This is a genomic window from Methanobrevibacter olleyae (assembly GCF_900114585.1).
In the GTDB taxonomy this organism is placed as follows: domain Archaea; phylum Methanobacteriota; class Methanobacteria; order Methanobacteriales; family Methanobacteriaceae; genus Methanobrevibacter; species Methanobrevibacter olleyae.
On sequence record NZ_FOTL01000015.1, the window covers coordinates 1 to 46009 of the forward strand.

Sequence of the window (46009 nt, forward strand, 5' to 3'; positions counted from 1 at the left end):
ACATATGAAAATGTGTTATTTTCATCTAAAAATAGTTTTTGATTATTATTTTTAATTTTTGGTCTTTTATTGAGCCTTTTCTCAATAATTTCATTGGGATTTATTTTTTCATTTTTAAAATCAAAAAGTTTAAGTTGTATGAAGTTTATATTAGTATTGAGGACAAATTTGTTTTGTTTAGTCATAAAATATTATTTGTCCTCACTTATTTAAATAATTTACTATTTTTAAATCCTTTATTTCAAAATTAAAGAAAAAAATAACCTATTTTTATTTAACGAAGAAAAAAAATAAAAAATAAAAAAAGCCTATAAAATTTTACAGTCACTATTTTTTGAGTTTTTATTGATTAAAACTAATTTGCTTTTTTCTAATTTTTTATAATAATTTCAAGATATAAGAAAATTAAATATAATAAGAAAAGAAAATATTTAAGTATATTATCAAATTGTTCTAGTATGTATAAAAAGTACTAATTTAAAAATTGATATTTATTCAATTTTTTATCTAAAAATAATTTATAAGTCATATAAATCAATATAAATCTTAATGAATTCTTATTTATAATTTTAAGAGATTTAAAATCTTTAATTTTAAATATAAAGAAAAATGTGATATTATTAATCTTTTTTGTTATATATACTTCACAACATATTTAATTAAGCTATTATAATAATTAAACAGTTATTGAAAAATTTCATAAACTAATCTTAATCGAATACTAAAGATTGAAAAATCATAAAAAGTAATTACTATTTATTATAGGAATGATACTATGCTTCAAATTGCAGTTACAGGTAAACCAAATGTAGGAAAATCCTCATTTTTTAATTCAGCTACTGCCTCTCAAGTCGAAATGGCTAACTATCCATTTACAACCATAGATGCAAATAAAGCTGTTGCTCATGTTATTAGTGAATGCCCATGTAAAGAATTAGATTTAATATGTAGTCCAAATAATTCTCAATGTATCGATGGAACAAGACTAATTCCAATAGAATTAATCGATGTAGCAGGACTTGTTCCAGGAGCTCACGAAGGTAAGGGTTTAGGAAACAAGTTTTTGGATGATTTGATGCAAGCTAAAGTATTTATTCATGTAATTGATGCTTCTGGTTCCACAGATGCAGAAGGAAACCCAGTTGATTTAGGTTCACATGACCCATTAGAAGATATTGAGTTTTTAGAACATGAAATCGTTATGTGGATGTATGGAATTGTAAGTAAAAATTGGGTAAGGCTTATTCGTAAAGTTGAAGCTGAGCATTTAGATTTTTCTAAGGTTATTTTTGAGCAATTATCTGGTACTGGTATTATTATAGAAGATGTTATTGAAGCTTTAAGAACTGTAAATTCTAATTATGGTAAATGGGAAGAAGAAGATTTAATTGAATTTGTACGTAATCTTTTAAATATTGCAAAACCTTCCATTGTTATTGCAAATAAAGCAGATTTACCTGGAGCAAAAGAAAACATTGAAAGAATGAAAGAGAAATATCCCAATCTAATTCCAACATCTGCTGAATCTGAACTTGCACTTGTAAATGCAAAAAAAGCAGGATTAATTTCCTATATTTCAGGAGATTCAAGCTTTGAGATTCTTGAAAAAGATAAATTAAACCCTAACCAAGTTAAAGCTTTAGAATATATTCAATCCAACATCCTTGATGTTTATGGAAGTACTGGTATTCAAAAAGCACTTAATCAAGCGGTATTCGAGCTTTTAGATATGATAGTTGTTTATCCAGTTGGTGATGAGAATAAATTTACTGACCAAAAGGGTAATGTTTTACCAGATGCTTTCTTGGTTCCTAAAGGATCTACTCCTCGTGAATTTGCATATATTATTCACACAGATATTGGTGATAAGTTTATGCATGCAGTAGATGCAAGAAAGAACATGAGAATTGCAAGTGATTATGAAATCCAAGATAGGGATATTATTAAAATTGTAACCCACTAGATTACTATTTAAATATATTTTTAGTATTTTTTAATCTAAAATTTATTTTATTTAGATATTTAGAATTATTAATCTTATTATTGATTTTTAAATATTTCTTATTATTTTAAATAATTAAAATTTAAATAATTAAAATTTTTATTATTTTAAATAATTGAATTAATTATTTTTATTATTAGGTGAAAAAATGATGCATCCACGTCCAAGTCCAATAGCTGCTTCTTTATACACTTTAAGAGACTTAAATGCAGATGTAATTATCATGCATGGTCCTCACGGTTGCTGTTTTAGAACAGGCAGGCTTTTAGAAAGTGATGGAGTTAGAGTTGTAACTACAGCTATGGCTGAAAATGATTTTATTTTAGGAGCGGCAGAAAAGCTTGAAGAAACCCTAAAAGAAGCTTATGATACTTTTAATCCTAAATTAATTGGTATTGTAGGTACTTGTGCAAGTATGATTATAGGTGAAGACTTGAAAGAACCTATTGAAAATTTAGCCCTTGATGCAGTTGTCTTGCCAGTTGAATCTCATGGTGGTTTTGGAGAAGGGGATAATACTGAAGGAGCTATTGCAGTATTAAATGCTGCTGTAGAATATGGTGTTATCTCTCAAGAAGAAGCAGACCGTCAAAATGAAATGTTGAGGCTTGCTACACAGGTTGAAAAAACTCGTGGAATGGCACAAGGTAAATATATTAAACCTAATTTTGGAGATAGTAAAGAAAAGGTTGCTAAAATCATAATAAATGCAATTAAAGAAGCTAAAAAAGTAGTATTTGTATTAAATGCAAAAAAAGAAACTTCATACCTATTTGCAGATATTTTAAATTGTGACTTTTCTAAGCTTTTCAATGATTCTAATTCTAGTTCCAATTCAAATATAAAATCAAATAAAGACATTGAAAATCTTCATTTTATAGCTAATTTAGATGAAAATATAGGTCTTCCAAGAATTAGGCAGCATGCAGCAAACATTAATAAAGAACTAAATGAGATGGGGATTGATATTGAATCCATTACTGGAGGATTAGATGAATATCCAATCACTCCAAGAAAAGCAGAAGCTTATTTAAAGGAAATTAATCCAGATTTAGTTATTGTTGCAGGTGTTCCACATGCATTATATGTAGAAGAGCTAGATTGTGAAACTATTGCTGTTACAGATGGCCCAAGACTTGTGGAGCCACTTAGGGAATTAGGCTACACTCATGTAATAGCTGAATTAGATGCCCATTCTAAAACATTAGGTGTAGATACGATAGTTGATTCTGACTTTGGTATGATGATACGTTCAGCTATTGAATGGGAGATTGGATGAGATTAAATCTTTTCATATAACTTATATTTTAATTAATTATTATTTTAATTTAAACCATATTTTATTTTTATCCAAAAATACTATTATCTATTAAGATATTTTATCATTTAAGTTTAATTATTAAGCCATAAGGTAGTTTTTATGATTACGATTATTGATTATAAAAGTGGAAATCTTAGAAGTATTTCTAATAGTTTTAAAAAAATAGGCTCTAAAGCTATTATAACTGGTAATCCAGAGGAGATAGCTAATGCTAAACACTTAGTTCTTCCAGGAGTAGGAGCTTTTGGAACAGCTATGGAAAATATTGAACCTTATAAAGGTCTGATTTATGAACATATCGATGATGGAAAACCATTTTTAGGTATTTGCTTAGGTCTTCAGGTTCTTTTATCATCAAGTGATGAAGCTCCTAGAGTTAAAGGCCTTGATATTTTTAAAGGACAGGTTGAAAAGATTCCTAAAGGTAGAAAAATACCTCATATGGGTTGGAATCAGTTAAAACAAGTTAAGAATTGTCCTATTTTGGATGGTTTAGATGGTGAATCATTCTACTTTGTACACTCTTATCATGCTATTTTAGATGATGATTGTAACTTATCTGGAACTTGTGATTATGGTATTGACTTAACAGCATCTATATCAAGAGACAATGTATTTGCAACTCAATTTCACCCTGAAAAAAGTGGAGTTCCAGGTTTAAAGATACTTAAAAACTTTGTTAATTTATAATTTTTAATTTTTTATATTCTTTTTTAATTTTATTATTTTCTTTTAGCGTATCTTATTTTAGTATTTTTTAATTTTATTATTTTCTTTTAGTTTATCTTATTTTAGTATTTTTTAATTTAATTTTTCAATAGAAATATTTATATACTAATACTTGCATATACAAGTGTATTATTGCATATGCAAGTGTGAGGTAAAATATGGAAAAGAACTCAAATATAGAAATGATTACAGGTGACCCTAAAAAGGCAATAAACAAATTATCACTACCTATTATAGCAAGTATGTTTTTAATATTTGCAAATAACATTATCGATAGTATATGGGTAGCAGGATTAGGTGCAGAACCACTAGCTGCACTTGGATATATTACACCATTATTTATGGTACTTATTGGAATTGGAAATGGAATTGGTGCTGGTGGTAACTCATTAATATCACGTTATATTGGTGCAGAAAATAGATCTTCCGCAAATAATGCAGCAATACATAACTTAATTTTAGGAATAATTATATCAATTTTTGTTTCAATAGCTATTTTAATCTTTTTAGAACCATTACTTAATATAATGGGAGCAAGCAGTGTTTTAAATTATGCTATGGATTATGGGCAAATCATATTTGCTTTTTCATTTGCAATGTTACTTCCGCCAATATTTGGAGGAGCATTTAGAGCAGAAGGGGATGTTAAAAGAGCAACAATACCTATTGCAATAACTGCAATAGTCAATATGTGTATAGATCCTATTTTTATTTATACACTTAATTTAGGAGTAGCAGGTGCTGCATGGGCAACTGTTATAGCTCATATGCTGTCAATTATTGCAATGCTTAATTGGATGTTAATTAAAAAAGACACTTATTTAAAGTATAATCGTGAAAGTTTTCACAATGATTTATCAATGTATAAAGATATTTTAGTTGTAGGTATTCCAGCAAGTTTAGAACAACTAATCTTATCTGCACTTACAATTGTAGTTAACTATATGCTTACACTTGTTTCAGGACCTGTTGCAGTAGCTGTTTATACTGCAGGTTGGAGAATTGTAAATCTTGGAATGCTTCCTGCTATAGGTGTTGGAACTGCTTCAATTTCAGTTGCAGGAGTTGCATTTGGTTCTCGTAAATATGAGAATTTAAGAGTTACAGCAAGATATGCAGTTAAAGTTGCATTAATCGCTTCAGTTATCGTATGTATACTATTAAACATATTTGCAAATCAAATTGCCTTTATATTCTCATATTCAGAAAGTAGTGCTCAACTAGAGCCACTTATTGCAAGCTTTTTACAATTGATGTGCTTATTTATTTTATACGTTCCATTTGGTGCAAGTGCAGGAAATGTATTCCAAAGTGTTGGAAAAGGAACAATTTCATTTATTCTAACTACATTTAGAGAATTTATTTTAGTTTTAATATTTGCCTATGTTTTAGGATTTGTATTTAATTGGGGTGAATTTGGAATTTATTGTGGAATGTTAGTTGGTGGAGGAATAGGATCACTTATAGCATATTTAGCTATTGAGTTCTATATAAGTAGATTAATAAGGAGTGGAGATAATGAACTTTAATGAGGATGAGATCTATCATTCTTTTTTGGATGATGATATACCTAGCTCTCCATTAATTTCTATACTTTATAGGGAGCATGCCAAATTTATTAATGAAATTGTAAAGGAAGATGATTTAAGTTTTGGCCTTCATCCTCTTTTAATTTCAATTTATAAGAATGATGTGTTAAATCAAGAACAATTAGCTCAAATTTCTCATTTAAATGAAAGCACTATAACTCGAAACTTAAAAAAACTTGAAGATAAGGGGCTTATTGAAAGAATCCCACATAAACGGAAAAAACTCATTAAAACAACTGAGAAAGGTAATTTAACTGCTCAAAAAGTTATGGACTATGATGAAATGTGGGATGAGCAAATCAAGTTGAGTTTAAGTGATGAGGAATATAATAATTTTTTAAATACTTTAAAGAAGATAACACATGATTTAATTTAAGTTTATTCATTGCTTTTTTATTATTTTAAAGCTGGTTTTTTATTTTTCTTTTTTTATTACTTTAAAGTTAATTTTTTATTTTTCTTTTTATTTTTTAATCATTAATTATCCTATATTTTTAGTAAATTATTTAAATAACTGTTTACATATTATTTTTGAGATAGATATTATGGCAAAATTTAAATTAATATTTATTTTAGTTATAACTCTTGTTTTTATATTTGGAATCCTTATGGTTTTAGATGTGCATACTTCATTTGATGATTCTACAAGTCTTATACCTAGTTCTAATTCAAGTGATGATATCAATCAATCTAATTATGAAAATGGTAGCTCTTCAGCTGATTCTAATAATAACAATAATACTAATGCTAATTCTACTTCTAATACTAATACAAATAAGAATAATCATGATGATAAGATAGATTATGATTCAAAATATTATGACAGTTCATATATTAAAGGCCTATATTTATGTAATGATTTAGAACAAGCATTTAAAGATGCAAAAGCACATCATAGGAATGTTATGATTGTTTTTGATCAAGGAACTTGTATTAATTGTGAATATCTAAAAGAAAAAGGCTTAAGAGATTCAAAGATTCAAAAAGAAATAAATGAAAATTTTATAATATTAATTGTAGATACTAGTTCTAATCCAGAGCTTGCAAGTAAACTAAATATTTATGGAACTCCAACAACAGTTATTTTAGACGAAAATAGAAATGAATTACATAGAACTGTTGGTTATGAATCTCCTAGTAAATATTTAAATGAACTTAAAGAAGCTAGTAGTAAATAATTTATTTTATCTTATCTTGAAGAAGCTAGCAGTAAATAATTTATTTTATCTTATCTTGAAGAAGCTAGCAGTAAATAATTTAGTTTATTTTATCTTAAAGAAGCTAAAATTAGTAATCTTCTAAAATTTAATCAATTAAGCTATGAATAATCTTATTTAATATGAGGTATTAAAATGGAAATAATTCCTATTTTTTCTTTTTTTACAGGTGTAATTTCAATATTATCTCCTTGTATTTTGCCTATTTTGCCAATCTTTATAGCTTTTAGTTTAAAATCTAAATCTAAGCCAGAGCTTGTATCATTTATCTTGGGCTTATTTAGTATATTTACATTGATAATATTCTTAACAGGATTCTTTACATATTTTGTTTATAAATATATTATTTATGTAAGGATTATTTCAGCTATTGTTTTATTTATAATTGGTATTTTGATGCTATTTGAATATTCATTTAGCTTTAAACCAATCAGTCCTAAGAATGATAACGGAATTATACCATCATTTATACTTGGATTTTTAACCTCTGTATCTTGGGCTCCATGTTATAGTGCTTATCTCGTCTCTCTTATAACTTTAGTTATATCAAAGAGTCCTTTATTTGCAGCAGCCAACATAATTTTATATTGCTTAGGCTTTGCATTAGCTTTAGCTATTTTAAGTTATGCAATATCTAAGATAAATCTTGAAAAATGGATAGATAAAACAAGTTATATTCCTAAAATATTTGCTATTTTGATTATGATTGGTGCTGTTTATTTATTTTATGGTTCTCTTCAAGTCTTTTTATAATTGTTTACTGTTTTTAACTCTTTTTTTTATTCTATAATTTTATCTGCTAAATTTTTATGGTATAATTGATTTACTTTTCACTTTCTAAAATCAAATATTATATACTGAATAAGATAAATATAACTATATAGCTATTATAAATTATTAAATTTTATTTATTTTTATCATTTTAAAAAATAAAATTTATAAGATTTTTAAGTGGAGATTTAAATGATTTATTCAAATGAAGTAGAAAATATGTGTCCTGTTTCTAGGGGGGCAAATCATGGGTCTGCACCAATACCTGAAGAAGGTAGATGGGTAAAATCTAAGGAAATAAGTGATATTTCTGGATTAACTCATGGTATAGGTTGGTGCGCACCTCAACAAGGCTGTTGTAAATTAACCTTAAATGTTAAAGAAGGTATAATAGAAGAGGCATTAGTTGAAACATTAGGATGTTCTGGAATGACTCATTCTGCAGCTATGGCTGGTGAAATTCTTGTTGGTAAAACTATTTTAGAAGCATTAAACACTGACCTTGTATGTGATGCAATTAACACAGCTATGAGAGAACTATTCTTACAAATTGTTTATGGTAGAACTCAATCTGCATTTTCAGAAGGGGGCCTACCGGTTGGTGCTGGACTTGAAGATTTGGGAAAAGGTCACAGATCACAAGTTGGAACTATTTATTCAACTAAATTAAAAGGACCAAGATATTTAGAACTTACAGAAGGTTATATCACTGAAATAGGATTAGATAAAGATGATGAAATTATTGGTTACAAATATATCAATATGGGAATTATGCTTGATTTAATCAAAGAGGGTGTAGATGCAACTGAAGCTATTGAAAGGGCAAGTGGCCAATACGGTAGATTTGAGGATGCTTTTAAAACCATAGATCCAAGGAAGGAATAGTGATATTATGAGTTTATTTGAAAGTTATGAAAGAAGAATAGATCAAATCAATCCAGTTTTAGAGAAATATGGTATAAAAGACCTTGAAGAAGCTAAAGCTATTTGTAATGAAAAAGGATTCAATCCTTATGATATTGTAAAAAGTGTTCAGCCAATTTCTTTTGAAAATGCTTCTTGGGCATATACTCTTGGTGCAGCTATTGCAATTAAAAAAGACTGTAGGAAAGCAAGTGATGCTGCAGGTGCAATTGGTGAAGCATTACAAGCATTTTGTATTCCTGGAAGTGTAGCAGATGATAGAAAAGTAGGTTTAGGGCATGGCAACCTTGCTTCTATGCTTTTAAGTGATGAAACTAAATGTTTTGCATTTTTGGCAGGCCATGAAAGTTTTGCTGCAGCAGAAGGTGCAATTGGTATTGCAAATTCTGCAAATAAAGTAAGGGCTGAACCATTAAGGGTTATTTTAAATGGTTTAGGTAAAGATGCAGCACTTATTATTTCAAGAATCAATGGTTTTACTTATGTTCAAACTGAATTTGACTACTTTACAGGTGAAGTTAAAGTACTTAGGGAAAAGGCATACTCTGATGGTGAAAGAGCAAAGGTGAGATGCTATGGTGCTGATGATGTAAGGGAAGGTGTAGCTATTATGCACTTAGAGGGTGTTGATGTATCAATCACTGGTAACTCAACTAACCCTACAAGATTCCAACATCCAGTAGCTGGAACTTATAAAAAGGAATGTATTGAACAAGGTAAAAAATACTTCTCAGTTGCTTCTGGTGGAGGAACTGGAAGAACTCTACATCCGGATAATATGGCAGCAGGTCCTGCTTCTTATGGTATGACTGATACTATGGGTAGAATGCATTCTGATGCTCAATTTGCTGGCTCTTCATCTGTACCAGCTCATGTAGAAATGATGGGATTAATTGGTATGGGTAATAATCCTATGGTAGGTGCAACAGTTGCTGTATCAGTTGCTGTAGAAGAATCTTTAAAATAGATTTAATTTATTAAATCTATTCTTTTTTTATTTTAATAGCTTTTATTTCTTTTATCTTTTCTTTTTTTAATTTTTTTAGTTTATTTTAAGAGCTTTCTTTTTTATTTTTTTTTAATTTTTTTAGTTCATTTTAATAGCTTTCTTCTTTTATTTTTCTCTAGAGCTGTTTAGATATATTTATATAGTTCCAAACAAAACATATATATGACTACTTATTTTGAAATTTATATATATGGAATAGTTAGATTAATAAGGTGTTAATATGGAAAAAGAAAACTTAATTTTAACTGAAGAATGGGATAAAGTTTTTCCTAAAAATGATGATGTAGAACAATGTAAAGTAACTTTTGTAAATAGATATGGAATCACTTTAGCTGCAGATTTATACAAACCAAAAGGTACAGAAGGTAAATTGCCTGCAATAGCTATTAGTGGTCCTTTTGGTGCAGTTAAAGAACAAGTTTCAGGTTTATATGCTCAAGAAATGGCTTCAAGAGGATTTTTAACAATTGCATTTGACCCTTCATTTACAGGGGAAAGTGGAGGACAACCTCATTTTATGGCATCACCTGATATTAATACAGAGGATTTCCAAGCTGCAGTGGACTTTTTAGCAACTAATGAAGATGTTGATGCAGATAGGATTGGTATTCTTGGTGTATGTGGTTGGGGAGGAATGGCTTTAAATGCTGCAAGTATTGATACAAGAATTAAAGCAACTGTAACCTCAACAATGTATAATATGACAAGACAAATTGCAAAAGGATACTTCGATGAAGCAGATAATGCAGATGCAAGACATGAAATGAAAGTTGCATTAAACAATCAAAGAACTGAAGACTATAAAAATGGAGAATATGCAAGAATGGGTGGAGTGGTAAAAGAACTTAGTGATGATTTACCTCAGTTTGCTGTGGATTATCATAATTTCTATATTGGAGAATTGGGTTATCATCCACGTTCTCCAGGTTCTACTGATGGCTGGAATGCAACTGGATGTATTTCATTTATTTCACAACCTATAATTGCTTATAGTGATGAAATAAGATCTGCAGTTTTAATGATTCATGGTGAAAATGCTCATTCAAGATACTTCTCAGAAGATGAATTTGCTAAATTAACTGGTGATAATAAGGAATTAATGATTATTCCAGATGCAGTTCACACAGATTTATATTATAAAATGGATGTAATTCCATTTGATAAAATCGAAGAGTTTTATAATAAATATTTATAAGTAAAGATTAATTCCTTTATTTATCTTTTTTAATTTATTTTTTTATTTTTTAATTTGTTTTTAAGATTTTAATTTTTATTATTTTCTAATTTTTTAGGCTGATTTTTCTTAAAGCTTTTTTATTTTTTCTAATTTTTTAAGCTTTTTTTTTAATTAATTTTTAACTGATTAATAAAAATTTATTAATTTGTTTTAATAAAATAAATTTATGGGAATATTTTCATTTTTTAAAAAAGACAAAGTTGAAGAAGATATAGCAGAATCTCATGAAGAGTCTCATATTGAGATTAATAGTGATAATTGTCAAGCTTGCCAGAGATGTGTTTCAGTTTGTCCTAATAATAGTTTTCTTATTGTTGATGGTAAATCATCTCTTAAAGAAGATTACATTTGTAGAGATTGTAAGGTCTGTATTGCAGCTTGTCCAAATGAATGTATAAATTTTGTTAATTTTAAAATATAATTCAAATTTATTAATTCTTTAAATTATTATTTTTTTAAAAAATTTAAAAATTAATTTTTCAAATTTAAATATTTATTTTCTAAAATGGTGTAATAATGGATATAGAAGGTTTTGTAAGAGGAAGACTCAGTAAGGGGTATGACGAAGAAGAACTTAAGCCAATCCTTGCAGCTAGGATAAAGGAATTTAAGGATATTTCAGATGAACATTCACTATTAATGGCAGAAAGTGTTATTGATGAGGTTAAAACAACACTTGAACTTAGTAATACTGAAGATAGATTTTTAAAAGAGATAATTACTGTACCAAAAGCTAATGTAGCTATGGGTAAAATGGGTGTAGGCTCTCGTGGTGCAGGTGACTTTTTTGTCCATCGTAAAATTGCAGAGATTGTAGCAAGTACTAATACACAATCTGTAGTTGACCCTAATGCTCAAGATGATGGTGGAGTAGTAAGAGTCTCAGCTCCTGGAGATGATGTTTATGTAACTACTGCAGTTGATGGCATTCACTCTCGCCTTAGTGAATATCCTTTTTTAGGGGGGTTCCATGTAACTCGTGCTACCTTAAGAGATGTTTGTGTAATGGGGGCAGATCCTGTAGCTATTTTAAGTGATTTGCACCTTGCAGATGATGGTGATATTGGCAAATTATTCGATTTTACAGCAGGTGTATGTGCAGTATCTGAACTTATTGATGTTCCTCTTGTAGCAGGTAGTACATTACGTGTAGGTGGGGATATGGTACTTGGTGATAGATTGGTAAGTGCTGTAGGAAGTGTAGGTGTTTCACAGTATCCTCCAACTGCAAGAAAAGGAGCAACTGAAGGAGATATTATTTTAATGACTGAAGGTGCTGGTGGTGGAACCATTACTACAACTGCACTTTATAATGGTTACTTCGATATTGTATGGGATACAATGAATATTAGTTTTGTAAAAGCTTCTAAAGCTTTATTTGATGCAGACCTTGTTAAAGATATTCATGCAATGACTGATGTAACTAATGGAGGGCTTCGTGGAGATGCTCATGAAATTTCTGAAACCACTGGTGTAGGATTAGAATTCTATCATGATAAAATTAAATCTACTGTTGCACCTAATGTATTAAATATGTTAGATGATTTGGATATTGATCCATTGGGAGTATCTACAGATTCATTAATGCTTGTTGTACCTCCAGAGATTTCAGAAGATGTTAAAAAAGTAATTTCAGATGTTGGAGTATATATTACAGAAATTGGTAAAGTGGATAATGAAGGAAGTCCAAGACTTATTAAAGAAGATGGTGAGGTAGAAACTTTGGTACCTCTCTTTAGAGAAGCTGCATATACTAAAATAAAGAAATTAGTTGGAGAAACAACACCTGAAGACTTTGAAACCATGAAAGACAAAGTTCAAAAAGCAGCTAATAGGTCCATTAAGAAAAAAGAGAAAGTAATTGATTATATTTTAACTAATAATAAGTAATCATAATTTAATTAATTTTTAATTATTTATTTAATTTTTTAGTAATAATTATAGTTTAATTAATTTTTAATTATTTATTCAATTCTTTATTAATTCAAAAGGTGAGGATATGACATTAGAAGGTGCAGAAAGAATAGATGAGTTTATGAATGAAGCGAAAGTGTTTTTCTTAGCAACTGTTGATGGAGACAAACCAAAAAACAGGCCTCTTGGCTTTCACTTACTTAAAGATGGCAAACTTTACTTTGCTGTAGGAAACTTTAAAGATGTTTATAAACAAATGGAAGCAAATCCTTATGTTGAAATTGTAGCTCTTGTAGAAACAGATTTCCTTAGATATTATGGAAAAGCAGTCTTTGAAGAAACATATGACTTTGCAGATGCTATAGTTGAAGGCAATGATTTCTTAAAAGGAATTTATAATGATGAAACTGGTTATAAATTAGCTATTTTTCACTTAGAAGAAGCTACTGCTGAAATACGTGATATAACTGGTAAAATCAATGAATCTTATAATTTTTAATTAAATTTTTTCTTATATTTTTTATTTTTTATTATTTAAAAATAAGATCATTAAATAGTTTTTATTTTTATCTATTTTTTAATTTTATTGTCTATTTTTTTTTATATTGTTATAATTTTTATTCTTTAAGTTAATTAACTTAAATTTATTTTTTTTAAACTTAAGATTCTTTCTCTTTTTAATAAGATTTATTTATATTAAAGTTTATAGTATTATTATATAATAATATAATGGCGTTATATTATTACTTTTATGATTTTTAAGTTTTTTTTATTAATGATTTATTGATTAGAATTTAATTCAAAAGGTGACACATATGGAAAAAGAAATTATTGCAGCAATGATGGCTTCTACATTAGATATGGATAATATGTCTAGTGACAGATTAGAAGCTTTAACAAAAGGACATGGTATGTTAAATCTTGCAGCTATTTGTTCTGCAAACTCAATTGCAAATGATGTCTTAAGAGGAAACAATATAATGCTAACTGATGAAAATGTTGGTAGACTTCCTATTGATGATATCTTAAGAAAAGCAATTGAAGCAGCAGAAGAATGTGGTGCAGATGCAGCAAATGCAGCATTATTAAGTGCTGCATTATGTTATTTTGCAGGAACTAATGCACAAGCAGGTGTTCCAGCAGGAAACAGGAAATTGGGAGCTATGGCAAGAATGATTGCAGGTGTAGATCGCTGTGGTGTACTTGCTATTCCTACTCCAAAAGCAAATAATAGAATCTCAGGATATGCTGCTGTAAGAGCAGTTTATGATGAAATATTTAATAATAATTTAACCCCTATTGAAGGAGCTATTCTTCCATTGGGCGTTGGAGGAGGTCCGTTATATGGACACAATGCATTAGGGGAGGATATAGGTTTTTCAGAACTTGCTCGTAAAGGAGCATATGCAGGTACAAAAGGAATGTTAACTGCATATTCAAATGTAGGTATGCCTCCAAGTCCAATAATTGCTGCTATTTTTGGTGTAGCAGCTATTTTAGAAATTGTTCACCCAGATTCTGAAGTTTCAGAGGAATATGGTGAATTCTTCGTAGCTAACAGCGCATATGTAGCAGGTTTAGGTGCTTGTGAAGCAGCAGGATTACCTGAAAAATTACATATTAGAGGAACTGGAGAAGAATATGACACAGCTACAGTTGTAGGTGACTTTGGAGTAATTATGAAAGATATTGGTGGTCCGAGTGTAGTTGGTATGATTGCATTTGAAGAAATGCTTTCTGCATTTGAAGAATCATTAGATATTGGTGCAGGTTTTTCTGGAGGTCCATTACAACCACCTTTAGGTCATATGACCGCAGATGCAATACTTGCACTTAAAGTTTTACTTGCAAACAATGGGGATGTTGATAAAGCCGCTGAAGCTATTAATGATGTAAAATCTAATTTCTATCTTGAACCAACAATAGCTAAAATAGCTACTAATACTATTGCTCGTAAATCTGAACAAGTTAGAAGAGGACCAGTTACAAAAGCTATGATATTAGCAACTGAAGGTGCATTAAGTGCTGAAACTCTTAGAATTGCTGAATTTGCATATGAAAAACTTAATGAAGGTATGGCTCTTAAGGAAATTACTAAAGCACTTGATGATGAAAAACTTAATAATGTTCAAGCTGCAGCTTCTGGATTGTTTAGTGGAATGATGGGAAAAGATATTCAAATTAATATTACTAATTATTCTGGAAGATCACGTAGGAAAGAAAATCTATTCTTAGATAATTATGCTGGTTTTGATACTCGTGCAGATGTAGAACTTACCATTGATGGTGAAAAAATAGTATTTGAAGAATTAGCTAATAAAATATTGCCTGATGCAATCTTAAATAAAAAATCTGAAATTTTAGAAGCTGTACCTCTTGCAGCAGTTCCTATCACTGAATTACAATTATGTGGGCATACTATTATTAATGTAATTGTTCCTGCAGCAGTTGCAGCTGCAGTAGGGTATGCTGATGGGGATTCTAAAGCTATTGCAAAAGAAGCAGTTCGTGGAGCTTATGTAAGTTCTTCTATTCCTGGAGGAATGGAAAGAGCTCAAGATGTTGCAAAACGTGCAGCTACTATAATGAAAGATTTATAGTGAAAAATTTAAAAAAACTTAAAAATAAATAAGTTTAAATTATTTAAATTATTTAAATTACTTAAATTATTAAATTAATTAAATAATTTCTCTTATTTTTTTATTTTTTCATCATTTTTAGGTGGAAATCATGTTAATAATGACTACAATTGATGATTTACCTCCTGAAGGTATTCCTTATATTACAGATAAAATAATTGATGTTGGAGCTAAAAATGTTCATATAATTAATGCCCTTACTAAAAAAGGACGAATGGAATATATTGTACTTGTTGATTTTGAGGAAAAATATTTTGATGATATTTCAAATCTTTTAGCTTTAGAATTTGGCACAATAGGTATGAAAATCTTTAAGCATGAACATAAAAAGTTTCCATATGAATTAATTGAGAAAAAGGTTTTAATCAATATTAATAATTCTTCTTTAGAATCCATTGTTAAAATTAAGTATTTATTTAGTGATGATGAGAAGTTAATTTCATTAAAAGCAGAATATGAAGATTTAAAACTTTTAGCAAAAAAATTAAATCAAAAAGGTTTTGATATTTCATTTTCTAAGTTAAAAACTATTATTGAGGCAAAAGCTTATATAACACCAATTGATTCTAAATCAATTCTAATTAGTTTGTAATTTTTTAATTATTATATTTTTAACTATTTTTATTTTCTATTTTCTATTTTTCCTATTTTAATTAATTTTCTAATCTTATTTTATTTTTATAATTTAAGTTAATTTTTTATTTTAATTATTATTTTTCAGTTTAATTAAATATTTCAATATTAAATCAATATTAAACTTATTTCAATGCTTTAAAAAGTTTTTTATATGATAAAATTAAATATAAATTTAAAAACATTGTTTATGTGGGCTTATGATTAATTTAATTAAAGATAATAAGGGATTTGTATCACTAATAGATGCATTACTTTCTATTTTTATCTTATTTATGGTTTTAATAGCTTTTAATATGATGAGTGATATTGAAATTCCTTCATTATCTAAGGAAAATGATGATTTTAAAACAGGTCAAGACATTATGGAAATAATATCATCTAAAGTTGATGGCAGAGATTATTCTATCTTAGAGAGAATAACTTATATTTTGTCTTCAAATAATAATTCAATAGCCTCAAAAAGAGAGGTCAAAGATTTATTAGATGATTTTTTCAGCCTTTATTTGGATGATAATGAAAATAATCATCGTTATGCTTTTGTAGAAACTAATCAATTAAATGGTGATGTTTTATCTTCAAATGGAGATTATAGTAGTGCAGATAGAGTAAATGTAGCTATTAGAAACTATGGGAATTATTCCTATAAATTATACTTATTTTGAAAATTAATTCTTTATTTAACTTAATTAAATTTTATTTAATCATCCTTTATTTCTTTATAGCTAAGATTTATATATTTGAATTAACAAATTATAATAAGTTGAAAGATTAAGGTAATCATTTTAAAGTATATTAAGGTATATTAAACTATTTAAACTATTTTAAACTATTTTAAACTATTTTAAACTATTTTTATTGTTTTTAGGCCCTGGTGGTGTAGTTTGGATAACACGTGGGACTGCGGATCCCATTCCCCGGGTTCAAATCCCGGCCAGGGCATTTTTTATAAATTTTAACTATTTTTATTATTCTATTTCTATAATTATTTTAGTTATTAGGGATTCAATAATATTTTTTTAGAGGAATAGCTATGCTTAATGCAAATACTTATGTTACAAAAGAAGAAGGTATTGGTGGAACAATAAGAAACAGATGGGAAGACTTTTATGTAGAAGAAATTCCGGAGGTGATTCCAGAGGGTGAAGGCCCAAATATTTATATATGGATTGAAAAATTAGGAAGAACCACCCTTGATGTTTTACTTGATATTGCAAGAGATTTGCACATAGATAGAAAAAGAATGGGTTTTGCAGGAATGAAGGATAAAAAAGCTATTACTCGTCAATGGATTTGTATAGCTAATATGGACTCTGATGAACAATTTAGCGAGGTTGAATCACTTGCTGGTACTATTCACAATACAGAATTTTTAAAAGTTCTAAGGGGAAGAAAAAAACTAAGGATGGGTCAACTTAAAGGTAATAAATTTAGAATACTAGTTAAAGAAATTGATGGAATGGACTCTGAAGATGAAAATATAAGAAGGGAAGCTATTGAAGATGCAGCTAAAAGAGCAGATGCTATTTTAAAAACTTTAGAAAAAACAGGTGTTCCTAATTACTTTGGCTGGCAAAGATTTGGTAAACCTCGTACAAACACTCATTTAGTTGGAGAAGCTCTTATTCAAAATGATTTAAAAGAGGCTGTAAGAAGATATATTGGAAATCCTCATGAAGGAGAAAGTGAAGATACAAGGCTTGCACGTCAAGCTTATGATGATGGAGACCTTGAAAAATCATTAGAATTAATGCATCCTGGAATGCGTTACGAAAAAATGATGCTAAATGCTTTAATAAAAGAAGAAAAAAGAGCTATTCGCAAAATAGCTGAAAAGGAAGGAATCGATATTGATGATCTAGATAAATCTAAGGTTGAATTATCAGATAAAGCTTATAAAAATGCTATTCATGCACTTCCAAAACCACTTCAAAGAATGTTTGTTCATGCTTATCAATCATATTTATTTAATGCTGCAGTAAGTGAGCGTGTAGCTATGGGTATGGATAAATATATTGAAGGAGATATTGTAATTGATAAAGAAGAACATATTGTAAGGGATAAAAGCCATGAAGAGTTTCAGGAAATGGTATCTTCCTTTGAAATAAATCAGACCTCTCCATTGTATGGTACAAAAGTTCCATTTGCAGGTGGTAAAGTAGGTAAAATGGAAGAGGAAATCTTAAATAGTTATAACTTAACTAAAGCTGATTTTGAAGTATCTAAAATGCCTCGTTTAGGAAGTCATGGTCTTAGAAGAGCTATGAGATTTCAGCTTTGGGATGCAAGTGCTAAAGCAAGTGAAGATGGTGTAATATGTGAGTTTTCCATTGATAAAGGTTCTTATGCAACTGCAGTATTAAGAGAAGTTATGAAGAAGGATGTTTACTAACTAGCTTTTAGGAGCTTCGGCTCGAAAAAGCTGGATTAAAACTTTTTCTAATGCTATGTGATGATTATTTTTTTCTTTTTTAATTTTTTTTTAAAAATTTTTATAATAGAATTTACAAACTAAATATATTTAATGATTTTTTTCATTGTTCTTTTAATTAATTTAAATTAAATTTACTTTATATGTGATTTTATGATTGAATGTAGAAATATTTCTAAAGGCAAAGCAGAAGGGGAATTAATTGTATCTAGTGAAGCTATTAGTTTTTTAGGTGGAGTAGACCCTGAAACTGGTCTAGTCATTGATTCTAATCATGAACTAAAAGGCCAATCTATTAAAGATAAAGTGCTTTTTATTCCAGGAGGAAAAGGTTCTACAGTAGGATCTTATGTAATATTCCAGATGATGAAGAACAATACTGCACCACGAGCTATTATTTGCTTAAAAGCAGAACCTATTATAGCAACAGGAGCTATAATGTCTAATATTCCAATGGTTGATTCTCCATCAACTGTTGATGAATTAGTAAATGGAAAAATGGTTGAAGTAGATAGTGATAATGGAAAGATAGTTATCTTATAAATTAGATTATGGGACTTGATTTTATGACTTCTTTATACATTAAAAATGTGAACATTATAAATCCTTTTGATGAAGAGCCTCTTGATGAGAGACATATTTTAATCAAAGATGGCAAAATAGAGTCTTTAGATAAAGAAGAATCTACATTATATGCCAATCATATTGTTATAGATGGTGAAGATAATTATCTTTTGCCGGGGTTTATAGACTCCCATGCTCATATTATGGCAAATGGATTTCATAAAGAAGATACTATGAAAAATCCACTTGCATTACACTTTTATAATGCTGTAAATAATATGAAAGCAACAATTGATGCAGGTGTTACTACAGTTAGAGATTGTGGATTGGCAGATATTGGAGTTAAAATAGCTCAAAAGGAGAAAATTTTCCCAGCTCCACGATTAAATATTTCAGTTAAACCATTAACTATCACTGGAGGACATTTTGATTTTTACTTAAATTCTGGTTTTGATATGGAGTTATCTTATCCAGGACTTCCTATTGGTACCTGTGATGGTGTAGAAGAGATTTTAAAAAAAACCCGTGAAGTTATAAGGGCCCGTGCTGATTTTATTAAAATTATGGCAAGTGGAGGTATTCTATCTCCCAATACATCTCCAGAATTTTCACAATTTAATACTAAAGAGTTAAAAACTATTGTTGATGAGGCAAAAAATTATAATTTAAAAGTTGTTGCTCACTGTCATAGTTTAGAGGCAATTGAAAAATCTGCTAAAGCAGGTATAAGATCTATTGAACATGGCACATTTATTGACAAGAAGACCTCACACCTACTTTCTAAAAAAAGGATATATCTTACTCCTACTTTAATTGTTCATCAAACTCTTATTAAAGAAGGATTTCCTGTCTGGGATAATTTTGCAGAGGACAAACTTAAAAAATTAAAGGAAGTTGTTAAAATCCAAAAAGAAAACATCGAAATTGCATATCAGGAAGGAGTTAAATTCTTAATGGGTTCTGACTGTGGGGTAATCAGTCATGGTAAAAACCTTGGTGAACTTAAACAATTGGTAGATGTTGGATTAAGCCCTCTTGAAGCTATTCAAGCAGGAACCATTGAGGGAGCTAGATTCTTTAATCAAGAAAATCAATTAGGTTCTATTGAACTAGGTAAAATAGCTGATATGGTTTTAGTTAAAGAAAATCCCATTGATAAGATTGAATCTTTAGCTGATAATGATAATATTTTAGCTGTGGTTCAAGATGGAAAATTACTTAAAAATAATCCTATTTTTTAATTTATTTTAATTTATTTTAATTTATTTTAATTCATTTTAATTTATTTTAATTTATTTTAATTCATTTTAATTCATTTTAATTCATTTTAATTTATTTTATTTAAATAATTGTTAGAATTAGTTTTTAGGTCTAGTTTATTTAGATAAGGTTTTAAAATTAGTTCATTGATTTTATAAAAATTTAAATTTTATTTAAAAAATAAATAGGTACTGAATTTTTATCCCTTTAAAATCCCATGTGTTTTGTCTAAAATACAACTAAAAAGAAGACCTAATGTGGTATTGCAGATTTCATAAGTTTTCCGTACCTACATCTTATACTATTCTTCATTATTTTTACTAAGTAATCTTTCTGAGTTCTTTTAGGCATACCAAAACTTTATATGGGATGTTAGGTATATCATTAATAAAAATATATGATAAGAAATTTATTAAAAACACTAAAGATATTAAAAATATTAAAATTTTTATAAATCTTTTTATTATATAAGAACAAATATAATACTAAATTTAAAAATTAAAAATTTTTATGGTGAAAATATGGCAGAAAAAGAATTAAATGTTGTAGGTATGCACTGTCCTTCATGTGTAATGGCTGTTGAACTTTCTATGAAAGATTTAGATGGTGTAGAAGAGGCTAAAGCTGAATTAGACACTAGCTCTGTAAAAGTGGACTATGATTCTGAAAAAGTCACTGATGCAGATTTAATTGCTGCTGTTAAAGAAGCAGGATTTGATGTGGAATAAGTAAAGTAGTTATTTTTTAGCTATTTTTTCTTATTTTTATTCATTTTTATGATTAATATTATTTCAAATTACTATTTTTTAATTTTTATTATTTCAAATTTTAAAAATTAATTAATATTTTCTAATATATAAATTAATTCGTATAATGAAGAAGTATTTTAAAAATATAAAATATTCAATTAATTAATTACTTAATTTAATGATTAAGGAGGGATTATATGGCAAAGGAAAAAGAATTAAGCATTCCTGTAGATGGCATGCATTGTTCTTCATGTTCACTTCTTGTTGAAAAATCTCTTGCTAAACTTGATGAAGTGGAATCTATCAACGTAGACTTAAACACTAATAAAGCTAATATGGTTCTCAATGATAATGTTTCTCCTGATATAATTGATGAAGCTGTGGAATCTGTAGGTTTTACAGTGCCAAAAGATGAAGTTGTTATTCAGATTGATGGTATGCACTGTGCTTCATGTGTTAATAATGTAGAAAAATTCTTACCTCGTGTTGAGGGGGTTGTAGAAGCAAATGCTAATTTATCTAATCAAAAGGTTACTATAAAATATTATAGGGATATCTTAAATCTTAAAGAGATTCAAAAAACCATTGAAATGTTAGGATTTGAATATATTGGCCTTGATGGAGAATTAGACATAATGGATGAAGAAGAAAGATATCAAAAAGATCTTCGCGGAAAATTATATAGAATTATTGTTGGTTTGGTATTTGCAGCAATATTAATGCTTATAATGCATTTTCACTATACAATTCCTCCATTAACTCTAGGTCAATTATCATTAATAATAGCTATTTTCCCATTCTATTATGTAAGTTATCCAATTTTAAAAGCAGGTTGGAATTCATTTAAACATAAGAACTTAGATATGGATGTAATGTATTCTATGGGTATTCTTGTAGCATTTGTCTCTAGTGTATTAGGTACATTTAACATTGTTTTAGATTCAAGTTTTATGTTTTATGAATCTGCAGTTATGTTGCCTTCATTTTTAACAATAGGCCGTTATCTTGAAGCAAGAGCTAAAAGAAAAACCTCTTCATCTATTAAAGAGCTTATTGGTCTTCAACCTAAAACAGCTACTCTTATAACAACAGATTCTGATGGAAATACTGTCGAAAAAGAAATTGATATAGAAGAGATTAATATTGGTGATATTTTACTTGTAAAACCTGGTGAAAAAATACCTGCAGACTCTATTGTAGTTGAAGGTGAAAGTTATGTTGATGAAGCTATGATTACTGGAGAACCAGTACCGAAACTTAAAAAAGCAGGAATTGATCTATTTTCAGGTACTATTAACCAAGATGGTGCTTTAAAGATTGAAGCACAAAAAATTGGTTCTGAAACAGTTTTATCACAAATTATTGAACTTGTAGAAAAAGCACAAGGTACTAAACCTCCTGTACAAAGATTAGCTAATAAGATTGTTAGTTGGTTTATACCTGTAATTCTTACGATAGCTATTATTGTGTTCTGCTTATGGTACTTTGTAGCAGGTGCTGGCTTATTATTTGCTCTCACTTGTCTTATTTCAGTTTTGGTAGTTGCATGTCCATGTTCACTTGGCCTAGCTACTCCAACTGCTGTAACTGTAGGTGTTGGAAGAGCAGCTGAATATGGTATTTTAATTAAAAATGGTGAAACTTTAGAAAGTTCTCAAGATGTTGATGTTGTAGTATTTGATAAAACAGGTACAATTACTGAAGGTAAACCGGAGGTAGAGGATATTGAAACCTTTGATATGGAAGAAAGTAAATTCCTTCAAATATTATCAACTGTAGAGAATAATTCAAATCACCCAATTGCTAAATCTATATTAAATAGATTTAAGTTAGATAATATTCAATTAAGAAGTGAAGGTAGGGAAGATTTATCTTTACTTGATCTTGATGACTTTGAAAATCTTACAGGTAAGGGTTTAAAAGCAAATGTAACTATTGATGGAGAAATAAAACCAGTTTTAGCAGGAAACCTTAAACTTATGGAGGCAGAAGGTGTCTTTGTAAGTGAAGAAGTTTTAAATAAGTTTGATACTTTTGTAAGCCAAGCTAAAACAACTATTGTAATGGCTGTTAATGGTGAAATTAAAGGAATCATTACTTTAATGGATAAAATTAAATCCAATTCAAAACACACTATTGATGCTTTAGATGAAATGGGCATTGAGACTTATATGCTTACAGGAGATAATGAAAAAACTGCAAGTACTGTAGCAAATTCTGTTGGTATTGATAATGTGATGGCAAATGTATTACCTAATGATAAACTTGATAAGGTTAGCCAACTTCAAAAAGAAGGTAAAAGAGTCTTATTCGTTGGAGATGGAATTAATGATGCTCCTGCACTTTCCCAAGCAGATGTTGGTGTAGCTATGGGTAATGGTACTGATATTGCTATGGAAAGTGGAGATATTGTAGTTATGGAAGGAGACCTTGAGAATGTGGTTGCCTCTATTCAATTCTCTCAAAAAGTCATGACAAGGATTAAAGAAAATCTTTTCTGGGCCTTTGCATATAATATGTTACTTGTTCCAGCAGCTGCAGGTTTACTTTTCTTATTGTTTGATATAGTTTTCCGTCCAGAATGGGCAGGACTAGCTATGGCATTAAGTTCAGTTACAGTTATTAGTTTGTCCTTACTCTTAAAACGTTACATACCACCGATTAAAAGGCAAAGCAATTAATAATTCTATTGTTTAATTGAAGTTTAATTTAATTAAAATTATAGAATTTCTTTTTATTTTTTATTTTTTATAATTTTTTTAAGCTTTGAAAATTTTTATTTTTTATAATTTTTTTTTTTTTAAGATTTGCAATTTTTTATTTTATTTTTTATAACTTTTCTAAAATTGCAATGTTTTTATCATGCTTTCTTTATTTTATTTTTTAATAGTATTTTTACTAATTCTAACTTTTGTTCAAAGGTTTCTACTCCTAGCTTAATTGCTAGTAAAACAGGAATTATTTCTAATCTTCCTATCCACATTAAAAATATTAATAATATTTTAGGAACTGTATCTAAACTTCCATTTATTATACCTGTACTTAATCCAACATTACCTATTGTAGATGTAACATCAAATAATGCATTAATTGGATTATTTGTATAATAAGTCATTATAATCCAAGATATTATTAAAAACATTAAATAAACTGAAATATATAATGTAGATTCTTTCATCTCTCTTTCATTAATTGATTTTCCAGCTATTTTAGTTTTTACAACCCTTCCTTCAGGGGATATTAAGTTTGTCACGGTAAGATGTATACTTTTTAAAAAGGTAATTATCCTAATAATTTTTACAGCACCTACTGTTGATCCTGAAGAACCTCCCATCACCATTAATACTATTATTAATATTAATGCTGTAGGTGCCCAAGAAGCTAATTCAGTTGGGCTTGCTATATTTGCTCCTGTTGTTGTTATTGCAGAAACTATATGGAATATTACATTCATTGGAGCAATATGGGTTAATAGTGCAATAAATATTCCACTAATTATAATGGCTATAATCATGAATTGGAATTGTATATCTTTTAATATAGCATTTCCCTTTGTTTTAATCATTTTGTAATGAACTGTAAAGCTTGTAGCACCTAATATCATTAAGAAGATTGTAATTAAATAAATTATATTATTGTTGTAATATCCGATATTTGCATTTTTTATTGACATTCCACCAGTAGATATTGTAGTGAATGTCAGATTTACAGAATCAAAAATTGGCAACCCTGCTAGAATATATAAAAGGATACCTATTGCAGTATAAATAATATATATTTCTATGGTTTTTTTAAGTGTATTTTTTATGTTGGGCTTTATTTTATCTTCCCTTGCCTCAGATCTATATAATTTATATGCGGAAGTTCCAGGCTTTATAACTATGCTTATAAAAATAATTACTACTCCTAATCCACCAATCCATTGTTCTAAACTTCTTAAAAATAGAATTGACATTGGCAAAGATTCCACATCATTAAAAATGGTTAATCCACTTCCTGTCCATGCAGAAACATTTTCAAAAAAAGCATCTAAAAATGATATATCCAAGATGAGTACCATTATAATCGCTGCTACAAATCCTGCCCATAGCCAAGCGATACTAGATATAATCATTCCGTGTTTAAATTTAAGCCTATCGTATTTTCTAAATTTAAAGACAAATAAAAAACCTAATCCAAATGAAACTATACATGGAATTAATCCAATAGGATAATTATATTCACTATAAATTAAATCTACAATTATAGGTATGGATAGTATGATTCCTATCCCTTCCATAATATATCCGAGATAATGTAGAATGATTTTTATATCCTGTTTTGATAAATAGTTTATCATCATATTATTGCCTTTTTTAGATAAATTAGATCATTTAGTTTTTTTAGTTAATTCAAGATGAAAATTACTTATTTTTTTAATTGATAATTAAGTAAATGTTAATTATTATTAATTAACTATATAAAAACTATTTTTTAATATTTTAAATAATATTTATACATTTATTTAATAATTATATAAATTTTTTTATTTTATTAACCTAAAATTATTGTTTTTCTTTATTTTTTATTATTTTTAAAAAACATTTTCAACACTTTTTAACTATCATGTACATTTATATACAACAAAGATTTAAATAGTACATTATACAATAAAAGTATAGTAATTAGATTAACTAACTTATTCATTTTTAATTTCAAATCTTTTATTTATTATCTAGTTTAATAAAATAGGATTATTATTTAAAAAACTCAAATCTTTTATTTATTATCTAGTTTAATAAAATAGGATTATTATTTAAAAAAATTATCTAGTTTAATAAAATAGGATTATTATTTAAAAAACTCAAATTTATCTAATTCAATTAACAAAAGGAGAAAAGATATGTTTTACCCTAAGATTGAAGATGTAAAAGAAATAGCTAAGGATAAATCTTATAAAAGGATTCCAATTAGCTTTGAAATATTTTCAGATAAAAGAACTTCAATTGAAGTTTTAAGAAGGCTTAAAATTCTAAGTAATCATTGTTATATGCTTGAAAGTGTTGAAGATTCTAAAAATTGGGGTAGATACAGCTTCTTAGGTTTTAATCCTATTCTTGAACTTACTTGCCAAGATGAAACTCTTATAATAAAGGGAAAGTCAAGTTTTAGTGATTGTGAAATTGAAGATGAGAATGAAAAATGTTTTTGTGTCAAAACTAATAATCCTGGAGAATATATTCGCCAAATTATCAATGAAAATAAATCTGTAAAATTAGATAATTTACCTCCATTTTCTGGAGGTCTTGTAGGATATTTTTCATATGATTATATTAAATATAGTGAAGCTTCTTTAGTTTTAGATGCAGAAAATCAAGATGCATTTAAAGATGTTGATTTAATGCTTTTTGATAAAGTGATTGCCTTTGATAATTTTAAACAAAAAATAGTTGTAATTGTTAATATGGAAATTAATGGTGAAAATGATAAAGACAATGTGAATAAAGAAAATTCTAAATCGATTGAAGAAAGCTATGAAGATGCCTGTAGATCAATTTCTGATATAATTGATGTTATTGAAGCAGATATTATAGATTTATTAAATGATGACTTTGCTAGCCATTTAACTAATAAAAAAACAATTGAAGCGATAGAAGAGATGAGTAAATTAAATTCACTTAAAGAATTAGATAGTTATAGAAAAGAAATTACTAAACATTTACCTATTAAGCTTAAATCCGGTTTTAGATATTTATTTTCTAAAGATGAATATTCTAAGATGGTTAAAAAGGCTAAAAATTATATTAGTGAAGGAGATATATTTCAAGTTGTTCTATCAAATAGAATTGAAGCAGATATTGAAGGAAGTCTATTGGATGTTTATAGGGTACTTAGAACTACAAATCCTTCTCCATATATGTTCTATTTCTCAAGTGATGATATAGAGATTGCAGGTGCAAGTCCTGAAACTCTTGTAAAACTTGTAGATAATAATGTTTATACATTTCCCCTTGCAGGAACTCGTCCAAGGGGAAAAACAGATGAAGAAGATAAAACTTTAGAAGAAGAGTTATTAGCTGATGATAAGGAAAGAGCAGAACATAATATGCTAGTTGATCTTGGAAGAAATGATATTGGTAAAATAAGTGAAATAGGTTCTGTAAAAGTTAATAGATATATGGATATTGTTAGATTTTCCCATGTAATGCATATAGGCTCAACTGTTGAAGCAAGTCTTAGGGAAAATTGTGACTATTTATCTACAATTGATTCAATTTTACCTGCTGGAACTTTATCTGGAGCTCCTAAGATAAGGGCATGTGAGATAATTAATGAACTTGAAGATAATAAAAGAGGAATTTATGGTGGAGCTATTGGTTATATAGATTTAACTGGTAATTTAGATACTTGCATAGCTATTAGAATAGCTTTTGCAAGGGATAATAAGGTATTTATTAGATCTGGTGCAGGTATTGTAGCAGATAGCATTCCAGAAAATGAATTTAAAGAGTGTATTAATAAGGCACAAGCAGTTATGGATGCTTTAAAAATAGCTGATGAGGGTATTGATGATTTTATTGGTAGTATGAGGGTATTTGATGATTTTATTAGTGGATAATTATGATAGTTTTGTTTATAATTTATACCAATACATTGGAGAGGCTTTAGCTAATATAAAAGGCTATGATTTAACTAGTAAAGAAGATTTAGCTAAAATTTATAATGAAATTAAAGTTATTCGTAATGATGAAATGAATATTGATGAAATAAGTGACTTAAATCCGGATTATATTATCTTATCTCCAGGTCCTGGAAAACCATCAAATGCAGGTATTTCTAAGGAGATTGTTAAAGAGTATATTGCTAAGGATATTCCTATTTTAGGAGTATGTCTTGGTCACCAAGCTATTTGTGAGGCACTTGGGTCTAATATCATACATGCTAAAGAGTTAATGCATGGTAAAACATCTATTATAAAACTTAGTGATGATTTTATTTTCAATGATTTAGATGATGAGATTCAAATAGCTCGTTATCATTCTTTAGCTGTTGAAAAGATGAGTTTATCTGATGATTTGGATATTTTAGCTAAAACAGATGATGGTGAAATAATGGCTGTAAAATATAAAAACTCTAATATTTATGGCTTTCAATTCCACCCAGAGTCTATATTAACTCCAGATGGATTAAAAATTATTGAAAACTTTTTAAACTTAAAATAGATTTCTAACTTTTTTAATTTTTATTTATACCATTTTATTATTTTATTATTTTTTTAATTTTTATTTATACCCTTTTATTATTTTATTATTTTTTTAATTTTTATTTATACCCTTTTATTATTTTATTATTTTTTTAATTTTTATTTATACTATTTTTTTATTTTATTATTTTTTTAAAATTTCTTATTTTGCATTGTTGTTGTTCAATCTTTATTTAAAAAATCATATTTTCAACATTTATTTACTTTAATGTATATATTTATACAACAAAGATTTAAATAGAACATTACATATATTAAAGTATACATTAATATTATAATAATTAATTTTTAAATCAAATTTCAAAATCTCATACTTATCAATTATTATTTAATGGGGAATTAAAAATGACTTTTATTGAAGATGCAATATTAAAATTATCAAATAAAGAAGATTTATCATTTGAATTGGCAAAAGGCGCTATGGATGAAATAATGAGGGGAGAAGCAACCAATGTTCAAATTAGTTCTTATCTTACTGCACTATCATTTAAAGGAGAAACAATAGATGAAATATCTGGTTCTGCAGTATCTATGAGAAATAATGCAACACGTCTTGAATGTGATATGCCGACTCTTGAAATTGTTGGAACTGGTGGAGACTCTTCAAATTCATTTAATATATCTACTACATCTGCTTTTGTAATATCTGCTGCAGGAGTGCCTGTTACAAAACATGGAAATCGTTCTGCATCAAGTAAATGTGGTGCTGCAGATGTACTTGAAGCTCTTGGTGTAAATATTAATTTAGATCCTAAAGAAAGTTTTAAAATACTTAATGAAATTGGAATGAGCTTTCTATTTGCACAAAAATATCATAGTGCTATGAAATATGTAGCTCCTGTACGTAGTGAGCTTGGAATAAAGACAATTTTTAATATTCTTGGCCCGCTTGCAAATCCTGCCTTTGCTAGCTATGAATTAATGGGCGTTTACTCTGAAGAACTTGTAGAACCTCTTGCAAATGTTTTAAATAATATTGGTGTAAATGCAATGGTTGTTTATGGTCAAGATGGGCTTGATGAAATATCTGCAAGTGCTCCAACAACAGTATGTGAAGTAAGAAATGGTGAACTTCTTAAATATACTATAAAACCTGAAGATTTTGGTTTTAAATCATGCTCTAAAGAAGATCTAGTTGGTGGAGATTCTGAATTTAATGCACAAATCACTCGCAATATTTTGTCTGGTGAAATGGGTCCTAAAAGAAATGTGGTTTTACTTAATTCAGGTGCAGCTTTATACCTTGCAGGTAAAGTAAATACTATTGAAGAAGGTGTAGAATTAGCAGAAGATATTATTGATCGTGGCCTTGCTAAAAAACAATTAAATGAGTTTATTAGGTTATCCAATGCTTAAAAACTTATTCTATTCAAATATCAGTTCTTAATTAATTAAAGATCTTTATTTTAACTAAAAATTATTTTTTATAATTTTTATTAATTATTTTTATAATTTTTATTAATTATTTTTATAATTTTTATTAATTATTTTTATAATTTTTATTAATTATTTTTTAAATTTTATTTTTAAATTTCATTGTTTATTGTGTTATTATGATTCTAGATAAAATCACTGAAAAAACCTATAAAAGAGTTGAAAAGTTAAAAAAACAATGTTCTTTAGAAGAAATTAAGCAAAAAGCTTTATCTATGGAAATAACTCTTGAAGGAGATAGTGCTTATCCCTTTGAAAATGCTCTTAAAAAAGAAGGAATGTCTTATATTTGTGAGATTAAAAAAGCGTCCCCTTCTAAAGGAGACATTGTTCTTGAAGATGGTTTTGATGCAGTGAGAATTGGAAAAGAATATGAAAAGGCTGGGGCATCAGCAATTTCAATACTTACAGAACCATATTTTTTTAAAGGAGACAATAAATACTTAAAATCTGTATCAGAGAATGTAAGTATTCCAATTCTTAGAAAGGATTTTGTTGTAGATGAATATACAATCTATGAAGCTAAAACAATAGGTGCAAGTGCTGTATTGTTGATTTGCTCTATTTTAGATAAAGAAACTCTAAAGAATTATATTGAATTAGCACATTCTCTTGGTTTATCTGCACTTGTTGAAGCACATGATGAAGAAGAACTTCTCACTGCTATTGATTGTGGAGCAAGGATTATTGGAGTGAATAATCGTAATTTAAAAGATTTTACAGTTGATTTTAATAATGCAATAAACCTTAGAAAATTAATCTCAAAGGATATAATCTTTGTTTGTGAAAGTGGTGTTAAAAGAAAAGAAGATATTGATTTATTAAAAGAAAACAATGTTAATGTAGTTTTAATAGGTGAACTTTTAATGAAAAGTGATGATAAGGCAAAAATGATTGATTATTTAGAAGGTGAGTAAATCTTTAGTTCTCTTAAAATATGGTTTTCTTATATAATAATATAATAACTAATCATTTTGACTATTTTTATTAAAAAGCTAATTTAGGGAATATATTTATATCTTGTTGTGATTTTATAGCAAATACAGGTAAAATTTATTAGATTAGAATTATAATTTAATAATAGAATTAATAATTTGCTTTTTAGCTATTTTCTCAGTTATTTTCTTGATTATTTTCTTGGTTATTTTTTAGTTATTTAAGTAAATTTTTAAAAATATTCGTGTTTAGGTAATTTTTATGTTAAAACTTAAAATTTGTGGACTTAGAAGAGTTAAAGATATTGATATTGTTAATAAGTACAATATTGATTATATTGGTTTTGTTTTTGCTAAAAGTCCACGTCAAGTTTCATTCAATCAAGCTAAAGAATTATCTGGTCTTTTAAAAGAGGATATTATCCCTGTAGGTGTCTTTGTAAATGAAGATTTAAAATTTATCGTTGATTTATTTAAAGAGGGAATAATAGAAATCGCTCAACTTCATGGTGATGAAGATGAGAAATATATTCAAAACTTAAAATCTATCTCTTATGAAATTACTGGTCGAGAGATTAAGGTGATTAAATCAATTGAAATAAAAAATAATGATGAAAATAATAAAAAATATGACGATAATAATCAAATTAATAATGATATAGATTTTAATGAAAAATTATTAGAGTGGCGAGATTCAGTTTCTGATTATTTTATTTTAGATAGTGGAAAAGGTTCTGGTAATACATTTAACTGGAATTTAATTGATAAAGATAATGAAATGCTTAAAAAACCTTTTTTCCTTGCTGGTGGACTTAATAGTGAAAATATTGGTTTAGCTATTAAAGAATTCAATCCCTATGCTGTTGATTTAAGTAGTGGGGTAGAAACAGAAGGTTTTAAAGATGAAGAAAAAATTAAACAAATAGTTGAAATCCTTGAGAAATATAGGAAATAATTTTATAATATTAAACAAATAGTTGAAATCCTTGAGAAATATAGGAAATAATTTTATCTTTTAATAATTTTTAACAAATTAATCATTTTAATAATTTTTAATAAATTGATAATTAATATTTAAACTTTTAAATTGGAGAGAAAATATGAGTAGAGGTCGATTTGGAGTTCATGGTGGACAATATATGTCTGAAACATTAATGAATGAACTTTTAAACTTAGAAAAACAATATAATCACTTTAAAGAAGATCCTGAATTTGTAGAGGAATTGAATACTCTTTTAAAAGAATATGCAGGGAGACCCTCTTTACTGTACTATGCAAAAAGAATGACAGAAGATCTTGGTGGAGCTAAGATTTATTTAAAACGTGAAGATTTAAACCATACCGGAGCTCATAAAATTAATAATGTACTTGGGCAATGTTTACTTGCAAAAAAGATGGGCAAAACTAGGGTTATAGCTGAAACTGGCGCAGGTCAACATGGTGTAGCAACAGCTACTGCTGCAGCATTATTGGGTATGGAATGTGAAGTCTTTATGGGTGAAGAAGACACAAAAAGACAGGCTCTTAATGTATTCCGTATGGAATTATTAGGTGCTAAGGTTCATACAGTAACTACTGGTTCTAAAGTATTGAAAGATGCTGTAAATGATGCATTTAGGGAATGGATTTCAAGGGTAGATGATACTCATTATGTAATTGGTTCTACAATGGGGCCACACCCCTTTCCAACAATAGTTAGAGATTTCCAAGCAGTGATTAGTGAAGAGATAAAAGAACAAATATTAGAACTTGAAGGAAAATTGCCTAATATGGTTATTGCTTGTGTTGGTGGAGGAAGTAATGCAATGGGTGCATTTTATAACTTTCTTAATGATAAAGAAGTCAGACTTGTAGGAGTTGAAGCTGCAGGCAATGGAATTGATACAGAATATCATGCAGCAACAATAGCTAAAGGAGAGCTAGGTATATTCCATGGTATGAAATCCTATTTCTGTCAGGCTAACTATGGCCAAATTTCTCCAGTATACTCTATCTCAGCAGGTCTTGATTATCCTGGAATTGGCCCGGAACATGCTTATTTACATGATATTGGGAGAGCTAAATATGTTTCAGCTACAGATGATGAAGCAGTTGAGGCATTTGAATATCTATCAAGAATGGAAGGTATTATTCCAGCTATTGAATCTTCTCATGCAATAGCTTATGCAATGAAAGTTGCAGGATATATGGATAAAGATGATATAATTGTTATTAATCTATCTGGCCGTGGAGATAAAGATGTGGCAGCTATTGCTCGTTATAAAGGAGTAGAATTATACGAATAATTCTAGCAAAAATAAAAAAGATAAAATGGTTTTTGATAAATCTTTAAAAGGTGTTTAAATGAGTGAAAAAATTAAAATTAGTGATGCTTTTTCTAATGGAAAAGCTTTTATTGGATTTTTAACTGCTGGAGACCCTACAATTGAAAAAACTGTAGAATATGTTTTAGCTATGGAGGAGGCAGGTTGTGATATTATTGAAATTGGCATTCCATTTTCAGACCCTGTTGCTGAAGGACCAGTTATTCAAGAAGCAAACCTTAGGGCATTAAAAAATAATACAAATACTGATGATGTTTTTGAAGCAGTTAGACAAATTAGGGAAAAGTCAGATATTCCTTTAGTATTTTTAACTTATATAAATCCAGTTTTCTATTATGGCTATGATGAATTTTTCAAAAAATGTAGAAAATTAAATATTTGCGGTATTATCTCACCAGACCTTCCTTATGATGAAAAGGATGAAATTCTTGATGTTACTAATAGATATGGTATTGATATAATTAGCTTAATTGCACCAACTTCAAAGGAACGTATACAAATGATTGCAAGTGAGGCAAGTGGATTTATTTATGTTGTTTCATCATTAGGTGTTACTGGAATGAGATCAGAGATTAGAACGGATTTAAGGTCCATCATAAGTGATATAAAAGAAGTAACTGATGTTCCAACTGCAGTTGGTTTTGGTATTAATACTCCAGAACAAGCAGAAAATATTGCAAAAATAGCTGATGGTATTATTGTAGGAAGTGCAATTGTAAACATTATTGCAGAGCATGGAGAAAATGCAAGAGAACCTCTTATAGATTATGTTAAATCAATGAAAGATGCTATTTTATAATAGCAAATTTCAATATTTTTAATAGTTATTTTTTTACTAGTTATTATATTTTTTATAATATTTTTTATACTTATTTTTTATAAAATTTAATTCTTTTTAGTACTTATTTTCTATAAAATTTAATTCTATTTTTTAATTATCAAATTCTACCCTAATTTTCTTAATGGTGTATCTTGCATAGCTAAAGTTTAAAATACTTGCTAAACTTCTTCCTAGAGCAAGTCCAGTCCAGATTCCTACTAATCCCCAAGCTAAGACTATTCCAAGTATATAGGTAGCACTTACTGTAAATATAACTTCTCTTATAATGGTCCATGCAAGGCTTGTTGTTCCTTTACCAATTCCTTGGTATAAGAAACTTGAAATCATACCTGCTCCAGTAAGTGGGAGACATAGAGAAGCGATTCTAAGGAATTTTGTAATTTCTGGAACTAAGATAGCTGTTTCTTTTGTGTATGCAAAAATAGTTGCAAGTTGCGGAGCAAATGCTACAAGAATTATAGTTACTGCTGTACCAAATGCTATTGCGAACTTTACTCCGTAAAAGTGTGCTCTTGATAAATAATCTCCATTTTTTGCTCCAAATGCACTACCTGAAACTGCTGCAACAGCACTACCAATAGCTGTAAGGGGCATTATTGCAAATAGGTAGAGTCTTTGACCTGATGTAAATGAAGCAATTCCATATTCTCCTCCAATACTGGATATGAATATTAGATACAAACTAATAGCAATAGACATCATAAACATATCCATTGAGGAAGGAACCCCTACTTTTAGGATATCTTTAGCTATTTTGCTGTTGAATTTAAATTCTCTTAAATCTACATTTACATAGGTATCTTTTTTAATAAGAATCCAGTACATAATTACAATTGCAGAACCAAGGGAACTAACTATAGTTGCAAGGGAAGCTCCAGCTGAACCTAAACCCATTGTGTAAATAAAAATAGGATCTAGGATGGTGTTTAAGATAACTGATACAATAATAGCATACATTGCTCTTTTCATATCTCCTTCTCCACGAAGGATACCACTACAACCGTTTCCAAACATAAATGCAAATAAACCTAAGAATAATGGTGTTCCGTATCTTATTCCTTCAGCAAGAGATTCTCCACTTGCTCCGTAGCTTATTAAAAGGGGTTCTTGTATAAATAATAAGATTATTGTTAAGGCTATTGAAGCTATAAGAAAGATTAATAATGAGTGTGCAGCTGAATCACTTGCACCTTTATGGTTTTTAGCCCCTACAAAACGGCTTATACTACTTGTTGCACCATTTCCAAGCCCTACACTTACTCCATTTAGTATCATGAATATTGGTGTTACAAAACCAATTCCAGCTATTGCTGATTGACCAAGTCCTGCTACAAAGATGCCATCTACAATATTATATGATGCTGTTAAAAGCATTGAAATCATAATCGGAATAGCAAGCTTTTTTACAGCTTTTTCTGGTTCTCCTCTCATTAATTCTACATTTTTATTTGCCATATTGAATCCCAATCTGTAATTATTCTAATAAATTATTCTTTAAGTATTTCTAACTATTTTAATAATTATTCTTTTAGTATTTCTAACTATTTTAATAATTATTCTTTTAGTATTTCTAACTATTTTAATAATTATTCTTTAAGTATTTCTTCACTTTTTCTAGCTATTTCTTTTAGTTGATTTTTTGTTTTACTATCTAATTTATCAATTCCAACTTTTTCTTCCCATTTTTTTAAATCTCTTTTTAATAAAATAGCTAAATCTTCTCCTTTTTTTGTTGTTTTTAATATATATTTTCTTCTATTATTTTCATCAATTTTTCTATCGAGATATCCTTTATCTTCTAATTTTCTTAAAGCTTTAGCTATTGTTCCTTTGCTTTGACTAAATATATTAGCTAGGTCATCTTGAGATAAATCTTTTCCTTTATGGATTACCATTAAATAGCGACCTTCATGAAACATATCTATATGATTTGGATTTTTCATATAATATCTTAGTTTATTTTTGGATATGTGATGAATTAATGCAATAAAAGGCATTGAATCATATTTATCTATTTTTTCATTTTCTTTTTTCATACTTTCATCTAATATATTTTTTATTTTTTTAAATAGCTTATTTTCATTTTTATAAATATTCTATTTTTATATTAATTTTATATGTATATAAATGTTTCTTGAGAAACTGTTTATCAATGAACAATTATTTTAAAATATTTTTAAATTTTAATTTAAGTTAAATTAATTTTTCTTGTTTATTTCGTATTCTCCAATCGATTTCTTCTAAATTATTTTCTTTTAAGAATTCATTAGCTAATTTAAAATGATTACATCCAAAAAATCCTTTTCTTGCTGAAAAGGGGCTTGGATGGGAAGATGTGAGGATTAAGTGATTAGGGTTTGTAATAAATTCTTTTTTAAATTCTGCTTGTTTTCCCCATAATAAAAATACAATAGGATTCTTTTGCTGATTTAGGATTTTAATCACATTATCTGTAAAAGTTTGCCATCCGCATTTACTGTGTGAGTTTGCATTTCCCTCTTCAACAGTTAGCACAGTATTTAGTAGGAATACACCTTGTTTAGCCCATGATTCAAGACATCCTGACTCTGGAATAGGGTAGTTGTATTCCTCTTTAATTTCTTTGAAGATATTTTTAAGTGATCTTGGAATTGGATTTCCCTCTGGTGTTGAAAATGCAAGTCCATGAGCTTGCCCCTTTTCATGATAGGGGTCTTGACCTAATATAAGTACTTTAACTTCATTTAAAGGACATAATTTAAAAGCATTAAAAACTTCTTCTTTTGGGGGATAAATTGTTTTTCTTTTGTATTCATCTTCTACAAACTCTTTTATTTTTAAGAAATAATCTTTTTTAAATTCTTCTTCTAAAATCATGTCCCAATCGTTTTCAATCATAAAATCACTTTAATTCTTTAAATTTTCTTTTAATTAATTTTAAAGGTTTTTTATATTCTTTAAATTTTCTTTTAATTAATTTTAAAGGTTTTTTATATTCTTTAAATTTTCTTTTAATTAATTTTAAAGGTTTTTTATAAACTTTTATATATTCAAAGGAGTACTAATTGATGTTTTTATTTATTATTAAATAAATTTATCATGATATTTAATGATTTATTCTTTATTTTATCACTTTTTTAAGGATAAAAAACATTATTTTTGCAAAAATCTTTTTTATGAATCCTAAGTTTACATCTGGAGCAAATTCATAATTAACTAAACCAGTACTTTCCCAATATTCTTTATCTATTTTAATTGGTTCTTTTGTTGATATCATTGCTCTCCAAAGGTTGTAAAATATTAAATCTCCAATGTTCGGGGCATGTAATTTTTTAGAGACTATATCCTTATGGAATTTTTGAGATACTTTGTTTATCTCTTCAGTATTAATACTCTCTTTTCCTCCGCAAGCATAAGTTATTTGATAAATTTTATTAAATCCCCAATGTCTTAAATTTTCACCGATATAATTTGCAACATCTTTTTGCCCAGCTCCTGCAGTTGATACAATAACTAATGCTTTTTTATCAAAAAACTTAGGTCTATGATAGAGATAAGCAGTATGATCGAAGAAATTTTTAATAAGTGCAGTAACATTCATTGCATAAACTGGAGAGGTGATTATAAGTCCATCAGACCATTTAATTTTTTCTAGGATTGAGTTTACTATTTCATAATGAGGACAGTTTTCTTCTCCTTCCATTATACATTTAAAACAACCATTACACATTGGTATTTTCTCTTTCATTAATTGTATTTCTTCAAACTCTCCTTCTAAATTAGTTTTAGCCTGTTTAGCCATACTCCATGTATTTTTCTTTCTTGGAGAACCATTGATTATTAGATATTTCATCTTTTCACCTATTTGCAAGATCTTATTATCTTATTTTTTTCTTCTAATCTTATAGTTTCGTTGTTTTCTACTTTATTATCTTTACATTTTCTTAATTATCTTCTTATTTATTATCTTTACAATCCTCTTCATTACTTTCTTTATCATTTATTTTTACAGAATTAAAGATTATTTTCATATGATTTGTAGCTCTTATTACAAATTCCTTTATGAATTTTTCATCATCCTCTGGATAATTAATAATGAAGTGTTCATATAATAAGAATAATCCATAATAATAAAATGATTCTGCAAGCTGTTTGCTGTTGGAATCTTCTTCAATAACCTTTTTTTCTTTCATTAAATCAAATAGCTCAATCCAACCTTTAATTGCATAGTCCATAATTGCTTCTTTTACAAAATTTTTTATTTTTTCATTATGATATGATTCAACTAAAAAGATTCTTGTAATTTTCATCATCACTCTTTCAGATAATTTTGATATAAATCTTTCACTACCTACTTTGTAGAAATGGTCAAAACCTAAATTTAAACTATCAGATGCTTGCATTAAAGGTGCTTCTTCTTTTAACATTTCCTTGATATAATAATTTAATATTGATTCTAAAATAGATTCCTTACTTCTATAATGATTGTAAATAGAACTTTCTTTTATTCCAGTCTCTTTAGCTATTTGCCGTATACTTACTCTATCATAGCCATACTCTGAGAATAAATCAATAGAAATATTAAATATCTTTTCTTTAGTATTCTTTTTAGTCATATTATCTCTTTTAAACAGCTAATTTTCTTATAAATTTACTTTTATAAATTTCATATCTAAACTAACACCTGTTAGTTAAAATCATATATTATTTTCATGCTTTTAGTTAATAAAACTAACGGCTGTTAGTATGAATTTTTAAAGAATAGTTTAAATTTAAAACAAGAAAGCCACTTTAGTTAAAAAATTAGAATTAGTTAAAAACAGAATGAAAAAAAGTTTCACAACTTAAAAAAATTAGAATTAGTTAAAAACAGAATGAAAAAAGTTTTGGTCAAGGTTTTTAGCCGAAGGCTAAAAAGCTTGCTTATTTTTCTTCAACTATTTTTCCACTAATATGTTCTATTTTAAGTTCATAAAGCTCTGTAAGGTTTAAAAGTCTATCAATTTCTGATTTTGTTTCCTCTTCACTTGGAAAGAATTTATTTCCTAGATGGCTTAATTTGTTTATTTTATCTTCAACATCATCAATTGTTTTCATTCTTCCAAAAACAACAACACTTTTAAATGTGTACCACCATTCATTTTCAGCTTTAATTCCTTTGTCAATTACACAGAAAGAAACTTTGTCATGTTTTCTTATTGCATCTTTTTTATGACTATTTTTTATAGTTCCATGGAAGTATATCTTACCATCAATATAAACATGACTTAATGGTATAGCATAGGGATATTCATCATCTCCTAAAACTGCTAAAACACCATGAGGTTCATTTATTAAAATATCAACACATTCCTCTTCAGATAAAGCTTGCTTTGCTCTTCTCATTTTTCTAAACATATTATTATTTTTAGCTTTACTTATAAAAATACTTATTTAATAGCCTATATTTAGTTTAAGATTTGTTAAATATGATTAAACTAGTTTGTATTTAGTTTAAGATTTGTTAAATATGATTAAACTAGTTTGCATTTAGTTTAAATTTGCTAAAATATGATTAAAATACTTAGAAATAGTTAAAAATAATGAAACTAAAAGATCTAAAAATTTCAATAAAAATAAAAAATAGTAAAAAAAGTAAATGAAAATATTAATCAAACTTTTTTTTAAAAAATTTTGGTCAAGGTTTTTAGCCGAAGGCTAAAAAGCTTGGATTTAGAACCAATCTTTAGATGATTCTAAAATTTCATCAACTATTATTGGTGCAGAACCAATGTAAGTATGAGGATCCATAATTCTTTCAACATCTTCTTTAGATAAGAATTGGCTAGCATCAGAATCTTCAAGGATTAAATCTGCAAGAAGGAGTTTTTCTTTATTTGCTTTAATTGCATTTTTACGAGCTACTCCATAAGCAGTTTGTTTACCCATTCCAGCTCTAGTGAGTTCTGCCATTAATCTTTCAGCCATGATTAATCCATTACTAAAGTTTAGGTTTCTTTCAATGTTTTCATCATAGAATATAAGATTATTCATTAATTTAATAGTTAAGTTGAGGATATAATCTGTAAGAATACAAGATTCTGGAAACATAATCCTTTCACAAGAAGAGTTAGTTAAGTCTCTTTCATGCCAGAGAGGGTTGTTTTCCATAGCTGCATTCACATAGGATTTTACAATTCTTGCAACACCACAAATACGTTCTGCAGTAATTGGATTCATTTTATGCGGCATAGTACTACTGCCAACTTGTTTTTCAGGGTCGAAATATTCTCCTAGCTCTTGAATTTCAGTTCTTTGTAAGTTTCTAACTTCAAGAGCAATCTTACTAAGGGTTGTAGCAATGTTAGCAAGGGTAGCTATGAATTCTACATGATTGTCTCTTTGTAGAACTTGATTAGTAATTGGAGCAGCTTTAAGTCCTAAGATTTCAGATACTTTTTTGTGAATTGCCCATCCATCAGTTCCAAGTGCTGCTGTAGTTCCAACAGCTCCATCCATCATTCCAAGGCAAACATTGTCTTTTGCATGTTCTAGTCTGTCATATTGTCTGTGAAGTTCATCTGCCCAAATAGCAAATTTCATACCATATGTGGTAGGTAATGCATGTTGACCATGGGTACGGCCAATACATACTTTTGTTTTATTTTCTTCTGCTAATTTAAGGATGATTTTAGTTAATCTTTCTATTTTTTCTTCTAAAACTTCAATAGAATCCTTTAAAAGTAAAGAGTTAGAACTATCAACAATATCATTAGATGTTGCTCCAAAATGAACATATTCTCCAGCTTCACCTTCACATACTTCACTTAATCCTTTTGAAAGGGAAGCGATGTCATGTTTGGTTTCAGCTTCAATTTCACTTACACGTTCTAAGGTAACATATTCAATACTTGCCTTTGCTTTAATCTCATCTGCATATTCCTTTGGTATTATTCCAAGCTCACCTTCAGCTTGAGCCAATGCAGATTCAATATCTAACATTCTTTGTTGTTTATTTTCTTGTTCCCAGATTCTTTTCATTTCTGGAGTTCCATATCTAAATTCAATTGGATGTATTGCCATTTTAACTCTCCTTTAATTGTAGGTAATTTATTTAAAATAATATTCTTTAAAATTTTATAATCCTAATAATAATTTTAACTTATTATAATTTAAAATCATATTTTTAGAATATACAGTTTTATTTTTGAATTTTAGATTAAATATATTTTATTAATTTTATAGCCTCTTTCAAAAACTTTGTTGATTGAAATTTTTTTAATAAAAAATAGTGGTTTTTAGAATTTTTTCTTAAAAATGGTTTGATTTTTATTTAAAAATAGTAAAATTTAATAAATGGTTGGAGCTAAGTTTTTATCATTGCTTAAACAAAAAACAATTGCTTCAAATAGTATTTTAGATGTTGAACAATATATATGTTGCGATTTTAATGAATGATTTTTCTTCTTTCCAATCCTCATTTTTGTAAGATTATTTAATTCTTGTCGTGAAGTTTTTAAATCTTTTAGGGTCCTTACGATTTTAGTTTTCTGATAATTGTTGTATGGTCGTTTTTGAGTGAATCATTGTAATATTATCAGTGATCCTAAAAATACATTTAAATAAACGGTTTTTTTCAACTGATTTTGGAGTATATTTGTGGATTTCTCTTCATATTTAAAATCCTTGTTTTAATAATTTGAAAAAATCTTCTATTTTAGCCCTTATTGGTTTAAATTTTTCCCAGGAATCTAATTTTTTCAATAATTCCATTTTTAATCTGTTGTATAATCTTTTTTCTTTTATTATTTTCTTTGTTTACGTTAAATACAGCTAATGGATAGGTTAAAATATTATCTAATCTTTTTTTGTTGAATTTTTCTAAATTAGGGTTTTTAAACATCAATTATTGTATTTTTTCATGCTAAAAAGAGTTTGAATAAAAAATATTAAAAGATTATATGGGGGGAGAAATATAAGCTTTCTAAAAGGGAGGAATATAAAAGAATGTGAAGATCAATTAAAAAATGGTTAAAGATTTATTTTGATTTAAATGTATTATTTATGAAGTTGAAAGAGAGTTACAAAGGTTTAATTTATCGTAAAAAAATGAATTTCATAATGTTATTTATGAAATTATAAGAAAATTTATTGTTTCTAGGTATAAAAGCTTTATTTATCATTTAAAAGATAAGAAAATTGAGAGAACAAATAATAAGCTTGAAAATGCTTTTTAAGAAACTATACCTAAATCAAGAAAAAGAACTTTTAAGACTATTCATGGTGTTTTAAAGAGAATTTATTCCAGAGATTTGATTTTGAATGAAAATCGAAAACTTAATCAAGTTCATCAACAAAGTTTTTGAAAGAGCCTTAAAAATAGGAGGTTGTAAAATTTTATAGGCTTATTTTATTTTTATGTTTTAATTACTTGATTTTTATAATACTTAACGTTATTAAACATAAAGTAGCGAAAGGTTTATATAAATATAAATATATATAATATTATGATTTGAACAAATTATATCTTTTTAAATAAAAGATATTTTTTTGTTTAAGTCTAATATTATAATAGGTTAATATTAAATTAACACATGTTATAATTTGAAATCTTCTCCATTTGAATTTAAATGATTAAATATATTTTACTAAAAATATAGTTTATCATGAAATTCAATATAAGTTTAGAGGAATATATTTATTATATATTTGAATATAAACCAGTTTAAATGAACTAGATTTATTTTAAATCTAGGAAATTTAGACTAAATTGTAGTGATTTATTTAAATATTAAATATATATTAGATTCCTATCTAAAAAAAATAAGGAGTTTTAAAAAAATGAAGAAAAAGATAATTATATTACTATTAATATTTTCATTATTTTTAACTATTTCTTCAGTATCTGCATTAGACACAGATGATAATGTGATAATGGGAGAGAAAGATTTAAATTCTATGGATACTACTAGTAATACAGATAACAGTGTTAGTGTTGATGAATACAATAAAGATACTAATATAGGTGAAAAATCCACAGATATTAAGGAAAATACCCTCTGTAGTAATTCTGATGAAACAATCACTTCCAAAAATATTGTAGACAATTCAACAAACACTAATGAAAATAGTATTAAAAGTAAATCAAATTCAAACCCGTTAAGAGAAGGTCCATCAAGAGGAGGTAATATAATTTATATTAGCTCTAACGGTACAGGTACTGGTTCTTCTAGTGATGATCCAACAAACTGGACTACTGGATACACCGCTGCTACAGCAGATGATACAATTTGTTTCCTTGATGGAACTTATAATCTTGTAAATATAACTTTAGGTAAAAATTTAGTTTTACAAGCTTTAAATAAAGGAAATGCAATAATAGATGCAAATGGAGCAGGTTATATCTTTTCCATTAGTTATAACAAGAATATAACTATAAATGGTTTAACATTTATAAATGGAAAAACCACCAGAAGTGGAGGAGCAATATCATTTAACTCTGGAAATCTGATTATAATTAACAGTACATTTAATAATAACAGTGCAACTTCCTACGGTGGAGCATTATATGTTAGAAATGGAAATTTAACTATAATTAACAGTACATTTAATAATAATAATGCAAATTCTTCTGGTGGAGCATTTTATTCTTCAGAAAATGCTAATATTAGTAATTCTAATTTCACCAATAATAGTGCAGATGGTTCAGGTGGAACTATAAGAGCTTATGGTAATTTAACCATATCTGATTCTACTTTTACTAACAGCACTTCTAAAAATGGCCAAGGTGGAGTAATATATGCTCCAAACGCTACTGTAAATAATTCAGTTTTTGTTAATAATACTTCAAAAAATGGTGGTGGAGCAATATACACCAATACGGAATATTCAATTAATAATTCAGTATTTGTTAATAATTCTGCTACTAACGGTGATGGTGGAGCAGTTGGATCATATGATGCAGGTGTTATAAATAATTCTAACTTCACTGATAACTCTGCTAAAAGAAGTGGTGGAGCTGCATATGCTAGAGATAATATTGTAATTGAAAATTCAAATTTCATAAACAATAAGGCATCTGATGAAGGTGGAGCAGTACGTGCACAATCAGAAGTTAATATTACTAACTCTAATTTCACAAACAATACTTCTAACAGACATGGTGGAGCAGCATTTTCTAATAAAAATATCACTGTTAACAATTCAACTTTCACCAATAACTCTGCTAACGAAAATGGTGGAGCAGTATATGGTGCTGATGCTAAAATTGACAATTCCGATTTCACCAACAATCATGCAACTGATATTGGTGGGGCAGTATATGCTACTGGTGAAAGCACTGTTAATAATTCTAATTTCACCAACAACAGTGCAGAATATGGTGGAGGAATACATTCTTCAGAATTAAATTCTAAGAATAATAACTTCATCAACAATAGTGTAATTTATTATGGTGGTGGAGTTTATGCGGATGTGTTAAATTCAGAAAATGATAACTTTATCAATAATATTGCAGAATACGTTGGTGGTGGAGCTTTTGTTGCATCTAATGCTGATGTAAATGAATCAACCTTTGATTCTAACACTGCAGTAAATGGTGGGGGATTATTTAGTTTTGGAAATTCTACTGTTAATAATTCTAATTTCATTAAAAACAATGCTTATGATGGATCTGCAATAATTAGTGGAAATTTAGTTTTAAACAACAGTAATCTAGAAAACAACACATCTAGAGGTTATGGAATTATCTATGCTGAAAATGCTACTATTGAAAATAATAATTTTAAAGATAATACTGCATTAGAAGATAAACAAATTTATGTATTGAATGAATTAAATCAAAAGAATAATACTTTAAGCCCTAATCAAATAGAAGATATTAACACTACCACAATAAACGTGGAAAATGTTAATAAAACTACTTATTTGCTTGATTTAGAAGATGGTTTAAAAGGATATTGTTTACAAAGAACATTAAACTTCCCTGATTATGTGTATTTATTAAATAATCTTAGTTTAGCACGTAACCAATTAACTGGTGAAGATGTTAGTGAATACTTAAAGATTTTAATTTATAAATATTATTTCTCAGATGAAAAAGACAATATAACTTTCAGTTTATGGGACTTTACAGACCGTGATTTTAGAAATAGTGATAACAATTTAACTAAAGAAGTAATTGCATTGTATAATTCTGGATTCCGTGTACCGAATTATAATGCTAGTTTAATATTAGCTAATGGTACTCAGGTATTATTTGATTTTTATAGTGCAGGAAGTTCAACAACTCAAAATTTATTCCTATTTAATGTTACATATATGGGAACTAATTATGATATGAAAGTTGAAAAAATTACTTTAAATAAAACTGTTATAAATGGAGAAAAAGTGGAATTCATAATTAGAGTAACAAATATGGGTGATACAATCCTTCATGGTGTTACTGTATTTGAAAAAAGTTATGATGGTTTAATTTATGATTCTTATATTGATGAAGGAAATAAATGGAATTATAATAATGGTAAATGGGTTTACAAAAATCAATTGAATATTAATGAATCTGCAGAATTTACTGTAGTTTTTAATACAGTTAAATCTGGTAACTTTACTAATGTTATAGTTTCTTCATCTAATGAGACTGATAATAAAACTACTAATAACACTACTTCAGTTTACACTCCAAAGATGACTATTGTAAAAATTTCAAATAATAAAACTGTTAAAGTTGGTGAAACTGTTAGTTTTACTATTATCTTAACTAATACTGGTGATTGTAATTTAACTGGTGTTTATATTAAGGATAATAAATATTCTAAGGGTTTAGTTTATTTGTCTTACATAGATAAAAATAATGAATGGACTTTTGATGGAATAAATAAATGGACATATAAAGGAGTATTGGCTCCTGGAGAATCTGTAAGTTTAGATATTCTATTTAATACAACTAGTACTGGTATAAAAGTTAATACTGCTATTGCAGGAAATAATATAACTAATGAAACTGTTAATAGTACAAATGAAACTAATGTAACTAATAACACTAGTGTAACTAATAAAACAAATAATGTAACTAATGGTACTAATAAAACAAAAACTGATAATAATACAGGTATCAATAAAGAACCTGTTGCTAAAACAGTTTTAACTAATCCAAGCTCACCTAAAGCTGGAAACCCATTAGTAGTTTTATTTTTAAGTTTAATTTTAGTATTAGTTCCATTTAGAAAAAGATAAAACTATATTTTGTTAATTTTATGTGTTTATTTATAAACACATATTATTATT

37 protein-coding genes, 1 tRNA gene and 2 pseudogenes are annotated in these 46009 nt (G+C 27.7%); 30 read left to right on the top strand and 10 right to left on the bottom strand.

Annotated elements, in window-relative coordinates:
- A pseudogene (locus tag BM020_RS09830) lies at positions 1-185 on the bottom strand (ISNCY-like element ISM1 family transposase); the annotation flags it as partial.
- 590 nt (positions 186-775) lie between these two features.
- Between BM020_RS09830 and BM020_RS05235 the strand changes: the two are divergent.
- The 22 genes from BM020_RS05235 to BM020_RS05340 all read left to right on the top strand — a co-directional run bounded on the left by BM020_RS05235 (position 776) and on the right by BM020_RS05340 (position 23670).
- The gene (locus BM020_RS05235) at positions 776-1963 is read left to right on the top strand and encodes a redox-regulated ATPase YchF (RefSeq protein ID WP_067148024.1); all 1188 of its coding nucleotides are present in this window, start codon (positions 776-778) and stop codon (positions 1961-1963) included.
- 190 nt (positions 1964-2153) lie between these two features.
- A complete protein-coding gene (cfbD, locus tag BM020_RS05240; RefSeq protein WP_067149142.1) occupies positions 2154-3281 on the top strand; it encodes a Ni-sirohydrochlorin a,c-diamide reductive cyclase catalytic subunit in 1128 nt (375 codons plus the stop codon).
- Positions 3282-3422: 141 nt separating this feature from the next.
- Complete coding sequence (gene hisH, locus BM020_RS05245) at positions 3423-4013, top strand: imidazole glycerol phosphate synthase subunit HisH (protein ID WP_067148020.1); 591 nt, start codon at positions 3423-3425, stop codon at positions 4011-4013.
- A gap of 197 nt (positions 4014-4210) precedes the next feature.
- Positions 4211-5581, top strand: coding sequence for an MATE family efflux transporter (locus tag BM020_RS05250; RefSeq protein ID WP_074798496.1), 1371 nt, complete (start codon positions 4211-4213; stop codon positions 5579-5581).
- Complete coding sequence (locus BM020_RS05255) at positions 5571-6017, top strand: MarR family winged helix-turn-helix transcriptional regulator (protein ID WP_067148014.1); 447 nt, start codon at positions 5571-5573, stop codon at positions 6015-6017. Before BM020_RS05250 ends, BM020_RS05255 begins: the two co-directional genes overlap by 11 nt.
- 169 nt (positions 6018-6186) lie before the next feature.
- On the top strand, positions 6187-6819 hold the full coding sequence (locus BM020_RS05260; RefSeq protein WP_067148011.1) for a thioredoxin family protein: 633 nt from the start codon (positions 6187-6189) through the stop codon (positions 6817-6819).
- A 174-nt stretch (positions 6820-6993) separates the two neighbouring features.
- Entirely contained in the window at positions 6994-7611 is a 618-nt protein-coding gene (locus BM020_RS05265; protein ID WP_067148008.1) for a cytochrome c biogenesis CcdA family protein, read from the top strand.
- 210 nt (positions 7612-7821) lie between these two features.
- The gene (locus tag BM020_RS05270; RefSeq protein ID WP_067148004.1) at positions 7822-8514 is read left to right on the top strand and encodes an iron-sulfur cluster assembly scaffold protein; all 693 of its coding nucleotides are present in this window, start codon (positions 7822-7824) and stop codon (positions 8512-8514) included.
- Positions 8515-8521: 7 nt separating this feature from the next.
- Positions 8522-9520: a GGGtGRT protein gene (locus BM020_RS05275; RefSeq protein WP_067148000.1), complete on the top strand. Its 999-nt coding sequence runs from the start codon at positions 8522-8524 to the stop codon at positions 9518-9520.
- A gap of 262 nt (positions 9521-9782) precedes the next feature.
- Positions 9783-10757, top strand: coding sequence for an alpha/beta hydrolase (locus tag BM020_RS05280; RefSeq protein WP_067147997.1), 975 nt, complete (start codon positions 9783-9785; stop codon positions 10755-10757).
- Between the two features lie 208 nt (positions 10758-10965).
- Positions 10966-11220: a 4Fe-4S dicluster domain-containing protein gene (locus tag BM020_RS05285; protein ID WP_082762173.1), complete on the top strand. Its 255-nt coding sequence runs from the start codon at positions 10966-10968 to the stop codon at positions 11218-11220.
- Positions 11221-11315: 95 nt separating this feature from the next.
- Positions 11316-12689 carry an AIR synthase-related protein gene (locus BM020_RS05290; RefSeq protein WP_067147994.1) on the top strand — a complete coding sequence of 458 codons (1374 nt, stop codon included), beginning with the start codon at positions 11316-11318 and terminating at the stop codon, positions 12687-12689.
- Between the two features lie 109 nt (positions 12690-12798).
- Entirely contained in the window at positions 12799-13212 is a 414-nt protein-coding gene (locus tag BM020_RS05295; protein ID WP_067147990.1) for a pyridoxamine 5'-phosphate oxidase family protein, read from the top strand.
- A 316-nt stretch (positions 13213-13528) separates the two neighbouring features.
- Positions 13529-15313, top strand: coding sequence for a hypothetical protein (locus BM020_RS05300; RefSeq protein WP_074798498.1), 1785 nt, complete (start codon positions 13529-13531; stop codon positions 15311-15313).
- Positions 15314-15443: 130 nt separating this feature from the next.
- Positions 15444-15944: a nickel pincer cofactor biosynthesis protein LarC2 gene (gene larC2 / locus BM020_RS05305; RefSeq protein WP_067147984.1), complete on the top strand. Its 501-nt coding sequence runs from the start codon at positions 15444-15446 to the stop codon at positions 15942-15944.
- A 241-nt stretch (positions 15945-16185) separates the two neighbouring features.
- On the top strand, positions 16186-16650 hold the full coding sequence (locus tag BM020_RS05310) for a hypothetical protein (protein ID WP_074798500.1): 465 nt from the start codon (positions 16186-16188) through the stop codon (positions 16648-16650).
- Positions 16651-16853: 203 nt separating this feature from the next.
- Positions 16854-16927: transfer RNA gene (locus tag BM020_RS05315), tRNA-Arg, on the top strand.
- Positions 16928-17018: 91 nt separating this feature from the next.
- Positions 17019-18377, top strand: a complete 1359-nt coding sequence (gene truD / locus BM020_RS05320; RefSeq protein WP_067148859.1) for a tRNA pseudouridine(13) synthase TruD — start codon at positions 17019-17021, stop codon at positions 18375-18377.
- A 192-nt stretch (positions 18378-18569) separates the two neighbouring features.
- On the top strand, positions 18570-18959 hold the full coding sequence (locus BM020_RS05325; protein WP_067148862.1) for a DUF126 domain-containing protein: 390 nt from the start codon (positions 18570-18572) through the stop codon (positions 18957-18959).
- Positions 18960-18982: 23 nt separating this feature from the next.
- Positions 18983-20221 carry a metal-dependent hydrolase family protein gene (locus tag BM020_RS05330; RefSeq protein WP_067149218.1) on the top strand — a complete coding sequence of 413 codons (1239 nt, stop codon included), beginning with the start codon at positions 18983-18985 and terminating at the stop codon, positions 20219-20221.
- Positions 20222-20761: 540 nt separating this feature from the next.
- Positions 20762-20968 carry a heavy-metal-associated domain-containing protein gene (locus BM020_RS05335; RefSeq protein WP_074798502.1) on the top strand — a complete coding sequence of 69 codons (207 nt, stop codon included), beginning with the start codon at positions 20762-20764 and terminating at the stop codon, positions 20966-20968.
- A 218-nt stretch (positions 20969-21186) separates the two neighbouring features.
- Complete coding sequence (locus BM020_RS05340) at positions 21187-23670, top strand: heavy metal translocating P-type ATPase (RefSeq protein WP_074798504.1); 2484 nt, start codon at positions 21187-21189, stop codon at positions 23668-23670.
- Between the two features lie 179 nt (positions 23671-23849).
- On the opposite strand, the gene BM020_RS05345 is transcribed toward BM020_RS05340, so the two are convergent.
- Entirely contained in the window at positions 23850-25331 is a 1482-nt protein-coding gene (locus BM020_RS05345) for a TrkH family potassium uptake protein (protein ID WP_082762211.1), read from the bottom strand.
- A gap of 540 nt (positions 25332-25871) precedes the next feature.
- Between BM020_RS05345 and BM020_RS05350 the strand changes: the two genes are divergently transcribed.
- The 7 genes from BM020_RS05350 (at position 25872) to trpA (ending at position 33724) form a co-directional block, all read left to right on the top strand.
- A complete protein-coding gene (locus tag BM020_RS05350; protein ID WP_067148870.1) occupies positions 25872-27587 on the top strand; it encodes an anthranilate synthase component I family protein in 1716 nt (571 codons plus the stop codon).
- Positions 27568-28191, top strand: coding sequence for an anthranilate synthase component II (locus BM020_RS05355; protein ID WP_067148873.1), 624 nt, complete (start codon positions 27568-27570; stop codon positions 28189-28191). The genes BM020_RS05350 and BM020_RS05355 overlap by 20 nt, the downstream gene beginning before the upstream one ends.
- 386 nt (positions 28192-28577) lie before the next feature.
- Positions 28578-29588, top strand: coding sequence for an anthranilate phosphoribosyltransferase (trpD, locus tag BM020_RS05360; RefSeq protein WP_067148876.1), 1011 nt, complete (start codon positions 28578-28580; stop codon positions 29586-29588).
- 197 nt (positions 29589-29785) lie between these two features.
- Positions 29786-30583: an indole-3-glycerol phosphate synthase TrpC gene (gene trpC, locus BM020_RS05365; RefSeq protein WP_074798506.1), complete on the top strand. Its 798-nt coding sequence runs from the start codon at positions 29786-29788 to the stop codon at positions 30581-30583.
- A gap of 280 nt (positions 30584-30863) precedes the next feature.
- Positions 30864-31556, top strand: a complete 693-nt coding sequence (locus BM020_RS05370) for a phosphoribosylanthranilate isomerase (protein WP_067148882.1) — start codon at positions 30864-30866, stop codon at positions 31554-31556.
- Positions 31557-31701: 145 nt separating this feature from the next.
- On the top strand, positions 31702-32886 hold the full coding sequence (gene trpB, locus BM020_RS05375; protein WP_067148885.1) for a tryptophan synthase subunit beta: 1185 nt from the start codon (positions 31702-31704) through the stop codon (positions 32884-32886).
- Positions 32887-32944: 58 nt separating this feature from the next.
- Positions 32945-33724, top strand: coding sequence for a tryptophan synthase subunit alpha (gene trpA / locus BM020_RS05380; protein WP_067148888.1), 780 nt, complete (start codon positions 32945-32947; stop codon positions 33722-33724).
- A gap of 132 nt (positions 33725-33856) precedes the next feature.
- Here trpA and BM020_RS05385 read toward each other — a convergent pair whose 3' ends face one another.
- The 8 genes and pseudogenes from BM020_RS05385 to BM020_RS09325 form a co-directional block, all read right to left on the bottom strand.
- Positions 33857-35221: an MATE family efflux transporter gene (locus BM020_RS05385; RefSeq protein ID WP_067148891.1), complete on the bottom strand. Its 1365-nt coding sequence runs from the start codon at positions 35219-35221 to the stop codon at positions 33857-33859.
- 131 nt (positions 35222-35352) lie between these two features.
- Complete coding sequence (locus tag BM020_RS05390; protein WP_067148894.1) at positions 35353-35802, bottom strand: MarR family winged helix-turn-helix transcriptional regulator; 450 nt, start codon at positions 35800-35802, stop codon at positions 35353-35355.
- Between the two features lie 157 nt (positions 35803-35959).
- The gene (gene ung / locus BM020_RS05395; RefSeq protein ID WP_067148897.1) at positions 35960-36643 is read right to left on the bottom strand and encodes a uracil-DNA glycosylase; all 684 of its coding nucleotides are present in this window, start codon (positions 36641-36643) and stop codon (positions 35960-35962) included.
- Positions 36644-36866: 223 nt separating this feature from the next.
- The gene (locus BM020_RS05400; protein ID WP_067148900.1) at positions 36867-37598 is read right to left on the bottom strand and encodes a flavodoxin family protein; all 732 of its coding nucleotides are present in this window, start codon (positions 37596-37598) and stop codon (positions 36867-36869) included.
- A 103-nt stretch (positions 37599-37701) separates the two neighbouring features.
- Positions 37702-38361 (bottom strand): TetR/AcrR family transcriptional regulator, encoded by a 660-nt coding sequence (locus BM020_RS05405; RefSeq protein WP_074798508.1) that lies wholly within the window; start codon positions 38359-38361, stop codon positions 37702-37704.
- A gap of 307 nt (positions 38362-38668) precedes the next feature.
- Positions 38669-39142, bottom strand: a complete 474-nt coding sequence (locus BM020_RS05410) for a pyridoxamine 5'-phosphate oxidase family protein (protein ID WP_067148906.1) — start codon at positions 39140-39142, stop codon at positions 38669-38671.
- Positions 39143-39457: 315 nt separating this feature from the next.
- On the bottom strand, positions 39458-40807 hold the full coding sequence (gene purB, locus BM020_RS05415) for an adenylosuccinate lyase (RefSeq protein WP_067148909.1): 1350 nt from the start codon (positions 40805-40807) through the stop codon (positions 39458-39460).
- A 459-nt stretch (positions 40808-41266) separates the two neighbouring features.
- Positions 41267-41606 (bottom strand): annotated as a pseudogene (locus BM020_RS09325) (IS5/IS1182 family transposase); the annotation flags it as partial.
- Between the two features lie 959 nt (positions 41607-42565).
- Here BM020_RS09325 and BM020_RS05420 point away from each other — a divergent pair.
- Positions 42566-45958, top strand: coding sequence for a DUF11 domain-containing protein (locus BM020_RS05420; protein ID WP_074798034.1), 3393 nt, complete (start codon positions 42566-42568; stop codon positions 45956-45958).
- The last annotated feature ends 51 nt before the right edge of the window (positions 45959-46009 follow it).

Bases quoted from the DNA above. Each gene is read 5' to 3' on its own strand.
- BM020_RS05235 (WP_067148024.1), top strand. From the start codon at position 776: ATGCTTCAAATTGCAGTTACAGGTAAACCAAATGTAGGAAAATCCTCA.
- cfbD (WP_067149142.1), top strand. From the start codon at position 2,154: ATGCATCCACGTCCAAGTCCAATAGCTGCTTCTTTATACACTTTAAGA.
- hisH (WP_067148020.1), top strand. From the start codon at position 3,423: ATGATTACGATTATTGATTATAAAAGTGGAAATCTTAGAAGTATTTCT.
- BM020_RS05250 (WP_074798496.1), top strand. From the start codon at position 4,211: ATGGAAAAGAACTCAAATATAGAAATGATTACAGGTGACCCTAAAAAG.
- BM020_RS05255 (WP_067148014.1), top strand. From the start codon at position 5,571: ATGAACTTTAATGAGGATGAGATCTATCATTCTTTTTTGGATGATGAT.
- BM020_RS05260 (WP_067148011.1), top strand. From the start codon at position 6,187: ATGGCAAAATTTAAATTAATATTTATTTTAGTTATAACTCTTGTTTTT.
- BM020_RS05265 (WP_067148008.1), top strand. From the start codon at position 6,994: ATGGAAATAATTCCTATTTTTTCTTTTTTTACAGGTGTAATTTCAATA.
- BM020_RS05270 (WP_067148004.1), top strand. From the start codon at position 7,822: ATGATTTATTCAAATGAAGTAGAAAATATGTGTCCTGTTTCTAGGGGG.
- BM020_RS05275 (WP_067148000.1), top strand. From the start codon at position 8,522: ATGAGTTTATTTGAAAGTTATGAAAGAAGAATAGATCAAATCAATCCA.
- BM020_RS05280 (WP_067147997.1), top strand. From the start codon at position 9,783: ATGGAAAAAGAAAACTTAATTTTAACTGAAGAATGGGATAAAGTTTTT.
- BM020_RS05285 (WP_082762173.1), top strand. From the start codon at position 10,966: ATGGGAATATTTTCATTTTTTAAAAAAGACAAAGTTGAAGAAGATATA.
- BM020_RS05290 (WP_067147994.1), top strand. From the start codon at position 11,316: ATGGATATAGAAGGTTTTGTAAGAGGAAGACTCAGTAAGGGGTATGAC.
- BM020_RS05295 (WP_067147990.1), top strand. From the start codon at position 12,799: ATGACATTAGAAGGTGCAGAAAGAATAGATGAGTTTATGAATGAAGCG.
- BM020_RS05300 (WP_074798498.1), top strand. From the start codon at position 13,529: ATGGAAAAAGAAATTATTGCAGCAATGATGGCTTCTACATTAGATATG.
- larC2 (WP_067147984.1), top strand. From the start codon at position 15,444: ATGTTAATAATGACTACAATTGATGATTTACCTCCTGAAGGTATTCCT.
- BM020_RS05310 (WP_074798500.1), top strand. From the start codon at position 16,186: ATGATTAATTTAATTAAAGATAATAAGGGATTTGTATCACTAATAGAT.
- truD (WP_067148859.1), top strand. From the start codon at position 17,019: ATGCTTAATGCAAATACTTATGTTACAAAAGAAGAAGGTATTGGTGGA.
- BM020_RS05325 (WP_067148862.1), top strand. From the start codon at position 18,570: ATGATTGAATGTAGAAATATTTCTAAAGGCAAAGCAGAAGGGGAATTA.
- BM020_RS05330 (WP_067149218.1), top strand. From the start codon at position 18,983: ATGACTTCTTTATACATTAAAAATGTGAACATTATAAATCCTTTTGAT.
- BM020_RS05335 (WP_074798502.1), top strand. From the start codon at position 20,762: ATGGCAGAAAAAGAATTAAATGTTGTAGGTATGCACTGTCCTTCATGT.
- BM020_RS05340 (WP_074798504.1), top strand. From the start codon at position 21,187: ATGGCAAAGGAAAAAGAATTAAGCATTCCTGTAGATGGCATGCATTGT.
- BM020_RS05345 (WP_082762211.1), bottom strand. From the start codon at position 25,331: ATGATGATAAACTATTTATCAAAACAGGATATAAAAATCATTCTACAT.
- BM020_RS05350 (WP_067148870.1), top strand. From the start codon at position 25,872: ATGTTTTACCCTAAGATTGAAGATGTAAAAGAAATAGCTAAGGATAAA.
- BM020_RS05355 (WP_067148873.1), top strand. From the start codon at position 27,568: ATGATTTTATTAGTGGATAATTATGATAGTTTTGTTTATAATTTATAC.
- trpD (WP_067148876.1), top strand. From the start codon at position 28,578: ATGACTTTTATTGAAGATGCAATATTAAAATTATCAAATAAAGAAGAT.
- trpC (WP_074798506.1), top strand. From the start codon at position 29,786: ATGATTCTAGATAAAATCACTGAAAAAACCTATAAAAGAGTTGAAAAG.
- BM020_RS05370 (WP_067148882.1), top strand. From the start codon at position 30,864: ATGTTAAAACTTAAAATTTGTGGACTTAGAAGAGTTAAAGATATTGAT.
- trpB (WP_067148885.1), top strand. From the start codon at position 31,702: ATGAGTAGAGGTCGATTTGGAGTTCATGGTGGACAATATATGTCTGAA.
- trpA (WP_067148888.1), top strand. From the start codon at position 32,945: ATGAGTGAAAAAATTAAAATTAGTGATGCTTTTTCTAATGGAAAAGCT.
- BM020_RS05385 (WP_067148891.1), bottom strand. From the start codon at position 35,221: ATGGCAAATAAAAATGTAGAATTAATGAGAGGAGAACCAGAAAAAGCT.
- BM020_RS05390 (WP_067148894.1), bottom strand. From the start codon at position 35,802: ATGAAAAAAGAAAATGAAAAAATAGATAAATATGATTCAATGCCTTTT.
- ung (WP_067148897.1), bottom strand. From the start codon at position 36,643: ATGATTGAAAACGATTGGGACATGATTTTAGAAGAAGAATTTAAAAAA.
- BM020_RS05400 (WP_067148900.1), bottom strand. From the start codon at position 37,598: ATGAAATATCTAATAATCAATGGTTCTCCAAGAAAGAAAAATACATGG.
- BM020_RS05405 (WP_074798508.1), bottom strand. From the start codon at position 38,361: ATGACTAAAAAGAATACTAAAGAAAAGATATTTAATATTTCTATTGAT.
- BM020_RS05410 (WP_067148906.1), bottom strand. From the start codon at position 39,142: ATGTTTAGAAAAATGAGAAGAGCAAAGCAAGCTTTATCTGAAGAGGAA.
- purB (WP_067148909.1), bottom strand. From the start codon at position 40,807: ATGGCAATACATCCAATTGAATTTAGATATGGAACTCCAGAAATGAAA.
- BM020_RS05420 (WP_074798034.1), top strand. From the start codon at position 42,566: ATGAAGAAAAAGATAATTATATTACTATTAATATTTTCATTATTTTTA.